This window comes from Streptomyces poriferorum (genome assembly GCF_019399235.1).
In the GTDB taxonomy this organism is placed as follows: Bacteria; Actinomycetota; Actinomycetes; order Streptomycetales; family Streptomycetaceae; genus Streptomyces; species Streptomyces poriferorum.
Genome location: NZ_JAELVH010000071.1, coordinates 1 through 49376 on the forward strand (window position 1 = coordinate 1; position 49376 = coordinate 49376).

Below are 49376 nucleotides of genomic sequence, written 5' to 3' on the forward strand. Positions count from 1 at the left end.
CTTTCGGGGGTGTGCCGGAAAACTGGTGCGATCAGGTCCGGTTCCCGGCCACGGCCGTAAGATCCACTCCCAACAGGGCTTTCACCTGCGGGAATTCAGGAATCGATCCATCCGCTTCCCCTGGATGCGCGCTTTGGCAAGCCTTCGGCCGGACACGGTCTCGTGACTTGCAGGACACGCTCGCGCAACGGAAGCGTCTTCAACTCTTGACACCCACCCCTCCCAGGCAGCAACCTTCCGACATCGGCGCATGGGAGCGCTCCCACATCGCATGAGGAAATCTCGTGCGAACGGCACTGCCCGTGTCCTCCCCCCTGAACCAACTGGCACCCGCACTCACCAGCGCGTATGCCACGCAGTGAGCCAGTCCCACCCTGGAACAAGGAGTAGTGGAATGCGTATCACCCGCACCGTTGCCGGTCGCAGCCGCAGAGTCGCGGTTCTGGCCACCACGGGCCTGACCGCTTCGGCCTTGCTGCTGACCGGCTGCGGCAGTGACTCCGACTCGTCGGACGACACGTCCTCCGACGCGAACGGGAAGATCACGCTGACCGTCGCCGACTTCGGGCAGTTCGGCTACAAGGAAGCCGGCCTCTTCGAGAAGTACCACGAGCTGCACCCGAACATCACGGTGAAGGAAGACACCACCGCCGATGAGAAGGTCTACTACCCCAAGCTGCTCCAGCAGCTGAACTCGGGCAGCGGTCTGGCCGACGTCCAGGGCCTCGAGGTCGGGCGCATCAAGGAGCTCGTCGACACGAAGGCGGACCAGTTCGCCGACCTGAGCAAGGTCATCGACGTCAACGAGTGGGTGTCCTGGAAGGAGAAGCAGGCCACCACCAAGGACGGCAAGGTGATCGGTGCGGGTACCGACATCGGCCCGATGTCGCTCTGCTACAACACCGAGCTCTTCAAGAAGGCCGGTCTGCCGACCGACCGCAAGGAAGTCGCCGCCAAGATCGCCGGGGGCTGGGAGGACTACCTCAAGCTCGGTGAGGAGTACAAGAAGAACGCGCCCGAGGGCACCTACTTCATGGACTCCGCCAGCGCCATGTACAACGCCGTCGTCAGCTCGAACGCGAAGCAGTACTACGACGAGAGCGGCGAGGCGATCTACAAGGACAGCCCCAGCGTCAAGCAGGGCTGGAACCTGGCGGCCGAGGCCGCGGACAAGAAGCTGACCCAGGGCCTCGCCCAGTTCAGCGACCCGTGGAAGGCCGCCCTGCGCAAGAGCACCATGGCCACCGTCGCCTGTCCTGCCTGGATGGCCGGTCAGATCTCGGTGAACGCCGGTGACGCCAACAAGGGCAAGTGGGACATCACCACCGCTCCGGGTGCGACCGCCGCCAACTGGGGTGGCTCCTTCCTCGGAGTCCCGAAGGCCGGCAAGCACGTCAAGGAGGCCGGTGAGCTCGTCAAGTGGCTGACCGCCCCCGAGCAGCAGGCCGCCGTCTTCGAGGCGATCGGCAGCTTCCCGTCCAACAAGGGCGCGTACGACCTGCCCGACGTGAAGTCCGCCAAGCTCGAGTACTTCAACAACGCGCCGATCGGTGAGCTGTACGCCGACGAGGCCAAGTCCATCCCCGAGACCGTTCTCGGCCCGAAGGACGGCATCATCAAGGACACCATCTCCACCCAGATCAACAACATGGAGCAGCGCGGCACCAAGCCCGACGACGCGTGGAAGGCAGCGACCAACGCGATCGACAAGGCGATCGGCTGACGGTCGTAGCAGCGGGCGGCCCCCGGGCCGCCCGCACCTGCGTGTCCCCACTCCATGGGGCACCGGGGCCGAGGAGCGGTAAGCCTCGCGGAGGGCTTGCACGGGGCGACCGGGTAACTCCCGGCCGCCCCGTGGAAGCCCACCGCACGCGCATGTCGCCGACGGCCCCGGCCCATTCCGCCCGGCCCAGTGCCCGGGTGACCAAGCAATCCAGGGAAGGACTCCCGCCCGTGGCCACCTCGACTCCCACCCGGGACGCATACGCCCCGCCACCCCCGAAGAAGCCGGTGAGCGCCCGCCGGCAGACGTGGCGCAGCCGCCTCTGGCGGTTCGACGACAAGGCGTCGCCGTACGCCTACATAGCCCCGTTCTTCCTCGTCTTCGGTGCCTTCGGCCTCTACCCGCTGATCTACACCGGCTGGATCGCCCTGCACCGGGTGGAGATGACCGGCCTGGACCAGATGGAGTGGGTCGGCTGGGAGAACTTCGACAGGATCCTGCACGACTCGGAGTTCTGGACGGCCGTCAGCAACACCTTCCTGATCGGTGTCATGTCGACGGTCCCGCAGCTGCTCGTGGCCCTGGGCCTGGCGCACCTGCTGAACTACAAGCTCCGTGCCAGCACCTTCTGGCGGACGGTCATCCTCACCCCGTACGCCACCTCGGTGGCCTCCGCGGCCCTCGTCTTCGCCCTGGTCTTCCGGGCCGACGGCGGTCTGCTGAACTGGGCGCTGGAGTTCGTCGGCCTGGGCGACACCAACTGGGCCAACGGCCACTGGACGTCCAAGATCGCCATCTCCGTCATCGTGATCTGGCGCTGGACCGGCTACAACACCCTGATCTACCTCGCCGCGATGCAGGCCGTCCCGTCCGATCTGTACGAGGCCGCCTCGCTCGACGGAGCCTCGCGCTGGCAGCAGTTCCTCAAGGTGACGATCCCCTCGCTGCGGCCCACGATCCTGTTCACGATCGTCATCTCGACGATCGGTTCCATGCAGCTGTTCGGCGAGCCCCTGCTGCTGGAGGGCGGCACCCTCGGTGCGATCGGCGGCAACGAGAACCAGTACGAGACCCTCAGCATCTACCTCTACAACTACGGCTGGAACCTGGGGCATCTCGGTCCGGCCGCCGCAGTGGCCTGGGCGATGCTCGCCCTCCTGCTGATCATCGCCGCGGTCAACTGGCTCATCGGCCGCTTCGTACGCAAATCCGCGGTCTGACCGGGAGCGATATCCATGACCATCACCAGCCCCACCAAAGTCCCGGCCCCCGTCCTCCCGGCGCGCACCGCGCACCGTGCGCCGAAGCGCGCGAGCCGTTTCAAGCCCGGTGCCGGGCAGCAGCTGAAGGGCGGTCCCTTCGCGTACATCGCGCTGACCGTCGTCGGCATCGGCTCGCTGCTGCCGCTGTACTGGACCCTGGTGGCCGCGTCCCACACCCAGGACGAAGTACTGGCCTCCACGCCGCCGTTCCTGCCCGGCGACCGGTTGTTCCACAACCTCGACGCCGCCTGGAACCAGGCCCACCTGGGCAAGGCGATCCTCAACAGCTTCATCGTCTCCAGCTGCATCACGCTGGCGACGCTCTTCTTCTGCACCCTGGCCGGCTACGCCTTCGCCAAGATGCGCTTCCGCGGCCGCGGCGCCCTGATGACCGGCGTCATCGCGACGCTGACCATCCCGCCGCAGCTCAGCGTCGTCCCGCTGTTCATGATGATGTCCGACCTCGGCTGGAGCGGAAGCCTGGAGTCGGTGATCTTCCCGACCCTGGTCAGCGCGTTCGGCGTGTTCTTCATGCGGCAGTACCTGACCGAGGCCCTGCCGTACGAGCTGATCGAGGCCGCCAAGATCGACGGTGCGAGCAACTTCCGCATCGTGCGCAGCGTCGTGCTTCCGGTGGCCCGCCCCGCCATGATGGTGCTGGGCATGCTCACCTTCGTCCAGGCGTGGAACGACTTCTTCTGGCCCTACCTCGCGCTGAACCAGCAGAACCCCACCCTTCAGGTCGCCCTCGGCCAGCTGAAGGCCTCCTACACCCCCGACGAGAGCATCGTGATGGCCGGCGGGCTGATCAGCACGCTGCCGCTGCTCGTGGTGTTCGTCGTCTTCGGCAAGCAGATCGTCGGCGGCATCATGTCCGGTGCCGTCAAGGGCTGACCTCGCGTCGGCCCGCCTCTTTCCCCGGTAGCCCCGCACGGCCCGCGCCCGCCCCGCGGACCGTACGGGCTCCGGAGTTCCACTTCCCGCCCCTGTCCGTCCACCCCTGGGAGCGCTCCCGCATGACTGCCGTACGACCCGACATCGCCCCGAAGCAGGCGCCCGAGGCAACGCGATTCCCGACGGGCTTCGTCTGGGGAGCGGCCACCGCCGCCTACCAGGTCGAGGGCGCCGCTGCCGAGGACGGCCGCACCCCTTCCATCTGGGACACCTTCAGCCACACCCCCGGCAAGGTCCACAACGGTGACACCGGTGACATCGCCGCCGATCACTACCACCGCTTCCGCGACGACGTGGCGCTGATGAAGCAGCTGGGGCTGAAGGCGTACCGCTTCTCCATCTCCTGGTCCCGGGTGCAGCCCACCGGCCGCGGTCCCGCCGTCGAGCGCGGTCTGGACTTCTACCGCAAGCTCGTCGACGAACTGCTCGAAGCGGGCATCGCCCCCGTCGCGACCCTCTACCACTGGGACCTGCCCCAGGAGCTGGAGGACGCCGGCGGCTGGCCCCAGCGGGTCACCACCGACCGGTTCACCGACTACGCCGCCATCATGGCGGGCGCGCTCGGTGACCGGGTCGCGACCTGGACCACCTTCAACGAGCCGTGGTGCTCGGCCTTCCTCGGATACGGCTCCGGCGTGCACGCCCCCGGCCGCACCGAGCCCGCCTCCGCCCTGCGGGCGGCCCATCACCTCAACCTCGCCCATGGCCGGGCGATCGAGGTTCTGCGCGATCAACTCCCCGCTGGCGCGCAGACCTCGGTCACCCTCAACCTCCACCAGGTCCGCCCGCTGACCGCGAGCGCGGCCGACGCGGACGCCGCCCGCCGGATCGACGCGGTCGGCAACCGGATCTTCACCGGCCCGATGCTGCGCGGCGAGTACCCCGAGGACCTGCTCGCCGACACCGCGCACCTGGTGGACTGGTCGAAGCTGGTCCAGGACGGCGACCTGGCCGCCATCTCGCGCCCCGTCGACGTCCTGGGCGTCAACTACTACACGCCGACGCTGGTCTCCATGCCGGAGAAGGGCGAAAGCGGCAGTGGCAACGATGTCCACGGCGCCAGCGACTTCGCCCCGTGGCCCGGCTCCGAGCACGTCGCCTTCCACCTCGCCGAGGGGAAGGCGCGCACCGCGATGAACTGGTCGATCGACCCCGACGGCCTCTACAACCTGCTGATGGACGTCACCCGCGACCACCCCGGCCTGCCGCTGATGGTCACGGAGAACGGCGCCGCCTTCGACGACTACGTCTCGCCCGAGGGCCGGGTGGAGGACCCCGAGCGGATCGCCTACCTGCACGGCCACCTCGACGCCGTGCAGCGTGCGGTGGCCGACGGTGCGGACGTCCGCGGCTACTTCCTGTGGTCGCTGATGGACAACTTCGAGTGGGCCTACGGCTATTCGAAGCGCTTCGGCACCGTGTACGTCGACTACGCCTCCCAGCGCCGCATCCCCAAGGCGAGTGCCCACTGGTACTCCGATGTGATCCGCCGTCACGCACTCCCGCCGGCGGGTCTTTCCTGACCCTCGCCCGACCCCCGCGCCACCTCTGAGACCCGGCCCCGTGCCGGGTCTCAGTCGTGTCCGCGGCCGGTTTTCCCCGTCCACCCCCGCCACCTGCGCGACCCCGTCGACCACGCGCGTAGAGTGGGAGCGCTCCCACGATCCGGTCCGTGGAACGGCGGGCCGGTCCCGTTGAGTGTCAAGGCAACCGACACCAGGACTTGGTTTGGTTATCCGACTGTGAGAAATTGACCGCGAACGGGAGGCAGCCATGACGGCAGCGCGAGTACGGAGCGGGGGCCGGCCCACGCTCGAAGAGGTCGCGGCGCGGGCAGGGGTGGGGCGCGGCACCGCCTCGCGGGTCATCAACGGTTCACCACGGGTCAGCGCGCACACGCGCGAGGCGGTGGAGGCGGCCGTCGCCGAGCTCGGGTACGTACCCAACCGGGCGGCCCGAGCCCTCGCCGGGAACCGGACGGACGCCATCGCGCTCGTCGTTCCCGAGTCGGAGAGCCGCTTCTTCGCGGAGCCCTACTTCTCCGACATCGTCCGCGGCGTGGGCGCGGCACTCGCCGACACCGAGATGCAGCTGCTGCTCACTCTCGTCGGCAGCGACCGGGAACGCCGAAGACTCGCCCAGTACCTGACCGCGCACCGCGTGGACGGCGTCCTGCTGGTCTCCGTGCACGCCGACGACCCGCTGCCCGATCTGCTGGAGCAGCTCGGCATGCCCGCCGTCATGAACGGCCGCAGGTCCGCGACGGAGCCGCTGCCCTCGGTCGACTCGGACAACTTCGAGGGCGCCCGCGGCGCCGTCGAGCACCTCGTCTCCCGGGGTCGCCGCTCCATCGCGACCATCACCGGCCGGCTGGACGTCTACGCCTCCCAGCGGCGCCTAGACGGCTACCGCAAGGCCCTCGCCGACGCGGGCCACGAACCCGACGAGCGGCTGATCGCCCCGGCCGACTTCTCCGAGGAGGGCGGCGTCCGGGCCATGCGCGAACTGCTCGCCCGCCGCCCGGACGTGGACGCGGTCTTCGCCGCGTCCGACCTGATGGCCGCGGGTGCCCGCCAGGTGCTGCGCGAGGCCGGCCGGCGCATCCCGGACGACGTGGCCCTCATCGGCTTCGACGACTCGGCCGTGGCCCGTCACATGGACCCGGCGCTGACGAGCGTGCGCCAGCCGATCGAGGAGATGGGCCGGGCGATGACCCGGGTCCTGCTGGAACAGATCGCGGGCGAGAGCGCCGAGCGTCAGCAGATCGTGCTGCCGACGGAACTGGTGGTCCGGGACTCGTCGTGAGGGCGGGCGCGGGATTCGTCGGGAGCGGGCGCGGGGTGGTGCGGTGCCGCACCACCCCGCGCCCGTGCCGTATCCCGCGCTATCCCGTAGCGCCCGGCGTCTGCCGCTGCGTGACCAGGTCGAACAGGTCCGTCAGCGGCACGCCGACATCCCGGCCGAACTCGGTCAGCCCGTAGGTGACCTGCGGCGGAGTCGTCGGTTCGACCTCTCTCCAGACCAGGCCGTCCTGGACCAGTGCGCGCAGCGTCTGGGCGAGCATCTTCTCGCTGATGCCCCGGATGCTCTCGCGCAGCTCGTAGAACCGGAGGTCGTTGCCGCGCAACGAGATCAGCACCCAGACACCCCACCTGCTGGTCACGTGGTCGATCACGTTCCGCGCGGGGCAGTCGGTGTGAAACACGTCATACGGCTTCTCCGCCTCGGCCTGCCTGTCCTGCACGCTTCCCGTCATGGCATGAGCTTACCCAAAGGTATGTCCTTACCAAAAGTTAGTCCTTGCTCCTAGCGTGCAGGCAACACAGGGCAACCGGCAAAGGAGCAGATCATGATCGTCGTAACCGGGGCTACGGGAAACATCGGCCGGCCGTTGACGCAGGCACTGGCCGATGCGGGCCGGCAGGTGACGGCCGTGTCACGGCACTCGGCGGAGGTGCCGGACGGCGTCCGTCACGTGGTGGCCGACCTGGCCGAACCGGCCGGTCTCAAGCCCGCACTGGACGGGGCGGAGGCACTGTTCCTGCTGCTCTCCGGTGACCTGCACGCCGCTGGAGCCAGTCCCGCCGACATCATCGGCGAAGCCGCGGCCGCCGGGGTCCGGCGGGTCGTCCTGCTCTCCACGCTCGGCGTGGTGACCAGGCCCTTCGGCCGGACGCGGATCGCGATGCGCGAGCTGGAGGACGTGCTGCGGGGGTCCGGACTGGAGTGGTCCATCCTGCGGCCGGGCGGCTTCGCGTCCAACGCCCTGTGGTGGGCCGAGTCCGTCCGCACCCAGCAGCTTGTCGCCGCTCCGTTCGGTGATGTCGGGGTGCCGGTCATCGACCCGGCTGACATCGCCGCGGTCGCGGCGGCCTGCCTGCTGGAGGACCGGCACATCGGCGGCGCCTACGAGCTGACCGGTCCGGAGGTGATCACCCCCCGCCGGCAGACGGAGGCCCTGGCCGCCGCACTGGGCACGCCGGTGACGTTCCGCGAACTCACCCGCGCCGAGGCCCATGCCGCCATGAGCCGGAGCATGCCGGGGGAGCTCGCCGACGACACCCTGGACATCATCGGTTCCCCGAGCCCGGCCGAGCTGGCCATCAGCCCGGACGTCGAGCGGATCCTCGGCCGCCCCGCGCACACCTTCGCCGACTGGGCCGCCCGCCACGTCGCCGCCTTCCGCTGAGACCGGTCGGCGCCGCCGGAACGGCCCCTCACGCTCGCCGTTCCGGCGGCCGGCCGGCGGGGGGCCGACCGCAGGGGGCGCCGAGACCGGTGTCCGGCGGTTCTCGACCCGGGCACCGGGACCGTGGCAGCCGGCAACCCCGGCCGAGCCGACGGCCCGTCCACAGGGGCGGGCCGAGGCCGGACGGGGCGCACCCGCGCCCCGTACACCGTCCCGGTTCCGGTCCCGTCCCTCCCCGGGCGGCCTCGTCAGCCCGAGGCGGTGACCGTTCGCCCGTCCCGCAGTCCGATCACCCGGTCACAGGCCTCGGCCACCTGCCCCTCATGCATGGCGATCAGGACCGTGGTCCCGTGGCCGCGCCCGAGCCGCACGATCAGGTCCATGACCGCGGCCCCGGTGGCTGAGTCCAGGGCCCCGGCCTGCGCGGCTCAAGGCCGCTCCGGAGCGAGGTGCTTGGCGTCGAGCTCTCGACGGAACCTCCGCCTGCGCTCGGTGCGGGGCAGGCAGTCCGGAGCCTGCGGCGGGTGGGCATGGAAGTCCTGCCGGGCTGCTGACATCGAGTCGCCGACGGCAACCACGACGTACGCTCCCGTGATCACCCGATCGCAGTCGACGCAGATCACGGCCGCACCTCCTGCCGACGGTCGTGCCTCCACTGCCGCCCCAGACGCAGACCCTCCGGGCACAGTCCAAGGCCGCAAAGTTCACACACGTACGTGTGGCCCACCCACACCTTGTATGTGTCCTCACTCCGGTGCCGGGGCTGCTTCGCCCTGCTGAGGGTGTGAGTCACCGGGTGCCTCCTTCGGGCAGGGCCGACAGCGTCGGGGAAAGATGAATACGGACGCGCCCTCGTACTCCGGTCGGGCCCCGAGATTGACAGCAGCCGTGGCCGTCAACTCGGCGGAGCACCAGACGCAGTTGGTGCCGCGCAGCTGCTCGGCAGACAGTGACTCGACGGGCGGCAGAGGTTCCGTCGGAGGCCGGATCAACAGAACGCCCCCGCCCGCAGCCGACCGCCCGGCCGGAATGCGGCACCGAGCGCGGCGGGGTCGGTGAGCCGACCGGAGCCGTCCGGCTTCTCCAGCCATCCCAGGCCGTCCACGTATTGTCCGGCCGAGGGGCATCGGAGCGGCCGGCCGGACGCGTGAACGCTCAGGAAGCCAACGCTTGCCAGCTCCTCCACGGACCCGCACGGGACGAGCCACCATGCGAGGTCCGCCGACGGATGGACGAGCACCGGACCGAGTCGGCCCGGGCCGATGCGCTGCATTGCGTCGACCGATCGACGCACGTCTGCTTCGACGGCCGACCACAGTCGGCCTGAGTGCAGTCGGGCGAGTTCTCCGGCCGCCCATGCCCGGTGTGTTCTCACCGGGTCGGGGGAGGAGAGCGCCAGCCATTCCGATCCCGGATCATGTGTCCCTGAGGCCATGACCTGCACATTAAGGAGGGACATTGCCCTCGCGCTTGCCGATTGCTCTCGATTGCTGACGGGCTCTCGCCGATTGAGGACCGTTGCTACGAGGGATCCAGTGCCGCCCTCGCCCGGCCGATCAGACGCCGTGCCTGCTGCCCGTAGACCGCCGCTTCGGCTGTCCATGTCCAGGCCCGTTCGTACAGGGCGAGATTGTCCTCGTCGTCCAGCCACAACTCCACATTGATGGTCTCCACGACGACCAGCCGCCGGTCGTAGATCCAGAACCCGTGTGTGGGAGGACGGCGCAACTGTGCACCGAACGGGACGATTCCCAACTCGACGGTATCCAGGCCGATCAGGCCCACCAGTCGCTCCAACTGCGCGATCATCACCTCGCGCGGGCAGGTGAGAACGTAGAGCGCGGCCTCCCACACCAGGAACCGGAACTTCCGGCCCGGCTTGTACAGGTCTTCCTGACGCCGTATCCGAGCTCTGACGGCGTCCTCGATGTCGCGGGGAATCTGCCGGAACGCCGCGTTCGCCTCGAAGACATTGCGGGCGTAGTCGGGGGTCTGGAACACCCCGGGAATCCGGGAGACCTCCAGGCCGCGGATTGTCTTGGTGGCCGCGCTCTCCGTCACCCCCAGCTCCTGTCGGGCCCGGTGGCCACCGGCGAGCTGTCGGCGCCACGAGCGGTACTGGGTCTCCAGCCCGACGAGACGGGTGTTCAGCTCCCCCGTCAGATCCTCGCGGCCGGACGCCTGCGCCCAAGCCTTGATGTCTGCCGGGGATGGTGTCTGCTTGCCGTTCTCCAGACGCGACACCTTGGAGCGCTGCCATCCCAGCACGGCAGCGATTCCTTTGCCGTCAAAGCCGGCCTCGGTGCGCAACTCACGAAGTCGCGCACCGAGGCTGATCCGGGCGGATTGAAAGTCCGTGCTCACGCTGTGGAACGTACCGCCCCGGAGAAGTCGGCGGTTCGGATCGCGTGATGCCATGCCTTGTCGCGTGCCTGGCAGGCGGCGAGAACCTCTGTCGGATCTTCGGAGATCACAACTCCCACGGTGGTGTCGTCCTCGTCGAAGACGAACCGCACCAGGACACGAGAGTCGAACAGCCAGAAGTCCCAGTCCGGGAGGCCCAGCCGAACCGCATCGGCCCGCTGTAGGTTCCGGATGTCTTCCCCGGCCGCGACGTTGCTCGGAGCGGTGGCCAGCAAGAAGCGCTGCCCCTCGGTCGGAGGGTCATCGACCAGCCGGACTCGCTCGAATCGTCGCCCCTCTTCCGTTGCCGCTTGGACATTGCGCCGCCATTCGTCGAACGGCTCGGCCGCGACGTCCTGACCGGCCAACCAGCGTTGCCACTTCGCACTGTTGCGGTCGGATCCGTAACCCCGTCTCGTCTCCAGCCGCCAAGCCGTGTGCTTGAACTCCCGGAACAGGTGGGATGCCTCGTTGAACGGGATGACCTTCGGTGTGGACGCCTCAGTGGGGGCGAACCGAGCGAGAAGGTCACGCGGCACGATGACAAACGTCTCCGACTCCTTGACGTCGCGCAGCATCGCGAGGTGCACCGGGTCCGTGACCCTGTCCCCTTGGACCAGGACGTCACCGGTCCCCTCGACCTCGTACAGGGTCGGGCAGTCGCCGCCGTCGCTGGTCGTGCCAAGGAACCGCAGTGTCATCTCTACCTCCGGGCCGCCGTAGTGTGCCGTCGTTCCAGGATGGGCCGGATGGTGTTCAGCCGTGTGGAAATTGCGCCGGATTGCCATGGAACCGGAATTGTTGTGGGTTGCTCGCAATCGACAATGAATCCCTAGCCCCAGGCTGCTGGGTCAGGTCGAGGGGGCATGCTCCGCGGGCGCCCGTCCGTGGGTGAAAGCTCGCAGGGCCTCTCGACCACGGCGTTCCGGTCAGTGCGCCTCGGCGTCCTGCGGTGAAAGTCCCTCGCCGTTCTCTGCGGCAGGACGGTCGGCGCGGGGCGAAGGGGGTGCGAGGTGGACAGCGTCGGCCTTGACGAGCCGCAGAGTGAGCATGGTCTCCGGGGTGGAAAGATGGCGCAAGGTCAGTCTCCCGTCGGGAGCGAGTATCTGGCTGCCCTGGCCGCATGGAGCTGTGAACTCCGGCCCGGGCCGTTCTGTTGTCACCATGAGACCTGGAGTGGCCTCGCGAGAAGTCACGTTAGACCCTGGGTCTATGCAAAAACAAGACCCAGGGTCTAACGTGGTGTGCGGGTCGCTCTCATAGGAGGGAGCGCCTAGTGGAGGACCAGCCGGAGGAAGTGCTTAGGTTCATGGATGCCGTGAAGGCGCTGAGGGCCATTGAGGACGACGCCGCGTGCGCGAGGGCCATCAGTAACGCCCTGAAGTACTGGGGCGACAACAGTGGGACTCTCCGCGAGATCCGCCAAGAGCGGGTCCAAAGGCTTCGCGACCAGGGAATGACGTGGCAGGAGATCGGCGACGTCATGGGCGTGCACTTCACCCGGGCTCAGCAGATCGCCAAGGGTTTTCGTGGATCGAAGAGGCCGAAGAAGGAAGCCGAGGAGAAGTCGGCCGAGTAGCAGAACGGCCGAGCGGTGTTGAGACCGCCCGGCCGCAGTAACCAGCGGGTCATTACCCCGCTGATCAGTGAACCGACTCACATCAAAGAGAAGGATTCGTCTCGGATCGTACGGCCATCACCCACGCGGTGACCACTCCCGCGCTATCGAATGAGGCCCCTCCCGCCCGGCCGGGCTCCCCTGGGCCCCGCCGGTGCTGCGGTCAGGTCGGCCCTCGTAGTGCAAGTCTGCTGATCCTTCCCCGCTGACTCTGCGGCGTCTCCTGCCGCCTCTCGCAACGGACTCTGATGCGCCATCCCACCGGCGCGGCTTCGTGCTGCGCTTCTCCGTCATGCCCGGACTCGGCATGGACCCTCGTACCCCGCGCTCTCCAGGAACTCGAGGCCACGGCGTCCCGGCGTGCGCAGCCGCGCGCGTGGCTGCGGGCGGTGGAGTGGCTCGTCGAGGCGGGGCCGCACCGGCGGGCCGGGGCGACGACGCTGGCTGTCGCGCGGGATCTGGCCGGGCGGATGGACTACCGGCTCGGCTTCGTGCTGTACGACCTGGAGGGCACCGCTGCCCGGTGCGGGGTGTCGGCGGCGACGGTGAAGCGCCATGTCCGGGTGCTGCGGGAGCTGGGCGCGCTGGTGTGGCGGCGGCACGGGTCGAAGCGGAACTTGCGGCTAGCCGGCCGGCCGTACGCGGGTACGGCGACGATCTACGCGGCGACGGTCCCGCCCGTGTACGACGAGGCGATGGGATACCGGCTGGAGGGGGTCGGGTACGGGGCGCGGGTGTGCGGGGTGACGGACTCGGGTCGGGCCCTCGCCGTGGAGGCCGGTCGTACGGCAGTCCGCCCTGTGGATAACTCGGTTGTGGACAAACCCGGTTCAGGCGGGCGTGCACCCCATTCTTCCGGGCCCCATCACGACGTATCCAAGGTTGATCTGGGCGGGGGGTTGAACTACACCTCGCGCGGGCGCGCGACGTCTGTAACCGCGTTGACTCCACAGGGCCTGAGGGGCAGCGGCGACGGTACCGGCGAGTTGAGAGGGCGCAGCCGGGGCGAACGGTCCGGCCGGAGCGACCGGAGCGCCAGGCGCTCGACAGGCGGCAGTTGCTCGCCGAAGCGGCACCCCCTCCAGGTCGCCCGCGACATCGCAGTCGCCCGGCAGGTGCGCCCGCTTGTCGGCTGGACGCAGGGGGAGGGGCTGCGTCGTTTGGCGTTCGCGTTGCGCCCGCTGATCAACCGCGGCCTCGACGTTCACGACATAGCGGCGGAGCTTCACTCGTGGTGGCTGGACTGGCGGCCGGCCCGCCCGGCCGCGTACATCAAGGCCGAGCTGGAGCGCCGAGGCGAACGGGAGACGGCCGTGGCGCACGCGGGTGTGCGTCCGCCCGAAGCGTTCTGCCGGGCTGTGACAGACCTCCGGATCGCGGTTGACGGCCACAGCGGGAGCGAGGCTCCGGCCGTCGCTGACGGGCCCGTGTGCGTCATCGACGGGCTGTCCTCCGCCGAGGTCGTCGAGCTGCGCTCCGCTGCCGCGGTGGACCACGGTCTTGTTCTCGCCGCGCTCGAGAACCTGGGCGAGCGAGTCACCCGGCGCCTGTACACGAACCGGCTCGTCGACACCGTGCTGTTGCGGGAGTTCGGCGGCGTGCACATGGTGGTCGGGTGTTGAGCGGCGGCGTGGTGCGCGCGCTCACCCTTCCGGGGCCGGGGCCGGGGGTGCGGGCGGCTGCGAGGGCGCGGACACCCCGCCCCGGCCGACTGCCCCGCCCGACCTCCTCGGATCAGACACCGCACGTCGGCAACTCGTCACACGTCAGTACCGGCCTCATGGACAGGGGCAGGTTCGGCGGTGAGGAGCGCGGTGATCTCCTGGGCGAGCTCCGGGCCGAGCTCGCCCCAGCCGTCCTTGTAGCCGTAGACGCTCGCCAGGGTGCGGGCGTCGTAGTCGCCGTTCATGATCTCGATGTCGGCGGTCGTGATGAGTGCCGGGTGGGCGACGCCGACAGCGCCCGAGATCTTCAGCAGCTCCTTGCGCAGGGTGCGGAGGTAAACGGCGGCGCGCGTGGCCTTCGAGGGCGCGTCGACGCCGCGCACCAGCCACGGGTCCTGGGTGGCGATGCCGGTGGGGCACTTGTCGGTGTGGCATTTCTGCGCCTGGATGCAGCCGATGGACAGCATCGCCTCGCGAGCGACGTTGATCATGTCGACACCCAGGGCGAACGCGACGACGGCGTTCTCGGGCAGACCGAGCTTGCCCGAACCGATGAAAGTGATGTCGTCCGTCAGACCACGCTCGGCGAAAGCGCCGTAGACGCGGGAGAAGCCCATCCGGAACGGCAGCGACACCGAGTCGGAGAAGATGAGAGGGGCCGCCCCGGTGCCGCCCTCGCCTCCGTCGATGGTCACGAAGTCGACCCCGCGATCACCCCGCGCCATCAGAGTGGCCAGCTCCTCCCAGAAGCTCATCTCCCCGACGGCGCTCTTGATCCCGACCGGCAGACCGGTCGCGGTGGCGAGCAGCTCGACGAAGTCGAGCATCGAGTCGACGTCGTGGAACGCGGTGTGCCGAGAGGGCGAGGCGCAGTCCTCGCCGACCGGGATGCCGCGGATCCCGGCGATCTCGGGGGTCACCTTCGCGCCCGGCAGCAGCCCGCCGAGCCCCGGCTTCGCGCCCTGCGAGAGCTTGATCTCTATCGCCTTGACCGGGGCGCCCGCGACTATGTCCTTGAGCTTGTCGAGGCTGAAGGTGCCGTCCTCGTTGCGGCAGCCGAAGTACGACGTCCCGATCTGGAGGATGAGGTCCCCGCCGTTGCGGTGGTACGGCGAGAGGCCGCCCTCACCCGTGTTCTGCATCGCGCCGGCCAGCGCCGCGCCCTTGTTGAGCGCGGTGACGGCCGGGCCGGACAGCGATCCGAAGCTCATCGCCGAGATGTTCACGACGCTCGCGGGCCGGAACGCCTTGGCGCGCCCGCGCGGGCCGCCCAGCACCTTGGCCGAGGGCAGAGGGCTCTGCGGGTCGTGCAGATCGGGCAGCGCACCGGCGAACGTCCGCTGTTTCACGTACGCGTGCCCTTGCACGTGCTCGACGTCCACGTCGGTTCCGAACCCGAAGTAGTTGTTCTCCTCCTTCGCCGACGCGTAGATCCAGGTGCGCTGGTCACGGCTGAACGGGCGCTCCTCCTCGTTGGACGTCACGACGTACTGCCGCAGCTCCGGCCCGATCGTTTCCAGCAGGTACCGGGCGTGTCCGATCACGGGGAAGTTTCTGAGCAGTGCGTGCTTCTTCTGGACGAGGTCGCGGGCAGCCACCAGGGCCAGTGCCGCGGCGGCGGCCGCACCGATGCTCCGAGCGCGCATGAAACGTTCCTCTCGTCGACTGCTCGATACGTGCGTCCACCGCTGCGTGGCGGGCGCGGCCGGGCAGGAACCGCCGTCCGGCGGCGAAACGGCACATGATGCCAGAAGCCCCGCGGACGGGCGGAAGGCGTGGACACGGGGGATGCGCGGACGCGGAGGGATACGCCCCGTACATGATGAAGGGCCGATCCGCTTTCGCGGATCGGCCCTTCATCATTCAGGGTGAGTAACGGGACTCGAACCCGCGACATCCTGGACCACAACCAGGTGCTCTACCGTCTGAGCTATACCCACCATGTCCGGGCGTTTCCGACCGGCCGAGAAAAAGTGTACAGGGTCCGAGAGGGTGCTCGCGCCCCCGTTTCCCCGCCGCCGGTCCCGGCCCCCGAAAGGGCCGTGACCAGCGGCTTTCGGAAGGACCTAGGCCGGGGGCTGCGACAGGCGCGCAGCGATCGACTTCGCGCGCTCCGAGTCGGGGCCCGGCTGCGGGACGAAGACCGCCTCGCGGTAGTACCGCATCTCCGTGATGGAGTCGCGGATGTCGGCGAGCGCCCGATGGTTGCCGTTCTTGGGCGGACTGTTGAAGTACGCCCTCGGGTACCAGCGCCGGGCCAGCTCCTTGACCGAGGAGACATCGACGATCCGGTAGTGGAGGTAGCCCTCGAGCGACGGCATGTCCCGCGACAGGAAGCCGCGGTCCGTACCGACCGTGTTCCCGCAGAGCGGGGCCTTGCCGGGCTCCTTCACATGCTCGCGGATGTAGGCCAGGACCCGTTCCTCGGCGTCGGCCAGGGTGGTGCCCGCGGCCAGCTCGTCGAGGAGGCCCGAGGCGGTGTGCATCTGCCGCACCACCTCGGGCATGGTCTCCAGCGCCGCGTCCGGCGGGCGGATCACGATGTCCACCCCTTCGCCGAGCACGTTCAACTCCGAGTCGGTGACCAGTGCGGCCACCTCGATGAGTGCGTCTTCCGTCAACGAGAGCCCGGTCATCTCGCAGTCGATCCACACCATGCGGTCGTTCATGCGCCCCACCCTACGGGGCGCTCCGCTGTCCCGGCAGGGCCGGGCGGCCCGCGGCGTACGCCTCGGAGCCCGGCTTCCCGTGTTCCCCGCGGCCCGTGTCCGCAACGGCCGTGGACGGACCCGACGGGGATGGACCCGCCTGGGCCGGCAGCGGGGCGCGACGGCTCACGGGGATGCTCTGGGAGGGCACCACCGGTTCGCCCGCCGTGACGACCTGCTCCGGACCGCCGCCCTGCGGACGGCGGGCCCGGTACGCGGCCCGGTACGCGGCGGGGGACGACCCCAGCTGGCGCCGGAAGTGCCCGCGCAGTGCGACCGGCGAGCGGAAGCCGCAGCGGCCCGCCACCTCGTCGACCGAGTAGTCGGACGTCTCCAGAAGCCGCTGCGCCTGCAGCACCCGCTGGGTGATCAGCCACTGGAGCGGTGCGCTGCCCGTGAGCGAGCGGAACCTCCGGTCGAAGGTCCGCCTGCTCATATAGGCGCGCGCGGCCAGCGTCTCCACGTCGAACTGCTCGTGCAGATGCTCCAGCGCCCAGGCCACGACCTCCGCGAGCGGGTCGGAGCCGATTTCCTCCGGTAAAGATCTGTCGAGGTAGCGCTCCTGACCGCCACTGCGCCGCGGCGGCACGACGAGCCGGCGGGCCAGTGCCCCGGCGGCCTCCGTGCCGTGGTCCGAGCGGACTATGTGGAGGCAGAGGTCGATCCCGGCCGCCGTGCCGGCGGAGGTGAGCACGTCGCCGTCGTCGACGAAGAGCTCGCGCGGATCGACGTGCACCGACGGGTAGCGCTTGGCCAGCGTCGGTGCGTACATCCAGTGCGTGGTGGCCGGGCGGCCGTCCAGCAGCCCGGCGGCGGCGAGCACGAAGGCTCCCGTGCACAGCCCCACGATGCGTGCGCCCTCTTCGTGGGCGCGACGCAGTGCGTCGAGCGCCTCCACGGGCGGCGGTGAGGTGATCGAGCGCCAGGCCGGCACCACGACGGTGCCTGCCCTGCTGATCGCCTCCAGCCCGTAGGGCGCGGTCAGTTCGAGTCCCCCTGTGGTGCGCAGCGGTCCCTCTTCGCCGCTGCACACGAGCAACCGATAACGCGGAACTCCCGCGTCCTGGCGGTCGATCCCGAACACCGAGAGCGGAATGGAGCTCTCGAAGATGGGGCCACCGCTGAACAGCAGCACGGCGACGACCTCACGGCGTCGACGCCCGCTCAGCTTCCGTACAGCCTCCGTTGCGGTGGCGGAGTCCTGGCTCATGACGCTAAGCCCCCCTCGGTGTTCGCGTCTTCCTGGTCCTTACGGGCCTGTCGCACCTGCACATGTCCCCTCGGTCGTGCACGAGTCCCCAGCCTTCGACACCCAAGATCGAATCTACTGCGTCCCGTGGTGCCGTCGTGACAAGTTCACCAACCGGCTTTATGTCGACAAGGCAACCTGGCGGGAAGCATTCGATCACGAAGCGTTTCACTCGTGAGTCGTGCAGGGAAGTGCGCCGGGCGTTCATGGCCCGTCCCCATGGGGTGGAAGCGTACCGCTTGGTCTCTTCCTGCCTGCTGGCAAGGGGGTTGATCGGCCATTTCGACAAGGATTCGACTGAGTCCTGAAGTTGGCTGAAAATATACGGTCGCGTGTGCGGAAATCAGTCGTTCTACCGGCGCACGACCCGTGCAGTGCGCTCACTCCTGTGCGCCCCCTGGGTGGGGCGGTGGGCCGGACCGGAGCCCTCGCGGGCTGCCGTCCGGGCGGACCGGCGGAGCAGGACCCGGCAGGCCACGGTGATCGCGGCCAGGCCGAGGGCGACGGCCGCGGCGCCGCCGGCGGAGTCGCCGTGGGCCAGGAGGACGGCCGGTACCAGCAGGCAGCCGAAGACCGCCCAGCGGACCACATCGGTCGCCGACTGCGCGGCGGGTTCCGGATGCGTGGGCGGGACGGGTGCGGGCACGTGATGCTCCCCGGGGGTTCGGTCGGCGTTCCGGTCGGTACGGAACGGCCGGCGGACCCCCGCGGCGGGCCTGCGGGGGCATGGACACGTGGCTAACGGACCGTGCCCCACGCGGTCACCGACCCGTCACCGATTGCGGCCGTCCGGGTCCGCGACGTCGGTGTACCGCGCAACCGGCATTGCCATACAGGGCAGGTCTCGGGCATGCTCCGTAGAACGTCGCACGCGCTTTGCGCGGATCCGGGCAGTGGAGGAGTGCCGCCGTACCCTTGGGGGTAAGGGGTTGGGAAGATGATTCCCGGACACCGCTACACCGCCCGCTGACGCAGCTTCCCCACGTCGCTCTCCTCACGAGGACTCTCTTCGCCGAGACACCGATGGCCGGTCACGAAATCCCCGAACCCGCGGACCGCAAGCAGGTAGCCGACCCCCGGTCGGACCAGCAGGCGGCCGAAGACGCGCGCCACTCCTGCGATCCCGCCTTCCGGCACGGTGTCGTCGTCGGTTTCGACGGCTCGACCTCCAGTGAGCGGGCCCTCGCCTATGCCATCGGCATGGCCCGGAGAACGGGCTCCGGCCTGATCATCGTCCATGTCGCCAACCGGCTGCCGACCACGGTATGGGCGGGCTGCGAGCCGCCCGTCTTCGTGGACGTCCCCGATCACCGCACCGAGGTCCTCGGCCTGGAGCTCGCCTGCGCGGAGTACCTCTCCGAGGTCCCGTGGGTGCTCGTCGAGCGCGGCGGGGACATCTGCCACGAGCTGGAGGAGGTCGGCCGGGAGTACTCGGCCGACGCGATCGTCGTCGGTTCCACGCACGGGATCGTCGGCCGGATCTTCGGCTCGGTGGCGGGCCGGCTGGCGCGCCGCGCGCAGCGCCCGGTCGTCGTCATCCCGTAGGGGCGTCGCGTAAGCCCGTCGGGTGACGCCGTCCCACGAGGTTGTCCCGTGGACCGTTCCCCAGGGCAGGTTCCGGCTGCCCGCCGTCGCCCTGCCTTCAGAGCCTGTTCCGCCCGCTCCCGCGTCCGCCGGGAGCGGGCGGTCTGTTTTGGGTCTGTTCTGCGTCCGTTGTGATCCGACCTCGGCCAACGGCCGGTCTCTTTCCGTCCGGAGAGGACCGACATGGCGTCAACTCGACTACGGAAACAGCGGAAAAAACGAAGCTACCGGTCCGTAGATGCGGATTGCGTGTGTGTGAAGGATGCATAAGCGTCACGGGGAACAGCACGATCGCATGCATGTGGGGTCGGTGACGACCCTCTGTCCCGCGCGGATCCGGAGAGGGTCCGCCGTGGTCCACGGCGTCGCTGCGGCAAAGACCGGCGGCCGTACCCCGGCCATCACGCCCCGGCGTTCGCACTGTTGGCATTCGGGATCGCCCGCCCGCACGCGAGAGCGGCCCGGCACCCACAGGGCGTGGGTGCCGGGCCGCTCTCGGGTGCGGATGCGGGGGCGTGTCTCTTCACCGCGACTACTCGCCGTGACCGCTTCGCCCTGACTGCTACTCCACCGTGACGGACTTCGCCAGGTTGCGCGGCTTGTCGATGTCCCGGCCCATGGCCAGCGCCGTGTGGTAGGCGAGGAGTTGCAGCGGGATGCCCATCAGGATCGGGTCCAGCTCGTTCTCGTTCTTCGGGACGATGATCGTGTGGTCGGCCTTCTCCTGCTCACGGTGGGCCACGGCGAGGATGCGGCCGCTGCGGGCCTTGATCTCCTCCAGGGCCGCACGGTTCTTCTCCAGCAGGTCGTCGTCCGGGACGATCGCGACCGTGGGGAGCGCCGGCTCGATGAGCGCGAGCGGGCCGTGCTTCAGCTCCGATGCGGGGTACGCCTCGGCGTGGATGTACGAGATCTCCTTGAGCTTCAGGGAGGCCTCCAGCGCGACGGGGTAGCCCCGGACACGGCCGATGAACATCATCGACTGCGCGCCCGCGTACTCCTCGGCGAGCTTCTTGATCTCGTCCTCCGACTCGAGGATCTGACCGATCTGCTCGGGCAGCTTGCGCAGCCCCTCGATGATCCGCTTCCCGTCGGCGACCGACAGGTCGCGGATGCGGCCCAGGTGCAGGGCGAGCAGCGCGAAGGCGACCACGGTGTTGGTGAAGCACTTGGTGGACACGACGCAGACCTCGGGGCCGGCGTGGACGTACATGCCGCCGTCGGCCTCGCGGGCGATCGCCGAGCCGACGACGTTCACGACGCCGAGGACCCGTGCGCCCTTGCGCTTGAGCTCCTGGACCGCGGCCAGCACGTCGTACGTCTCACCGGACTGGGAGACCGCGACGTACAGGGTGTCGGGGTCCACGACGGGGTTGCGGTAGCGGAACTCGGACGCGGGCTCGGCGTCCGCGGGGATGCGGGCCAGCTCCTCGATGAGGCCGGCGCCGATCATGCCCGCGTGGTACGAGGTGCCGCAGCCAAGGATCTTGATCCGGCGGACCCCGCGCGCCTCGCGGGCGTCCAGGTTCAGGCCGCCCAGGTGCACGGTGGAGAAGCGGTCGTCGATGCGGCCGCGCAGCACGCGGTCCACGGCGTCGGCCTGCTCGGAGATCTCCTTGTGCATGTACGTGTCGTGGCCGCCCATGTCGTACGACTCGGCCTCCCACTCCACCGTGGTGGGCGTGGCCGTCGTGGTCGAGCCCTCGGTCGTGTACGTACGGAAGTCGTCGGCCTTGAGCGTGGCCATCTCGCCGTCGTCCAGGGTGACGATCTGGCGGGTGTGCGCGACCAGGGCCGCGACGTCGGAGGCGACGAACATCTCCTTCTCGCCGATGCCGAGCACGACCGGGGAACCGTTGCGGGCGACGACGATGCGGTCGTTGAAGTCGGCGTGCATGACGGCGATGCCGTACGTGCCCTCGACGGACTTCAGCGCCTCGCGGACCTTCTCCTCCAGGGTGACGGCCCGGGAGCGGGCGACCAGGTGGACCAGCACCTCGGTGTCGGTCTCGGAGAGGAACACGATGCCGTCGGCGACGAGCTTCGCGCGGAGCTCGGAGGCGTTGTCGATGATGCCGTTGTGGACGACGGCGACCTTGTTGTCGGCGTCCATGTGGGGGTGGGCGTTCTCGTCGCTCGGGGCGCCGTGCGTGGCCCAGCGGGTGTGGGCGATGCCGGTGGTGCCGGTGAAGCGCTTGGGCACCCGCGACTCGAGCTCGCGGACGCGGCCCTTGGCCTTGACCATCTTCAGCGCGGCGGGCTTGCCGGCCGCGGGCTTGCCGGTGATGACGATGCCCGCGGAGTCGTACCCCCGGTACTCCAGCCGCTGCAGACCCTCCAGCAGCAGCGGGGCCACATCACGCTTTCCGATATAACCGACGATTCCGCACATAGAGCCTCTGCCCTCCATCGACGTACAGGTACAAGCAAGTAAGTGGGTGCCCGGCCGCGGGGCACGCCCGGCCCGATCGGGACAGCCGGTCCCGGCCGCCGGTCTCAGCCGTAGACGATGCGGCGCAGCTGGCGGAGCGAGAGCTCCGGCGGCGCCACCGCCCGGTGCGGCAGCTCGGCCGAGATCCGTTCGAAGATCTCCGTGTTGACCAGGCCGCCGGACTGCAGCTCGCGATGGCGGCGGCGGACGAAGACGTCGGTCGTCTCGTCGAAGTAGGCCAGTACGTCGAGGATCACCCGGGCTGCCTCACCGCGTGGGAGCGCGGTGCTGCGTACCAGGTGGTCAATGAGGTCGTCATGCGACGAGCGGCGTTCGAGCACCCGTCGATATTGCTTCCGAAGGAGCTCCAGCGCAACAATCCTGCCCGATATCGGGCAGATATGCGGTCGAGTGGCGCTCGTTTTTCCGTTCTGGGCGATTCCGGAGCGTTCGGGAGCGGCGTACGCGCCTCGGAATCGGGTGGGCGCGGAGCGGCTGTGAGGGCCGACGGGATGAAATAGGCCGCGCGCCCGGGCGGTCGGCCACGTTCATGTGTGGGCGAAAAGGGGAAGTGGTCTACACCTTGACCATCCGTGAGGCAAGCGGTACGCATGGTGACGGTGCGAATGGTCAGGAGATCCAGGTGTGATCCAGCAGAAAGGGACCCGGCTGTGAGACTGCACACGACGCAGCGCAGTGCTCTTCCCCGTGCTCTACCCCGTCTTCTCGGCTCGCTGCTTCTCGTCACGGCGGCCGGAATCTCCGCCGCCTGCGCGACCCCCGCGGCATCCGCGGCGGGCGGCGGCCCCGCGGCGTCGGCGCCCCGTCCGCTGGGCCAGGTCGTGCCCGCCCCCGCCGAGGTGAGGCCGGGGGGATCCCCGTACGCCATCACTCCCGCCACGAGGATCCGCGTCGACGGCTCGTCCGGCGAGGCCCGCGAGATCGGTGAGTACCTGGCGGGCGTGCTGCGCCCCTCCACCGGATACGCCCTGCCGGTCACCGGACGGGCGGGCTCCGACGGCATCCGGCTCCGGCTCGGCTCCCGCGACAGCGAACTGGGCGCCGAGGGCTACACACTGACGGCCGGGCACGGCTCCGTCACCATCACCGCCCGGAAGCCCGCAGGGCTCTTCCACGGCGTCCAGACGCTGCGTCAGCTCCTGCCGGCCCAGGTCGAGAGCGACAGCCGCCAGAAGGGGCCCTGGAAGGTCGCGGGCGGCAGCATCACCGACACGCCGCGCTACGCCTACCGGGGCGCGATGCTCGACGTCTCGCGGCACTTCTTCTCCGTCGACGAGGTCAAGCGCTACATCGACCAGATCGCGCTGTACAAGATGAACACCTTCCACCTGCACCTCTCCGACGACCAGGGCTGGCGCATCGCCATCGACTCCTGGCCGAACCTGGCCACCTACGGCGGCTCCACGGAGGTCGGTGGCGGGCCCGGCGGCTACTACACCAAGAGCCAGTACAAGGAGATCGTGCGGTACGCGGCCTCCCGCTACATGGAGCTGGTGCCGGAGATCGACATGCCGGGCCACACCAACGCCGCCCTCGCCTCGTACGCGGAGCTGAACTGCGACGGCGTCGCGCCGCCGCTCTACACCGGGATCAAGGTTGGCTTCAGCTCGCTGTGCGCGGCCAAGGACGTCACGTACAAGTTCATCGACGACGTCATCGGCGAAGTGGCCGCGCTGACCCCCGGCAGGTACATCCACATCGGCGGTGACGAGGCGCACTCCACCAGCCACGAGGACTACGCCAAGATCATGGAGAGGGCGCAGGCCGCTGTCGGCAAGCACGGCAAGACCGTGATGGGCTGGCACCAGCTCACCGGCGCCACGCCGGTGAAGGGCGCGGTCGCCCAGTACTGGGGCTACGACAGGACGAGCGCCGCGGACCGGCAGCAGGTGGCGGACGCGGCGAAGAACGGCACCAAGCTCGTGCTCTCGCCCGCGGACCGGGTGTACCTCGACATGAAGTACAACGAGCAGACCGAACTGGGCCTGAAGTGGGCCGGTCTGGTCGAGGTGCAGCGCAGTTATGACTGGGACCCGGCGACCTACCTCGCCGACACCCCGGCGGACGCGGTGCTCGGGGTCGAGGCGCCGATCTGGGCCGAGACGCTGACCGACAGCGACGACATCGACGTGATGGCGTTCCCGCGGCTGCCCGGGGCGGCGGAGCTGGGCTGGTCCCCGGCCGAGACGCACGACTGGGACACGTACAAGGAGCGCCTCGCGGCGCTCGGGCCGCGGTTCACCGCGCTGGGGATCGACTACTACCGGTCGCCCCAGGTGCCGTGGCCGGCGGAGCCGGCTGCGGCGGGCTGAGCGGGGCCGTCCGGCGGCCGGGGGCGTGAGGCCCCCGGCCGCCGGACGGGCCGTCGGAAGGTGCCCTCAAGCGCCGGACGGCTGTCAAAGATGTCCTCAATCGCCGGACGGGCTTGAGGTGCCGGACGGGCTCGAGGTGGCTTCCTCGCGGAGCTGCTCCTCGCTCAGGCCGCGGCGCCAGTAGCCGACGAACGTCACCCGCTTGCGGTCGATGCCGCGCTCACGCACCACGTGGCGTCGCAGCGTCCGTACCGAGGACGCCTCGCCCGCGATCCAGACGTACGGGATTCCCCCGGGCAGTTCGGCCGCGCGCACGGCCTCCACGGCGTCCGGGGCGTTCTCGTCCCGCACCAGCCAGCTGATCCGGGCGTCGGCGCGGGTGTCGATCGGCCGGCGGTCCCCGGTGTGCGTGACCTCCAGCCAGACCCGCGCCCGCAGATGGGCCGGCAGCCACTCCAGGGCGGCCGTCGCGGCGGGCAGCGCCGTCTCGTCGGCCCAGATCAGCACCCAGTCGGTGTCCTCGGGCGGGCGGAAACGGACGGCCGTGTTGTCCTCGACGGCCGGTCCGAGCGCCTTCAGTACGTCACCGGGGGAGGCCGCGGCGGCCCAGCGGCAGGCCGGACCGCCGTCCTCGTGGAGCGCGAAATCGATGTCGATCTCGGTGGCCGAACCGCCGTCGGTACGACGTTGCGCCCGGACCGTGTACGAGCGCAGCACCGCCCGCTCCTCGGCCGGAAGAGCGCGCCAGAGGGCGAACCAGTTGCCCTCGTTATCGACCGGAACGACTGGTTCCGGCTGTCCGGGGTGCGGCAGGAACAGCGACAGGCTCTGATCGCGGCCCCCGGAGGCGAACCCGTCGAGCCCCGGGCCGCCGAACGTGACCCGGAGCATGGACGGGCTCAGCCGCTCCGTGCGCAGGACGGCCAGACCGAAGAGCCGGAAGGGATCGACGGGCGGCGTGGCGGGCGCGGCGGCGGTCGTCATGGTCAGGCGGTCTTCTTCGCGTTCTCGATGGCCTTCGCGAGGTCCTCGAGGATCGGCGCGCACTTGTCGTAGCTGTAGATCGGCTCGGTGGTGCGCGGGATGACCTGACCGGCCTTGACCGCGGGCAGCTGCGCCCAGGTCGGCTTGGAGGTCAGGGCGTCGGGCTGCAGGGCCGAGGACCGGTTGTCCATCATGATGATGTCGGCCCCGTACTTGTCGACGTTCTCCCAGCTCAGGCTCTCGAAGAAGCCCGCCTCGTCCACCTTCGGCTCGACGAACTTCACGCCCAGCTCCTGGAAGTACAGGGTGTCGGCGGACATCTTGGCGAGCGAGACGTAGAAGAGGTCCTGGCTGGCCGAGCCGATCATGACCTTGAGGTTCGGCTTGGACTTCGCGGCGGCGCGCAGCCGGGCCGCGGCCTTCTCGAAGCGGGCCTTGGCGTCGGTGACCGTCTTGGCCTTGACGTCGGCGCCGAGCGAGGCGGCGAGGTCCTCGTGGCGCTGGATCGCCTTGGGGATCGTGGTCTGGGCGGCCCACAGGGCGACGCTCGGGGCGAGCTTGAGGATCTTGTCCTTGGACGCGTCCGGCACGTACCAGAGGGCGTCCTTCTCCCACATCGCGGTGACCAGCAGGTCCGGGCCGAGCGCGGCGTACTTCTCGACGTTGAACTCGCCCCAGACGTTGCCGAGGATCTCGACCTTGCTGATGTCCAGGTCGCCGGCCTGCACGTCGGCCTTGCCGTTCGCGGCCTTCGTGGGGCCGAAGACCGCCTTGACCTCGATGCCGTAGTCGTGGAGCGCGGCGGCGACACCCGTGAAGGCGACGATGTTCTTCGGGACGGACTTGGCCTCGGCGGTCTGCCCGCGGTCGTCCTTGAAGCTCCACGGCCCGGCGTCGGCGCTCTTGGAGCCGGTGGAACCGGAGTCCTTGGAGTCGCTGTCACCACAGGCCGCCAGCACGGCGCCCAGGCCGACGGCGCCGCCCATGGCCAGCAGGCCGCGACGGGTGGGACGGGACACTCGGGCAGTGCGCATGACGGAATCCGCTTTCGTACGAGCCGGAGACCGGCCGGCGACAAGTTCGAACGAAGGTTAGCCTAACCTCACGAGTGGTCCCCTGGCCGGTGCCCCCTCGCTCACCAGACGATGACGCCGCCGTCCACGTCCTGGGCCCGCTCGGCGGCGGCCGTGATGTTGGCCAGCCGCGCCGCCACGTAGTCGTCGGCATAGCCGCTGTGGGCGGCGAGCTCCGCGATGTGGTCGCGCAGCAGCCCGCACTCGGCGAGGAAGGCCGGGATGTCCTCCGGATCCACACAGAGGTTGGCGGTGGCCAGCTCCGGGAAGAACCGGGCCCCGAGCTCACGCACCGGCGGCGCCCCCACAGCTTGGTCCGGCTGCTCTCGAACCCGGCGAGGGTGAGGCCGTGCTCGGGGTCCTCCAGGAAGTGGTCCTCGCCGCTCCGGCCGCGGACGTAGGTGTGTACGAGGAGGGTCATGCGCCGAAGGCTCCGTCGTCGGGGCCCCTCGACGCCGGCCATCCTCCGGCCGTCGTTGAGCCCCCTCGCGGATGTGCGGTACGTGGGCCGCATCGCGCCGCGCTGTCCACGGAACCTGTGCCCACTCCGGTGCGGGCGGTCGTCCTGTTGAGCAGCGTCAGGGCGAGAGCGACGGCCGTGGCGAGCGCGGCCAGGAGAACACAGGTGAGGAATCCGTCGCGCAGCTCGCCGGTGGAACCCAGTAGCGGGCCGAAGACGGCAACGCCCAGCGCTGCGCCCACTTGCCGGGAAGCGTTGAAGGCGGCTGAAGCCGCACCGTGCAGGGTTGGCGGAACGGCCGCAATCGACTGGGACGTCATGGCCGGCACGAGGACTCCCGCGCTGAAACCGGCCGGCAGCAGCGCAAGGACCAGTGGCCACAGTGGCGACAGCGTGCTGGTGAGTGCGACCGCGACCAAGGCGGCGGCCAGTACGAATTGCCCACCGCCGAGGACCGAGCGGCGGCCGGAGCGCCTGGTGAGGGCGGCCGAGCAGACGCTTCCCAGAGAGATCAGGCCGGTCAGGGGAAGGAACAGCAGGCCGCTCGCGACGGCGCTGAGACCTCGGCCCTGTTGAAGCATCAGGCTCAACGCGAACAGCAACCCGTAGAACGTGAAGTTGAACAAGGCGCCTTGCAGCGCAGAGGTGGCAAAGGACCGGTCGGAGTAGACCGCGGTCGGCAGAAGGGGAGCCTTTGCGGTGTGTCCTGCTCGTACGAACGCGAGAAGGCCCACTGCCGCGAGGGTGAATGCTGCGAGCACGCCGGGTGTTCCCCACCCCTTGGCCGGGGCCTCGATCAGACCGAAGACGAGGCCGCCGATCAGCAAGGTCGCGGCCGCCATGCCCGCGTAGTCCACGCTTCGGTCCCGTCGCGTCACGGAGGGCATCGAGCGGATGCTCCACGCGATCGCCGGGATACCGATCACGACGTTGACCCCGAATACGGCGCGCCAGTTCGCCAGGGAGACCAGCACCCCGCCGAGAAGAGGCCCCGCGGCCATGCCCACCCCACCGGCGGCGGCCCACCACCCGACAAGTCTGTGACGCGCGTGCTCGTCGGTGGCGGCGGATGTGGCCAGCACGAGCGCGCTCGGAAGCAGCAGTGCGGCGCCGACACCCTGGGCGAGCCGTGCGAGATTCAGAACCGGCATGGTGCCCGCTGCCGCGCAGACCGCGGAGGATGCCGTGAAGATGAGCAGCCCCGTGATGAACGTGCGTTTGGCGCCCAGGATGTCAGTGATGGCCCCCGAGCCGAGCAGCACCGCTGCGAAGCTGAGCGTGTAGGCGTTGACGGCCCATTCCAGCGCCGACCGTGAGGCGTGTAAGTGAGAACTCAGTTGCGCCAGAGTCAAGTTCACGATGGTGCCATCGACGTACACCATGAACGACGCGATCAGTGCGAGAGCGACAACGGTCCTCTTTAGTTCCATGGTCATGGAACTAGCGTAGCTGTAGTTCGACGTCCATGGAACAACGGTATAGGCTCCGGGTATGCCCACCACGAGCCAGAGTCGGCCGCGCGACGACGTGAGCAAGCCGGTGAAACTTGACGCCATAGCCGTGCTGCGGGCTCTCGCTGATCCCGTGCGGCTCGATCTCGTACGCCAGTTGAGGGAGTCCGTGGCGCCGATCGCCTGTGGTGCGTTCGACGTTGCGGTCGCCAAGAACACCCTGTCCCACCACTTCAAGACGCTCAGGGAGGCTGGAGTGATCGTCACTCACCGCGAGGGCACCGCCGCCCTCAACGTGCTCCAGGAGGACGAGCTCGACGAGGCCTTCCCCGGCCTCCTCGACGCAATCCTGCCCAGGCGCGGCTGAGCAGCCGGCACCGGTTGACAAGCCGCCTGCGAGCGGCAGCACAGGGCCCGGCCCGGTGGCCGGTTCGGTGGAACGCGGACGGGGCGGGCCCGGAACCCGGGCCCGCCCCGCCTCGCGCTGTCCCCGTTCTCAGGCCGACATGCCGAGCTCCCGGGCGATCAGCATCCGCTGCACCTCGCTCGTGCCCTCGCCGATCTCCAGGATCTTGGAGTCGCGCCACATCCGCGCCACCGGGTACTCGTTCATGAAGCCGTAGCCGCCGTGGATCTGGGTCGCCTCGCGGGCGTTGTCCACCGCCACGGTCGAGGAGTACAGCTTGGCGATCGCGGCCTCCTTCTTGAACGGCTCGCCCGCCAGCAGGCGTGACGCCGCGTCGCGCCAGCCGATCCGGGCCATGTGGGCCCGCATCTCCATGTCCGCGATCTTGAACTGGATCGCCTGGTTGGAGCCGATCGGCTTCCCGAACGCGTGCCGCTCGGCGGCGTACTTCACGGACTCGTCCACACAGCCCTGCGCCAGGCCCGTCGACAGCGCCGAGATGGCGATCCGGCCCTCGTCCAGGATCCGCAGGAACTGCGCGTAGCCGCGGCCCTCCTCGCCCAGCAGGTTCTCCAGCGGGACGCGGACGTCCGAGAAGGAGAGCTCGCGGGTGTCCGAGGCGTTCCAGCCGACCTTGGAGTAGGGGGCGGCGACCGTGAAGCCGGGGGTGCCGGACGGGACGATGATCGACGAGATGAGCGGGGCGCCGTTCTCCTTGCGGCCGGTCACCGCCGTGACCGTCACCAACTCGGTGATGTCCGTGCCCGAGTTGGTGATGAAGCACTTGGAGCCGTTGATCACCCACTCGCCCGTCGCCTCGTCGCGCACCGCGGTCGTCCGGGTGCCGCCCGCGTCCGAGCCGCCGTCCGGCTCCGTCAGGCCGAACGCGCCGAGCGCCTCGCCCGCGCAGAGCTTCGGCAGCCACTGCCGCTTCTGCTCCTCCGTACCGAAGCGGAACACCGGCATCGCGCCGAGCGAGACCCCGGCCTCCAGGGTGATCGCCACCGACGAGTCGACCCGGGCCAGCTCCTCCAGGGCGATGCCGAGGGCGAGGTAGTCGCCGCCCATCCCGCCGTACTCCTCCGGGAACGGCAGACCGAACAGGCCCATCCGTCCCATCTCGCGCACGATCTCGTACGGGAACTCATGGCGCTCGTAGAAGTCGCCGATCTTCGGCGCGACCACGTCGTGTGCGAACTCCTCGACGGTGCGGCGGAGTTCCTCGTGCTCGGCGGTCAGCCGGTGGTCCAGGGACATCGGGGGATCACTGCTCCTTGTGGGACTGTGTTTGTTGCACCGAGAGCGCGCGGACGGTACGGGACGGGCTCGGTCGGCCCAGCTGTCCGGCGAGCCACACGCTGGTGGCGGTGAGCTCGTCGAGGTCGACCCCGGTTTCGATGCCGAGGCCTTCGAGCATCCAGACCAGGTCCTCCGTGGCGAGGTTTCCGGTCGCGCTCTTCGCGTACGGGCAGCCGCCGAGGCCGCCCGCGGAGGCGTCCACGGTGGACACGCCGTGCTGGAGCGCGGCCAGCGTGTTGGACAGGGCCTGTCCGTAGGTGTCGTGGAAGTGCACCCCGATCGCGTCGGTGTGCACCCCCGACTCGTTCAGCGACGACAACAGGGTCTGTACGTGGCCGGGCGTCGCGACCCCGATCGTGTCTCCGAGCGACAGCTCGTCGCAGCCGAGGTCCATCAGCGCCCTGGCGACCCGGACGACCTGGTGGACCGGGACCGGTCCCTCCCACGGGTCGCCGAAGCACATCGACAGGTAGCCGCGCACATGCACCTTGTCCGCCTTGGCGCGGGCCACCACGGGCTCGAACATGGCGAGCGACTCGTCGATCGTGCGGTTGAGGTTGCGCGCGGCGAAGGTCTCCGTCGCGGAGCCGAAGACGGCGATCCGGCGGGCGCCGAGCGCCAGGGCCCGGTCCAGTCCCCGCTCGTTCGGCACGAGGACCGGCAGCGCCACGTCACCCACGTCCCCTATGTCGCCGAGCATCGGGAACAGCTGCTCCGCGTCCGCCAGTTGGGGCACCCACTTGGGGTGGACGAAGCTCGTCGCCTCGATCGTGCCGAGGCCGGCGACCGCGAGCCGGCGGATGAACTCCGCCTTCACCTCGGTCGGCACGACCGCCTTCTCGTTCTGCAGCCCGTCACGGGCGCCGACCTCGTGGATACGGACCCGGGCGGGCAGGTCCGGCGCGGCCACGGTCATCGGCAGGGTGCGGTCGGTGGTGGTCATGCGTCCTCCCCGGTGCCGGTCGCGGGGACCACGACCGCCAGTACCTGGTCCATGGCCACCGTGGTCCCGGCGGTCACGTCGAGTTCGGTCACGGTGCCGGCGTGCGGGGCGGAGATGACGTGCTCCATCTTCATCGCCTCCACGACGAGGAGGCTCTGCCCGGCCGCGACCTCGTCCCCGACGGCCACCTTCACCACGGTGACCGTCCCGGGCATGGGCGCGGCGAGCGTGTCCGCGCCTGAGCGGGCGGCGCCGGACAGTGACGCCTCCACCGGGTCGTGGTCCCGGACGTGCCAGGTGTCGCCGTCCCGGCCGAGCCAGTGGCCCTCCGGGGAGGTGGCGTACGCGAACGAGTGCGTGACACCGGCGAGTTCGAGCGTGATCCGGCCCCCGTCGACGGACAGCGTCCTGGCCGTCTCCGCGCTGCCGGGCAGCGGGCCGAGCGGGCCGCAGGTGCCGGAGGCGGGGAGCGGTGGCCGGGCGCCCTCCCCGACGTGGCCGAAGGTCAGTTCCGCGCCCGCGCCGCACGGGCGCAGGCCCACCTGGACCGGGTCGTGGCCGGGGATCCGGAAGTGCCGCACCGTACGCGCCGGGGTGCCGCCGAGGCGCCAGCCGTCACCGGCCGAGAACGGGTCGGCCCAGGCCCCGGCCGTCCGGGCGGCGGGGGAGTGCTGCCGCAGCAGCGCCGCCGCCGCGTACACCTCCTCCGGCACCCCGTCCGGGACCAGCGCGTCCACCTCACGCTCCACCAGGCCGGTGTCCAGCTCGCCCGCCACCACGGCCGGGTGGCCGAGCAGCCGGCGCAGGAAGCCCGCGTTGGTCGGGACGCCGAGGACCACCGTGTCCGCGAGCGCCGCCCGCAGCCTTCGCAGAGCCGTCGCCCGGTCGGGGCCGTAGGCGATCACCTTCGACAGCATCGGGTCGTACAGGCTGCCGACCTCGCCGCCCCCGGCGAGCCCCGAGTCCGTCCGCACCCCGCCGCCCTGCGGCTCGTGCAGCGCCAGCACGGTGCCGCCCGAGGGCAGGAAGCCGCGGGCCGGATCCTCGGCGCAGATCCGGGCCTCGACCGCGTGACCGGTGAGAGTGATGTCCTGCTGGCCGTAAGGGAGTTGTTCGCCGGACGCGACGCGGAGCTGCCACTCGACCAGGTCGAGGCCGGTGATCAGTTCCGTCACCGGGTGCTCGACCTGGAGGCGGGTGTTCATCTCCATGAAGTAGTACGAGGCCGGGTCGTTGCCCGGAACGATGAACTCCACCGTCCCCGCGCCGACATAGCCGCAGGAGCGGGCGGCCTGGACGGCCGCCTCGCCCATGGCCGCGCGCGTCTTCTCGTCGAGCAGGACCGAGGGCGCCTCCTCGATGATCTTCTGGTGGCGGCGCTGGAGCGAGCACTCGCGCTCGCCGAGGTGCACCACGTTGCCGTGGCCGTCCGCCAGCACCTGGATCTCGATGTGGCGCGGCCGGTCGATCCACCGCTCCACGAGGAGGGTGTCGTCGCCGAAGGAGGCGCGCGCCTCGCGCCGGGCGGCTGCGATCTCGTCCGCGAGCAGCGCCGCGTCGCGCACCAGCCGCATGCCCTTGCCGCCGCCGCCCGCGGAGGGCTTGAGCAGGACCGGCATGCCGATCTCGTGCGCCGCTTCCGCTAGTTGACCATCGGTCAGCTCGCTTCCGGAGGATCCGGGCACCACCGGGACACCCGCAGCCGCGACCGTCTCCTTGGCCCGGATCTTGTCGCCCATCAGGGCGATGGCGGCGGCGGGCGGCCCGATGAAGACCAGGCCCGCGTCCGCGCACGCCCGCGCGAAGCCCGCGTTCTCGGCGAGGAAGCCGTAGCCGGGGTGGACGGCCTGCGCGCCCGTGCGGCGGGCGGCCTCCAGGAGCCGGTCCACGGAGAGGTAGCTCTCGGCCGCCGGTGCGGGGCCGATCCGTACCGCCGTATCGGCCTCCCGTACGTGCCGGGCATCCGCGTCCGCGTCGCTGAAGACGGCGACGGAACGCACGCCCAGCTCCCGCAGGGTCCGGATGACCCGGACCGCGATCTCGCCGCGGTTGGCGACGAGAACCGTGTCGAACATCGTCATCAGTTCCTCACATCCGGAAGACGCCGAAGCCGGCGTCGCCCAACGGGGCGTTGGCGCACGCGGTCAGGGCGAGCCCGAGCACCTGGCGGGTCTCCATCGGGTCGATCACGCCGTCGTCCCAGAGCCGGGCGGTGGCGTAGTACGCGTTGCCCTGCGTCTCGTACTGCTCGCGGATCGGGGCCTTGAACGACTCCTCGTCCTCGGCGCTCCAGTCGTCGCCCAGCTGGTCGCGCTTGACCGTGGCGAGGACGGAGGCGGCCTGCTCGCCGCCCATGACGGAGATCTTCGCGTTGGGCCACATCCACAGGAAGCGGGGACTGTAGGCCCGGCCGCACATGGAGTAGTTGCCCGCGCCGTAGGACCCGCCGACCACCACGGTCAGCTTCGGAACGCGCGTGCAGGCGACGGCGGTGACCATCTTGGCGCCGTGCTTGGCGATGCCGCCCGCCTCGTAGTCGCGGCCGACCATGAAGCCCGAGATGTTCTGCAGGAAGACCAGCGGGATGCCGCGCTGGTCGCACAGCTCGATGAAGTGCGCGCCCTTCTGGGCGGACTCGGAGAACAGGATGCCGTTGTTCGCGACGATGCCGACCGGGTGGCCGTGGATGTGCCCGAATCCGGTGATCAGCGTCGTGCCGTACTCCGCCTTGAACTCGGCGAAGCGCGAGCCGTCGACGACCCGGGCGATCACCTCCCGTACGTCGTAGGGCGTGCGCGAGTCGACCGGGACGGCGCCGTACAGACCGGCGGGGTCCACCTTCGGCTCGTCCGCCGGCTGTACGGACCACGGCAGCGCGCCCCGGTCGGGCAGCGTGGCCACGATGTTCCGCACGATGCGCAGCGCGTGTGCGTCGTCCTCCGCGAGATGGTCGGTGACTCCCGACGTACGGGAGTGGACCTCGCCGCCGCCCAGCTCCTCGGCGGTCACGACCTCACCGGTCGCCGCCTTCACCAGCGGCGGACCGCCCAGGAAGATCGTCCCCTGGTTCCGGACGATCACGGCCTCGTCGCTCATCGCCGGGACGTACGCCCCACCGGCGGTACAGGAGCCCAGCACCGCCGCGATCTGCGGGATCCCGGCCCCGGACATCCGGGCCTGGTTGTAGAAGATCCGCCCGAAGTGCTCCCGGTCGGGGAAGACCTCGTCCTGCATCGGCAGGAAGGCACCGCCCGAGTCCACCAGGTACAGACACGGCAGCCGGTTCTCCAGCGCCACCTCCTGGGCCCGCAGGTGCTTCTTCACGGTCATCGGGTAGTACGTGCCGCCCTTGACGGTCGCGTCATTGGCGACGATCACGCACTCCCGGCCGCTGACCCGGCCGATCCCGGCGATCACCCCGGCGGCCGGCGCGGCGCCGCCGTACAGCCCCTCGGCCGCCAGCGGGGCCAGCTCCAGGAAGGGCGAGCCCGCGTCGAGCAGGGTGTCCACCCGCTCCCGGGGCAGCAGCTTGCCGCGCGCCACATGCCGGGCGCGGGCCTTCTCACCCCCGCCGAGCCTGGCCGTGGCGAGCCGCTTGCGCAGCTCGTCGGTGAGCGCGTGATGCGCCGCCTCGTTGGCCTGCCAGGCCTCCGAGGCGGGATCGGCCGCGCTCGCCAGCACCGGTGCCTGCTGCATCCTGTCGAGCCCCCTTGCCCGTACCGCAGTGTGACGACCTCGCCCCCGTCCGTAGCGGGAGAGGTTGTTAGTGAGCGTTAACGTATCCCATAGGTTAACGACCGCTAACGCACCTGTCTAGAATGACTGTTCATGAGCACCCATGCCGCCGCCCGCGTCGCGGCTCCCACCCGCCGCGAGCAGATCCTCAAGGAGGCCGCCCGCCTCTTTGCCGAGCGCGGCTTCCACGGGGTCGGCGTCGACGAGATAGGTGCCGCCGTCGGCATCAGCGGCCCCGGCCTCTACCGGCACTTCCCGGGCAAGGACGCGATGCTCGCCGAACTGCTCGTCGGCATCAGCGAGCGGCTGCTGGCCGGCGGGCAGCTGAGGGTCTCCGAGGACGCCTCCGGCGACAGGTCCCCCGAGGCGCTCCTGGACGCGCTCATCGAGGGCCACATCGACTTCGCCCTGGACGACCGCCCACTGATCACCCTGCACGACCGCGAGCTGGACCGCCTGCGGGACACCGACCGCAAGAGGGTGCGCCGGCTCCAGCGCGAGTACGTCGAAGTCTGGGTCGCCGTCGTCCGCGATCTCTACCCCGCACTCCCCGAGCACGAGGCCCGCGCCACCGTCCACGCCGTGTTCGGCCTGCTCAACTCCACCCCGCACCTCGGCAGGCCCGGCGCGCTCCCGGGCCGTACGGACACGGCGGCGCTGCTGCACCGGCTGGCGCGTGGGGCCTTCGGCGCGGCGGGGGAACCGAAGGCCGTCTGAGCGACGGCCGGACCCGCCGCCCACGGCCCGGCGACCTCGGACGGGCGGACCGCCCACCCCTCAATACGCCCGGCACGCTGCGCACATCCCACGGCACAATGGGTTCATGCCGATACCCAGCCGCGCCGCCCTCGTCGACCACCTCGTCCGTACGCGCATAGCGGGAGACGTCGCGACCCCGCGCGACAACAACCTCTCCCACTACCGCAAGCTCGCCAACGGCGACCGCCACTTCTGGCTGGGCCTCGAGCTCGGCGACCGGTGGCGCGACGAGCAGGACGTCCTGGCGGTCATGGCCGAGAGATGCGGCGTGAGCGACGACCCGGAGCACCGGTTCGGCCAGGACACCATCGACCCCGAGCTCACCGTCGCGGCCCTGGACCGGGCCGCGGCCCGGCTGCGGAAGGCGGCCGACGGGACGGAGCGGGTGCTCTTCGCCACCGGCCACCCGGGCGGGCTCCTGGACGTCCACCGGCAGACCGCCGCCGCACTGCGGGCGGCCGGTTGCGAGATCATGGTCATCCCGTCCGGGCTCACGGCCGACGAGGGCATGGTCTTCCAGTTCGCGGACGTCGCCGTGCAGGAGCGCGGCGCGACCCTCTGGCACACCCACTCCCCGGCCCCGATGGCCGCGATCCTGGACGCCCTGGAGCGGGAGGGACGCCCCATGCCCGAGCTGGTCGTCGCCGACCACGGCTGGGCCGGGTGCGCGGCGCAGCGCGGACTGGACGCCATCGGCTACGCGGACTGCAACGACCCGGCCCTGTTCCTCGGCGAGGCCGAGGGCACCCTCCAGGTGGCCGTACCGCTGGACGACCACGTGCTGGACCCGCGGTTCTACGACCCGATGACGGAGTACCTGCTGGACGCCGCCGGACTGCTCTGAGCCGAGGAGCCGAGGAGCCGAGGGGCAGAGGGGCAGAGGGGCAGAGGGGCAGAGGGGTAAAGGGGTAGAGGCACCGAGGAGCCGAGCGGCCGAGGCGTCAGGACCAGGGCCTGTCCGGCGGTGCGGGGGTGGCGCGGGCGTACCGCGCGGCGAGATCGCGCAGGTGCGCGACCAGCTCGGCGGGCTCCGTCACGGTGAAGTCGTGGCCGAGCATCCCGAGATGGACGGCGAGGCCGTCCAGCGAGTCCGCCCCCGTGGCCAGCACGCAGGTGTGCTCGTCGACGGCCTCCACCACGCCCACCGCCGGGTTGATCCGCTCCAGCACGGCTGCCGCGGGCGCGTGCACCGTGACCCGCGCCCGGTGGCGCCAGGCCGCCGCCGACGCCCTGCCCGCCACATAGACGGCGGCGTCCCCCTCCGGGTCCTCGCGCGGCGCGAAGCGCGGGCCCGACGGCGTGCGCGGCGTGATCCGGTCCACCCGGAACATCCGCCAGTCGTCGCGGTCCACGTCCCACGCGACGAGATACCAGCGGCGCCCCCAGTTGACGACGCGCTGGGGTTCCACCAGCCGGCGGCTCGGCGTCCCCGCGTGGTCCCGGTAGTCCAGCCGGAGGCGTTCGCGGTCCCTGCAGGCCGATGCCAGCGTCATCAGGAGCTCGGTGTCGATGCCCGGGTCCTCCCGGTCGGCGGGCACGGGCACGGTGTACTGCTGCAGCGCCCGCACCCGCCGGCGCAGCCGCGACGGCAGTACCTGCTCCAGTTTGGCCAGCGCCTGGAGCGAGGTCTCCTCCATGCCCGGCATCGCGCTCCGCGCGACCGTGCGCACGGCGATCGTCACCGCGACCGCCTCGTCGTCCTCCAGCAGCAGCGGCGGCATCGCCGCCCCGGCGGCCAGCCGGTAGCCGCCGGCCGATCCCCGGGTGGCGTCCACCGGGTAGCCGAGCGTGCGCAGCCGCTCGATGTCGTTGCGCACGGTGCGGCCGCTCACCCCCAGCCGTTCGGCGAGTTCGGTGCCCGGCCATTCGCGCGGCGACTGGAGCAGGGACAGCAGTCTGAGCAGGCGTGCGGAGGTTTCCAGCATGGTCCGAACTCTGCTCCTTCATTAGGAACGAACCTTTCCTGATGCCATCCTAGAGTTCTGTCCATGGAGAACAGCAGCGCCACCGAAGCCCGCACCGCCCAGGACGCAGCCGCCACGGCGATCCGCCCCTTCCGGATCGAGATCCCGCAGGCCGACGTCGACGACCTGCGCCACCGCCTCGCCCGCACCCGCTGGAACACCGGTCTGCCGGGGGTCGAGGGCTGGACGCGGGGCGTTCCCGCCGACTACCTGAAGGGCCTGGCGGCGTACTGGGCCGACGGGTTCGACTGGCGCGCGGCCGAGGCTCGGCTGAACGAGTTCCCGCAGTTCCTCACGGAGATCGACGGCCAGGACGTCCACTTCGTCCACGTCCGCTCGGCGAAGGCCGACGCCCCCGCGCTGCTGCTGATTCACGACTGGCCCGGTTCGTTCGTCCAGTTCATCGACGTCATCGAACCGCTCTCACACGACTTCGACGTCGTCGTCACCTCCACGCCGGGTGTCGGCTTCTCCGGCCCGCTCACCTCGGCCGGCTGGAACACGGGCCGGATCGCCGCGGCCTTCACCACCCTCATGGACCGGCTCGGCTACGGGCACTACGGCGTGCAGGGCAACGGTGGCGGCGCCTGGATCGCCGCGGAGATGGGCCGCCTGGCCCCCGACGCCGTCACGGGCATCCATGTGAACGGCCTGGTCACCTTCCCCTCGGAGGACCCGGCGGACTTCGCCGGGCTCACGGAGTCCGAGCAGACCCGGCTGGAGCGACTGCAGAACTTCCGCGACGACAAGATGGGCTTCAACGCCATCCAGTCGACCCGCCCCGAGACCCTGGCCTTCGGCCTGCACGACTCCCCGGTGGGGCAGCTGGCCTGGATCACCGAGAAGTTCAAGGAGTGGACCGACCCGGCGAGCGAGCTCCCCGAGGACGCCATCGGCCGCGACCACCTGCTGACCAACATCAGCGTGTACTGGTTCACCGGTACGGCGGGCTCATCCGCGCACCTCTACTACGAGATGGCCCACGACCCGTCCGCGTGGGCGCCGAAGGACCGCGGCACCGTCCCGACCGCCGTGGCCGTCGCGCTGCCGGCCGACGTCGCGATCCGCCGGTTCGCCGAGCGCGACCACCATGTGGTGCGCTGGACCGAGCTCGACCGCGGCGGCAACTTCCTCTCGCTGGAACAGCCGGAACTGCTGGTCAAGGACGTCACCGAGTTCTTCCGCACCCTTGGCTAAGGGTTGTCCAGGCGGTCGGTGAACAGCCCTCCGCCGTCCCCGTTGCCCTCCCCGTCGCCGGGTCCGACCACCGGATTCCCTCCGGCCCGGGCCCGGCGGCGCTGGGCGACCCCCGGCGTCGGGTCCAGATACACCCGCTTGATCGACGGATACCGCTCCCGCAGCTGTTGTTCCGCCTCCTCGCAGGCCCACTCGACCTGTTCGGCACTGGCCACGTCCCGGAAGTCGACCTTCGCGGCGATCAGGATCTCGGACGGCCCCTGGATGAGTGTGGTCAGCTCCAGTACGTCGATGATGTGCGGCACCGTGAGCAGTTCCTCCCGCACCCCCGTCCGCATCGACGGGGGCACCGGACGGCCGATCAGCAGCTGGGCGTTGGAACGGCCGAGCACCCAGGCCACGTACACGAGCAGCACGCCGATCAGGATCGACGCGATACCGTCCCAGACACCCGAGCCCGTCAGCTGGCCGCCGAGCAGCCCGCCCGCGGCCAGCAGTAGTCCGACCAGAGCCGCCGAGTCCTCCATCACCACGGCCTTGACCGCGGTGTCGGGCGTGCGGCGCAGGTACCGGGTGGGGGCGGCGCCCAGCCGGGCGGCCTCGCCGCGCACCTGCCGCAGCCCGGTGCGCAGGGAGTAGCCCTCCAGGAGGAAGGCGACCCCCAGCACGATGTACGAGATGAGCGGATCGCCGAGATCCTCGCCCTGCGTCAGGGTGTGGATGCCGTCGTACAGCGAGAAGACCGCGCCGCCGACGAATGTGGCGACGGAGGCGAGCATCGCCCAGATGTACCGCTCGGGGCCGTAGCCCAGTGGATGCTCCTCGTCGGCGGGCTTCTCACTGCGCTTGAGGGCGGTGAGCAGCAGCACCTCGGTGACCGTGTCGGCGACGGAGTGGGCCGCCTCGGAGAGCATCGCGCTCGACCCGCTGATCAGCCCGGCGACGGCCTTCGCCACGGCGATGCCGAGGTTGGCGACCGCCGCGACGATGACGGTGAACGTGGACTCCCCACCAGCAGATTTCTCGTCACTCATGGTGGGGAGTATGTCCGCAGCAGGGCCGGGCATGTCCGACGCGTGGCCGTGCGGTTCGTTCAGCCCTCCCGCGGGACCCGGACGACGCCCTCCTGGATGACGGTGATCGCCAGCCGGCCGTCCTGGGTGTAGATGCGGGCCTGGCCGAGTCCGCGCCCGCCGGAGGCGGACGGCGACTCCTGGTCGTACAGCAGCCATTCGTCGGCCCGGAACGGCCGGTGGAACCACATCGCGTGGTCCAGGCTCGCCCCCACCACGTCGCCGACCGCCCAGCCGCCGCGCCCGTGGGCGAGGAGCACCGAGTCGAGCAGCGTCATGTCGGAGACGTACGTGGCCATGCAGACGTGCAGCAGCGGGTCGTCCGCCAGCTTGCCGTTGGTACGGAACCACACCTGCGAGCGCGGCTCGCGCGGCTCCCCGACCGTGCCGAACGGCGGGGCGTCCACGTACCGGAGGTCGACCGCGGCGCGGGCCTCGATCAGCCGGTCCACGACGCTGGGGTCGCTGAACCGGTCCGCGTACCGCGGCAGCATCTCGGCGGCCGTGGGCAGCGTCTCCGGGTCGGGTGCGGCCGGCATGTCCGCCTGGTGCTCCAGCCCCTCCTCGTCCGTCTGGAAGGACGCGGAGAGGTGGAAGATCGGCTGCCCGTGCTGGACGGCGACGACCCGCCGGGTGGTGAAGGAGCGGCCGTCCCGGATGCGGTCGACGCTGTAGACGATCGGCGCGCCCGGGTCCCCCGCCCGCAGGAAGTACGAGTGGAGGGAGTGGGCGGGCCGGTCGGCGGGAACGGTCCGGCCCGCGGCGACGAGCGCCTGGGCCGCGACCTGTCCGCCGAAGACGCGGGGCACGATCGCCGATCGGCTGGTGCCCCGGAAGATGTCCTGCTCGATCTGCTCCAGGTCGAGCAGATCGAGCAGATCGAGCAGGGCGTCCGGTGCTGAGCTCATGGAGAGAACGTAGCCGCTCTACAGGCCCATGGACTTGGCGATGATCGACTTCATGACCTCGCTGGTGCCGCCGTAGATGCGGTTGACCCGGTTGTCCGCGTACAGGCGGGCGATCGGGTACTCGTTCATGAAGCCGTAGCCGCCGTGCAGCTGGAGGCAGCGGTCGATCACGCGGTGCGCGACCTCGGTGCAGAACAGCTTCGCGGAGGCGGCCTCGGCGGCGGTCAGCTCACCGGCGTCCAGCGCCTCCAGCGCGCGGTCGGCGACGGCCTGGGCCGCGTCCACCTCGGCCTGGCAGGCGGCCAGCTCGAACTTGGTGTTCTGGAACGAGGCGACGGTCTTGCCGAAGACGGTGCGGTCCTGCACGTACTCCTTGGCGAACCGGACGGCCGCGGCGGCCTGGGCGTACGCGCCGAAGGCGATGCCCCAGCGCTCGGAGGCCAGGTTGGTGCCGAGGTAGCCGAAGCCCTTGTTCTCCTCGCCGAGGAGGTCCTCGACCGGGACCTTGACGTCGACGAACGCCAGCTCGGCGGTGTCGGAGACGCGCAGACCGAGCTTGTCGAGCTTGCGGCCGATCGAGTAGCCCGCGGACTTGGTGTCGACGGCGAACAGGGAGATGCCGAAGCGGCGGTCGTCCTCGCGCGGGGCGCTGGTGCGGGCGCAGACGATCACACGGTCGGCGTGCACGCCGCCGGTGATGAAGGTCTTGGAGCCGTTGAGGACGTAGTGCGTGCCGTCCTCGGAGAGCTTGGCGGTGGTCTTCATGCCCGCGACGTCGGAGCCGGTGCCCGGCTCGGTCATCGCGAGGGCCCACATCTCCTCGCCGGAGGTGAACTTCGGCAGCCAGCGCTTCTTCTGCTCGTCGGTGGCGAGCATCTTGATGTAGGGCAGGCCGAGCAGCGTGTGCACGCCGGAGCCGCCGAAGGAGACGCCCGCGCGGGCGGTCTCCTCGTAGATGAGGGCTTCGTACTTGTGCGAGTCGATGCCCGCGCCGTCGTACTCCTCGTCCACCGTGATGCCGAAGACGCCCAGCTCGCCGAGCTTCAGGTAGAAGTCGCGCGGGGCCTGGCCGGCCGCGAACCACTCGTCGTACACGGGCACGACCTCGGCCGCGATGAAGGCCCGGATGGTCTCCCGGAACGCCTCGTGGTCCTCGTTGAATACCGTACGGCGCACGGGGTGCCTCCCTGGTCGGCTTCGCTCGGCTTGGCTAAGCGCTTGCTCAGCCTTGGTTAAAAGTTACCCGGCGGTCACCGGAGCTGTCCAGGGTGATGCTGAGCACGCCGGAGCGGGGCACCGGCCGCTGTGCCGGGGCCGGGGCCCTCGGGGGTTTCGTCCTCGGGGGTTTCTCAGATGCCGAAGCGGGCGGCGATCCCGTCCAGTACGCAGTCCAGGCCCGTCTCGAACGCCCAGGTCGCGTCGTCCTTGCGGGTCGCGCGCTGTCCGTAGCGGCGGTACGTGGGATAGCGGCCGGTCTCCATCAGGTACATCATCTGCGGGGCCAGGCCCAGCCGGGTCTCGTCGCCGGACGACCAGCCCGCGGACTCCGTCCACTCCTTCAGGGCCACTTCCGACTGTGCCGCGCCATGGGCGAAGGCGCTGACGGTGCGGAACGCGACCATCATCGCGTCCTCGTCGAGTCCGAGTCCGTCGAGCGCCGCCAGCTGCCGTTCGGCGACGGCCAGGCGCCCGGGTGTCAGGACGAAGAGATGAGTGGGCAGCTGCCCCACCCAGGGATGCCGCAGCATCATGTCCCGGGTCAGCAGGCCGAAGGCGCGCAGTACCTCGCGCCATCCGGTCACCTCTTCGGGGATCCGCATCTCCGTGGTCACCCGCTCGGCCATCAGCGCCCACAGGTCGTCCTTGCCGGAGACGTGGCGGTAGGCGGCCATGGGGGCGACGCCCAGCTCCGTGGCGAGCCTGCGCATGGTGACGGCTGCGAAGCCCTCCGCGTCGGCGATCTGTACGGCGACGGCCCCGATCCGCTCCAGGGTCAGCGAGGCGCGGGGTGCGGTCGCCGGCTGTTCCAGGCGCTGCCAGAGGGACATGTCGGGCCCCTGGCTGTCGCTCCTGCCGCTGTCCTTCTTCTGGCCGGCCACGGGCGGGCTCCTCTCGGTAAGCGGTCAGCGTACAACGTATCCGGCAGTAGACAACGTACACATCGACGGATACGTTGTACGCATAGAAATACGTTGTACACATCCACTGCTCCGCTCCCAGGGGGACCCATGCCCAGCACCCGCCCGCAGCTTCGCGTCGCCGTCCTCGTCGGCAGCACCCGCGAGGGCCGGTTCGCACCCGTCGTCACCCAGTGGCTCAGGGGCCACCTCTCCCAGCGCGACGACATGACCGTGGATGTCGTCGACCTCGCCGAGACCCCGCTGCCCACCGTCCTCCCCGCGTTCGGCCGGCCGCCGGCGCCGGGCACGGAAGAGGCGCTCGCCCTCGTGTCACCGCGCCTCGCGGCAGCCGACGCGTTCGTGTTCGTCACGCCGGAGTACAACCACAGCTTTCCCGCGTCCCTGAAGAACGCCATCGACTGGCACAACGAGCAGTGGCACGCCAAGCCGGTCGCCTTCGTCTCCTACGGCGGCCTCTCCGGCGGTCTGCGCGCCGTGGAGCAGCTCCGCGTCGTGATGGCGGAGCTGAACGCCACGACGATCCGCAACACGGTCAGCTTCCACAACGCGTACGGCCTGTTCGGCGAGGACGGCGCGGTGGACGACCCCCAGGTCGACACGGCGGCCAAGGCGCTGCTGGACCAGCTCGCCTGGTGGGCGCACGCGCTGCGGGACGCCAGGGCCCTTTCCCCGTACGCGGCCTGATGACCCATCGCTTCGATCGGGGGAACCCATGAGCCCGTACACGAAGGACACCCACGACCGGCCGGAGCCCGAGGCGGCGCGGCCACCCGCAGACGAAGGCGCGGGCCCGTCGAAACTCGTCCTGTTCGGCCTCCTCCTCGGCCTGGTCCTCGGCCTGCTCGACGGCACGATCGTCGGCACGGCCCTGCCCACGATCGTCGGCGACCTGGGCGGCCTCGACCACCTGTCCTGGGTGGTGACCTCCTACCTGCTCACCGCATCCCTCTCCACCCCGATCTGGGGCAAGCTCGGAGACCTGTACGGACGCAAGGGCAGCTACGTCTGGTCGGTCACGGTGTTCCTCGCCGGCTCCGTACTCTCCGGACTCGCCCAGGACATGGGCCAGCTCATCGCCTTCCGCGCACTCCAGGGGCTCGGCGCGGGCGGCCTCATGGTCGGCGCGATCTCCATCATCGGTGTCATGCTGCCGCCCTCCCAGGCAGGCCGCTCCCAGGCGATGATCGGGGCCATGATGCCCGTCGCCCTGGTCGGCGGCCCGCTGCTCGGCGGCTTCCTGACCGACCAGCTGAACTGGCGCTGGGTCTTCTACGTCAACATCCCGATCGGCGCGCTCGCCCTCCTCATCATCGGGCTGCGCCTGCACCTGCGCACCGAGCGGGTCAAGGCGCGGATCGACTGCGCGGGCGCCGGCCTGCTCAGCGCCGCGATCCTGGCCCTCACCCTGGTGGGCAGCTGGGGCGGTACGCGGTACGCCTGGTCGTCGCCGCAGATCATCGGCCTCGGAGTGACGGGCGCCCTCGCCCTGGTGTGGTTCGCCCGGGTCGAGCGACGGGCCGCCGAACCGATCATCCCGCCCCGCCTGTTCGCCGACCGCAACTTCACGCTCGCCCAGGTCCTCACGTTCCTGGTGGGCGCCGCCATGCTCGGTGCGTCCGCCTACCTGCCGCTCTACATGCAGTTCGTACGCGGCGCGTCCTCGACGGCCAGCGGCATGCTGCTGCTTCCGCTGATGGCGGGGATGTTCGGCGCCCAACTCCTTCTCGGCAAGCTCCTCGCGGCCGGCGGCCGCTACCGCCCGTACCCCATCATCGGCGGCGCGCTGACGGCCCTGGGCGCGCTCGTCCTGCTGACGGTGGACACCGGCACACCCACGGCGGTGACCTCCGCGCTGACGCTCGTACTGGGCGTGGGCATGGGCCTGTTGATGCAGAGCACGCTGCTCGTCACCATCAACAGCGCGGCACCGCGCGACATGGGCGCCGCGACGGGAACCACCACCCTGGTCCGCACGATCGGCAGCTCCCTGGGCATCGCGGTGCTGGGCGCCGTCTACACGAGCCGCCTCCACGCCGCCGGAATGCCGGAGGGCGGCACGGCCTGGACCCCCGAGGCGGTACGCGGGATGCCGGAGGAGGTCCGGGAGGCGGTACGGACAGCGGTCACCGAAGGCCTGCACGGGGTGCTGGCCGGGGCGGCGCTGCTGGGGGCCGTGATCTTCCTGGCGGCCTGGCTGATGCGGGAGGTGCCGTTGCGGAAGGAGTGACGGGGCGTCGCCGCCGGAATCCGGGCGATGCCGGTCCTGTGGCTGTCCGGCGGGGTCAGGACCGGCCGTCCCGGCGCCGCTCGTAGAGCCACAGCGCATCGAGGTGGGACTCGGCGGAATGAGAGCCGGGACGCTGCCGCGGCGGGCCAAGACGGCGGGCCGCTTCCACGCACCGCTCGTCGTTGTGGAAGGCGAGCCCTTCCACAGCGGTGACCCGTACCTGGCGGTCCACGTCCTCCAGCAAGGTGAACATCGCGTCGGCCAGGGCAGGAGCACGGTCTTTGCCGTTGCCGACCGTGGAGCAGGCGTCCCGCCGTACCGCCGTGTCCGCGTCCGTCATCAGCACCAGCAGCGCCTCACGAACGTCGTCCGAGAAGGCAGGTGGCTCGAACCATGTGCCCAGGCCGGATGCCACCGCGCGTCGTACACCGACGTCGGGATGGCCGGCACAGGACAGAAGGGCGGCGTTGGCGCGCGAATCGGCGTGCTCTCCCAGCGCTTTGAGTACCTCGGTGAGGACGAGGCGGTCCGATTCCCGCGTCGACCACTCGGTGAAGATGTCCAGGGCGGGACCGGCGAACGCATCCGCTTCGCTGTCGTCGAAGAGATGGGTCAGTCTCAGCACCTCGGCACCGAACACCCGGTGCGAGGGATCGGGATGTGTACGCAGGGCCTCGGCAGCCGCCCAGGTCTCCTGATCGCGGCGGTGCGCCAGGAGGAGGGTGGCGCTGCCCCACGCGGAGTGGTCCTGGTCGAAGGGCAGTGCGCGTTCCATCAGTTCCTCGAACGAGGCGTGGATACCGAGCGGTTCCTCCAGGGCTGTGATGATCGCAGCATGCCCGTCCCGCACGGACATCCCTGCGAGGGTGAGTTCGCCGATGCTGTAGTACTCCTCGTCCTGGACCCGGGTCCGGACAACGGCCTCCTCGGCGCCCGTACGACGCCGGAGCTCGGCTTCGGCCCCCGCCTCGCACCAGTGGAATGCGAGATCACGGGCCTCCAGAAGCTCGGCCTCCTGGTACCGGCTCCGAATGCGCGGGTCCAGAAGCGCCTCGACCAGCGAGGGCGACCCCGACTCGACGGCCTCGCGCAGCGACAACAACTCGTCCGGCCGGCTCAGGCCGGGGTCGGCGCAGTGCTGGAGCAGCAGTTGGGCGATGGCTCCGCACCGCATGCGTACCGCGAGAGAGAAGGCGACGTGCTGCGCATCGGGATCGCAGCCCTCCCAGAGAATGCTCTCCACCAGGCCGGTGTTCCCGGCGCGAACCGCGGAGGCGAGAGCGGACTCGCCACCCGTTGCGGTGCTCGTCGCCATACCTGTGCCCGTATCCACGGCCCTGCCCCCTGTCGCGTACTCGCAGATCACTGTAGTTCGGTTCTGCCGAAGTGATTCGATCGCTCAAGGCCGGACGGGCGGCATCAGGTCGCTCTCGCTGACGGTGTACGTCAACGGGGGATAGACGAATTCCGATTCCTTGTTCTCGCGCCGCCGCATCCGGTAGAACTCGCGCCTCTGGTCCTCGTCGGCCGACATGAGACGCGCACCCTGCGGGAGGTACGGCAGTCCGTCGCGAAACCGGATGGAGGTCTTCGACGTCCGGAAGGTCAGACCCAACCACTGGTTGTCCGTCGCGCGGTCCGGCGCGGCCGGCACGATCTTGTGCCTGAGCCGCCGATTCGATTCGACGGAGAACGCGACGACACTGTGGTGGGCGAGGGGCACCTCGTACTTCTCGCCACCGGACCCCTTCGATTCGAAGATCAGCTTCCTGGACGGGCTCGCTTCACCATGCCGGTAGCAGGAGAAGACGGCGATGAACGAATCGTCTGCCAGGTCGAGCGCCTGGTCGGAATGGCTTCCCATGGTGGTGCAAGCGCGCGTGTAGCTTTCGATGAGGGCGTTGTTGAAGGCGGCCGGAAGCGCCGTACGTTCCTGAATCCGTCGCGCCAGCCGTTCGTGCACCGCACGGAATCGCTGCGGCGGGTTGCTGTATCGCGTGGTCGTGCGGACGAGAGGCACCCCGCCCGCCTCGTCGATTCTGGTCAGTGTGGCGCCTCGGCGGCCTTTTCCCGTGTCCTCCCAACGGGCCGACGCGGCCAGCTCCGCAAAGAGATTCTCCTCGCTCGGCAGAGCGAACGAGAGAATCTCATCCGAGATCCCGGAATTCGGGGGCAAGGTAATCTCCCGTGTTCATGCTGAAGTCGAACTGGTCGCCGTAGTCGATGAAGGACGAGGTCCTGTTCTCCTCGGAGTACAGCCGGCGCAGTTCGTCCATGCCTGCCGCTGTGGGCGGCCCCAGTTCCACCAGGTCTCCGGCCGCCGCCTTGAGGAACGTGCGGCCGTCCCTGTGAACGGCCTCGGCGCTCGAACAGCGCACCACGTATCCCAGGCGGGTCGGGAGCAGTCCGGCGTCCAGGCCCGAGGGGCGGATCTCGTGCGTGTACAGACGGTTGGTGGACAGCGGCATGAAGAAGACGGATCCGGGGTGGAGCGTCACGGTGAACTGGGAGGGGAGCGCCGCCCTGTCGAGGTCCTCGCGGTCGTCGCGGGTTTCGTGGCCTTCGGCCGGCTCCTTGAGGCGGAAGTGGAGCCGGGTCAGTCCGCTGGCACCCTTCACGCCGTAGTCGAAGGTGTCCTCGGCCAGGGGGCGCAGCTTGTCGAGTCCGTCGTAGAAGGTGCAGAAGGCCATGATGCCGTGGGCGGGCATGTCCTTGGTCTTGTCGGCATGGGCCGAGATCCTGGCCTTCGACTGCTTGCGCACGGCCGTGGCAGCGGTGTTGTGGTAGATCTGCGCGAGGACATGATTCAGCGGCGCCTGATTCCGGAAGACGGCGGCGGCCTCGTCGTTCAGAGCCTCGACGATGCGTGTGTCGGTCGGGCCGAAACTCTCCGTCGGGCCCGAGAGGTTCGTGGAGCACCGCAGCAGACGGAAATGCAGTGCGTCACCGTGGCGCGTGACGGGCGTCAGATAGATTCCGCTGCGATGGGCCGTTCCCGGCTTGGTGGACTCCGTCAGGGACTGGAACGCGTGCTCCGCACGGATGCGCCCGAAGTGATCGTCATCGAGTCCGAAGAAGCGGCGGTAGTACACACCGGCGCCGTGTACGCGCAGGGGGACCCGGCCGAGGCCGACGGGCGTCCACGGTTCGCCGGCGCTCCCGTCGTAGCCGTGTGACAGTTCGCGGATGACGAAGACCCGGTCGGCCGAACGCAGTCGGCCGCGGCTGATCCCGGACATGTCGCCGCACAGGTAGACGGTCCCCTGCGCGAGGCCGGGCGCGCCGGAAGCCAGGTCCTCCGGCGTGAGGATGTCCCCGAAGAAGTCCCTGATCCCGTCATGGTCATGCAGCTCCGAAGGCGCGACCAAGGTGTTGCCCGCAGCGTGAAGGCGGGCTTCCGTCGGTGCTGTCGTGTCCATCAACCCGTACCTGTCGTTCGCCTTGCTGTCCTTGCTGTCCTTGCTGTCTTTGCCGGCGGAGCACTCGAACCTTCGCGGACATGGCAATGGTCCGCACTCTTCCCTCGCGTGGCGAAGCGCAGAAGGAAAGGAGTCGGACCGCCGGGAATCCCGATGCTCTCACGGGGCCCGAAGGCGGGCAACGGGTATCTGCGGTACCCGCGGGGCGCGGGATCACTCCTGCCGCAGGGCGAGCCACAACTCCGTACGTACGTCCATGTCGTCCAGGTCCGCGCCCAGCAACACCCCGCACCGCGCGATGCGTTGGCGCACGGTATTGCGGTGCACGGACAGGGCCACCGCCGTCCGGTCCCAGTTGCCGTGCAGGGAGAGCCAGCAACGCAGGGTCTCGGCGAGCGGCGCGGTGAGCGGGGCGAGGAGTTCGCGGGCACGGTCTCCCGCCGGGCCGGGCGGGAGCAGCGCGGCGAGGCCGGACACCGGAGCGTCCACCACCATCGGGGCGCGGGTTGCCTCCGCCCGGCCGAGTGCGCGCGCGGCCCGGGTGTCGGCGGCCTCCAGCGCGTCGGCCGCGGCGGGGGCCGACGCGCCGAGCGTCCAGCCCGGCTGCGGGGTGATCCGGCCGTCGCCCGGGACCAGGACCCGTGCCGTGTCGCCCTCCGGGTCCGCGTCCACGAGGGCCGAGCCCAGGGCCGCGCCGAGCGCGCCCGCGGTGAGCGGGTCCGCCGCACCGCCGTCGCCGCGGCGCGCGTGCACCACCGTCCACCGCCCGTCGCCGTCCAGCAGCGGCGCGACGTCCGCCGGGTCCGCGCCGAGCAGCAGCCGGACGAGCGCCGCCGAGCGTGCCGCCGCGTCGGCGCCCTGGTGCGGGGCGGCCAGCAGGGAGAGCAGGACGACCGCGATCCCGGCGACGGTGTGGTCGCCCGGCTCGCGGTGGTCCGTGGCCAGGGTCAGGGCGAGCCCCTGCCCGCCGCCCAGCGCGTACGCCGACAGATGGGCGGCGCCTACGGTGTCGGTGGCCGAGGCGGGTGCCGGGCGGGTGTCCGGGGCGAGGACCCGGGCCAGCCGGGCCAGGGCCGCCCGCACCTCCGGGGCCGGTGGCCGGCCCGCCGCGTGCAGCTCCTCGCCGCCGGCCGTCAGCAGGGCCGCCCGCCCGGGCAGCCGGACCGCCAGCTGGTGCAGGACCGCGGGGATCGGGTCCGGCCTGGCCGCCGCGGCGGCC

The 49376-nt window shown here is 70.3% G+C and carries 45 protein-coding genes and 1 tRNA gene; 16 read left to right on the forward strand and 30 right to left on the reverse strand.

Annotation, left to right across the window (positions count from 1 at the left end; all coding sequences use genetic code 11):
• The first annotated feature begins 394 nt into the window (after positions 1 to 394).
• The 5 genes from JGS39_RS14955 to JGS39_RS14975 all read left to right on the forward strand — a co-directional run bounded on the left by JGS39_RS14955 (position 395) and on the right by JGS39_RS14975 (position 6744).
• A complete protein-coding gene (locus JGS39_RS14955) occupies positions 395 to 1723 on the forward strand; it encodes an ABC transporter substrate-binding protein (RefSeq protein ID WP_219569508.1) in 1329 nt (442 codons plus the stop codon).
• Positions 1724 to 1953: 230 nt separating this feature from the next.
• Complete coding sequence (locus JGS39_RS14960; RefSeq protein ID WP_219569509.1) at positions 1954 to 2943, forward strand: carbohydrate ABC transporter permease; 990 nt, start codon at positions 1954 to 1956, stop codon at positions 2941 to 2943.
• 15 nt (positions 2944 to 2958) lie between these two features.
• Positions 2959 to 3879: a carbohydrate ABC transporter permease gene (locus tag JGS39_RS14965; RefSeq protein ID WP_219569510.1), complete on the forward strand. Its 921-nt coding sequence runs from the start codon at positions 2959 to 2961 to the stop codon at positions 3877 to 3879.
• Between the two features lie 122 nt (positions 3880 to 4001).
• Positions 4002 to 5462 carry a GH1 family beta-glucosidase gene (locus tag JGS39_RS14970; protein WP_219569511.1) on the forward strand — a complete coding sequence of 487 codons (1461 nt, stop codon included), beginning with the start codon at positions 4002 to 4004 and terminating at the stop codon, positions 5460 to 5462.
• Positions 5463 to 5712: 250 nt separating this feature from the next.
• The gene (locus JGS39_RS14975) at positions 5713 to 6744 is read left to right on the forward strand and encodes a LacI family DNA-binding transcriptional regulator (protein ID WP_219569512.1); all 1032 of its coding nucleotides are present in this window, start codon (positions 5713 to 5715) and stop codon (positions 6742 to 6744) included.
• A 79-nt stretch (positions 6745 to 6823) separates the two neighbouring features.
• On the opposite strand, the gene JGS39_RS14980 is transcribed toward JGS39_RS14975, so the two are convergent.
• Complete coding sequence (locus JGS39_RS14980; RefSeq protein ID WP_219569513.1) at positions 6824 to 7195, reverse strand: winged helix-turn-helix transcriptional regulator; 372 nt, start codon at positions 7193 to 7195, stop codon at positions 6824 to 6826.
• Between the two features lie 93 nt (positions 7196 to 7288).
• On the opposite strand from JGS39_RS14980, the gene JGS39_RS14985 reads away from it, so the two are divergent.
• Complete coding sequence (locus JGS39_RS14985; protein WP_219569514.1) at positions 7289 to 8128, forward strand: SDR family oxidoreductase; 840 nt, start codon at positions 7289 to 7291, stop codon at positions 8126 to 8128.
• Positions 8129 to 8376: 248 nt separating this feature from the next.
• Here the strand turns inward: JGS39_RS14985 and JGS39_RS41435 are convergent, their stop codons facing one another.
• From JGS39_RS41435 to JGS39_RS15005, 5 genes are all read right to left on the reverse strand, one after another.
• The gene (locus tag JGS39_RS41435) at positions 8377 to 8511 is read right to left on the reverse strand and encodes a hypothetical protein (protein ID WP_264302827.1); all 135 of its coding nucleotides are present in this window, start codon (positions 8509 to 8511) and stop codon (positions 8377 to 8379) included.
• Positions 8512 to 8556: 45 nt separating this feature from the next.
• Entirely contained in the window at positions 8557 to 8751 is a 195-nt protein-coding gene (locus JGS39_RS14990; protein ID WP_219569515.1) for a hypothetical protein, read from the reverse strand.
• Between the two features lie 898 nt (positions 8752 to 9649).
• Positions 9650 to 10492 carry a helix-turn-helix domain-containing protein gene (locus JGS39_RS14995; RefSeq protein ID WP_219569516.1) on the reverse strand — a complete coding sequence of 281 codons (843 nt, stop codon included), beginning with the start codon at positions 10490 to 10492 and terminating at the stop codon, positions 9650 to 9652.
• The gene (locus JGS39_RS15000; protein WP_219569550.1) at positions 10489 to 11232 is read right to left on the reverse strand and encodes a DUF6879 family protein; all 744 of its coding nucleotides are present in this window, start codon (positions 11230 to 11232) and stop codon (positions 10489 to 10491) included. Before JGS39_RS15000 ends, JGS39_RS14995 begins: the two co-directional genes overlap by 4 nt.
• Before the next feature lie 228 nt (positions 11233 to 11460).
• Positions 11461 to 11610, reverse strand: coding sequence for a hypothetical protein (locus tag JGS39_RS15005; protein ID WP_219569517.1), 150 nt, complete (start codon positions 11608 to 11610; stop codon positions 11461 to 11463).
• A gap of 197 nt (positions 11611 to 11807) precedes the next feature.
• Here JGS39_RS15005 and JGS39_RS15010 point away from each other — a divergent pair, with 197 nt between their 5' ends.
• The gene (locus JGS39_RS15010) at positions 11808 to 12110 is read left to right on the forward strand and encodes a hypothetical protein (RefSeq protein WP_308120421.1); all 303 of its coding nucleotides are present in this window, start codon (positions 11808 to 11810) and stop codon (positions 12108 to 12110) included.
• 428 nt (positions 12111 to 12538) lie between these two features.
• The gene (locus JGS39_RS15015) at positions 12539 to 13771 is read left to right on the forward strand and encodes a cell wall protein (protein ID WP_219569518.1); all 1233 of its coding nucleotides are present in this window, start codon (positions 12539 to 12541) and stop codon (positions 13769 to 13771) included.
• Between the two features lie 137 nt (positions 13772 to 13908).
• On the opposite strand, the gene JGS39_RS15020 is transcribed toward JGS39_RS15015, so the two are convergent.
• The 5 genes from JGS39_RS15020 to JGS39_RS40865 all read right to left on the reverse strand — a co-directional run bounded on the left by JGS39_RS15020 (position 13909) and on the right by JGS39_RS40865 (position 18416).
• A complete protein-coding gene (locus tag JGS39_RS15020) occupies positions 13909 to 15459 on the reverse strand; it encodes an FMN-binding glutamate synthase family protein (protein WP_219569519.1) in 1551 nt (516 codons plus the stop codon).
• A gap of 221 nt (positions 15460 to 15680) precedes the next feature.
• Positions 15681 to 15753: transfer RNA gene (locus JGS39_RS15025), tRNA-His, on the reverse strand.
• 126 nt (positions 15754 to 15879) lie between these two features.
• Positions 15880 to 16482: an oligoribonuclease gene (orn, locus tag JGS39_RS15030; RefSeq protein WP_219569520.1), complete on the reverse strand. Its 603-nt coding sequence runs from the start codon at positions 16480 to 16482 to the stop codon at positions 15880 to 15882.
• Positions 16483 to 16492: 10 nt separating this feature from the next.
• Complete coding sequence (locus tag JGS39_RS15035) at positions 16493 to 17731, reverse strand: GlxA family transcriptional regulator (protein ID WP_219569521.1); 1239 nt, start codon at positions 17729 to 17731, stop codon at positions 16493 to 16495.
• A gap of 391 nt (positions 17732 to 18122) precedes the next feature.
• Complete coding sequence (locus tag JGS39_RS40865) at positions 18123 to 18416, reverse strand: hypothetical protein (protein WP_308120422.1); 294 nt, start codon at positions 18414 to 18416, stop codon at positions 18123 to 18125.
• Positions 18417 to 18793: 377 nt separating this feature from the next.
• On the opposite strand from JGS39_RS40865, the gene JGS39_RS15045 reads away from it, so the two are divergent.
• Positions 18794 to 19315 (forward strand): universal stress protein, encoded by a 522-nt coding sequence (locus JGS39_RS15045; protein WP_219569522.1) that lies wholly within the window; start codon positions 18794 to 18796, stop codon positions 19313 to 19315.
• Positions 19316 to 19916: 601 nt separating this feature from the next.
• Here JGS39_RS15045 and glmS read toward each other — a convergent pair.
• Both glmS and JGS39_RS15055 read right to left on the reverse strand, forming a co-directional pair.
• Entirely contained in the window at positions 19917 to 21746 is a 1830-nt protein-coding gene (gene glmS / locus JGS39_RS15050; RefSeq protein ID WP_219569523.1) for a glutamine--fructose-6-phosphate transaminase (isomerizing), read from the reverse strand.
• A 104-nt stretch (positions 21747 to 21850) separates the two neighbouring features.
• On the reverse strand, positions 21851 to 22126 hold the full coding sequence (locus JGS39_RS15055) for a hypothetical protein (RefSeq protein ID WP_148018800.1): 276 nt from the start codon (positions 22124 to 22126) through the stop codon (positions 21851 to 21853).
• Between the two features lie 330 nt (positions 22127 to 22456).
• Between JGS39_RS15055 and JGS39_RS15060 the strand changes: the two genes are divergently transcribed.
• A complete protein-coding gene (locus tag JGS39_RS15060; protein WP_308120424.1) occupies positions 22457 to 24118 on the forward strand; it encodes a beta-N-acetylhexosaminidase in 1662 nt (553 codons plus the stop codon).
• A 96-nt stretch (positions 24119 to 24214) separates the two neighbouring features.
• Here the strand turns inward: JGS39_RS15060 and JGS39_RS15065 are convergent, their stop codons facing one another.
• The 4 genes from JGS39_RS15065 to JGS39_RS15080 form a co-directional block, all read right to left on the reverse strand.
• Positions 24215 to 25102 carry a siderophore-interacting protein gene (locus JGS39_RS15065; protein ID WP_219569525.1) on the reverse strand — a complete coding sequence of 296 codons (888 nt, stop codon included), beginning with the start codon at positions 25100 to 25102 and terminating at the stop codon, positions 24215 to 24217.
• Between the two features lie 2 nt (positions 25103 to 25104).
• The gene (locus JGS39_RS15070; RefSeq protein WP_219569526.1) at positions 25105 to 26136 is read right to left on the reverse strand and encodes an ABC transporter substrate-binding protein; all 1032 of its coding nucleotides are present in this window, start codon (positions 26134 to 26136) and stop codon (positions 25105 to 25107) included.
• Between the two features lie 101 nt (positions 26137 to 26237).
• A complete protein-coding gene (locus tag JGS39_RS15075) occupies positions 26238 to 26468 on the reverse strand; it encodes a hypothetical protein (protein ID WP_219569527.1) in 231 nt (76 codons plus the stop codon).
• 124 nt (positions 26469 to 26592) lie between these two features.
• A complete protein-coding gene (locus JGS39_RS15080) occupies positions 26593 to 28137 on the reverse strand; it encodes an MFS transporter (protein ID WP_219569528.1) in 1545 nt (514 codons plus the stop codon).
• Here JGS39_RS15080 and JGS39_RS15085 point away from each other — a divergent pair.
• Entirely contained in the window at positions 28127 to 28453 is a 327-nt protein-coding gene (locus JGS39_RS15085; protein WP_219569529.1) for an ArsR/SmtB family transcription factor, read from the forward strand. The genes JGS39_RS15080 and JGS39_RS15085 overlap by 11 nt on opposite strands.
• Before the next feature lie 129 nt (positions 28454 to 28582).
• Here the strand turns inward: JGS39_RS15085 and JGS39_RS15090 are convergent, their stop codons facing one another.
• The 4 genes from JGS39_RS15090 to JGS39_RS15105 are packed head-to-tail and all read right to left on the reverse strand — an operon-like array spanning position 28583 to position 34430.
• On the reverse strand, positions 28583 to 29749 hold the full coding sequence (locus tag JGS39_RS15090) for an acyl-CoA dehydrogenase family protein (RefSeq protein ID WP_219569530.1): 1167 nt from the start codon (positions 29747 to 29749) through the stop codon (positions 28583 to 28585).
• Between the two features lie 7 nt (positions 29750 to 29756).
• Complete coding sequence (locus JGS39_RS15095) at positions 29757 to 30734, reverse strand: hydroxymethylglutaryl-CoA lyase (protein WP_236063648.1); 978 nt, start codon at positions 30732 to 30734, stop codon at positions 29757 to 29759.
• The gene (locus JGS39_RS15100; protein ID WP_219569555.1) at positions 30731 to 32809 is read right to left on the reverse strand and encodes an acetyl-CoA carboxylase biotin carboxylase subunit; all 2079 of its coding nucleotides are present in this window, start codon (positions 32807 to 32809) and stop codon (positions 30731 to 30733) included. The genes JGS39_RS15095 and JGS39_RS15100 overlap by 4 nt, the downstream gene beginning before the upstream one ends.
• A gap of 13 nt (positions 32810 to 32822) precedes the next feature.
• Positions 32823 to 34430: a carboxyl transferase domain-containing protein gene (locus JGS39_RS15105; RefSeq protein ID WP_219569531.1), complete on the reverse strand. Its 1608-nt coding sequence runs from the start codon at positions 34428 to 34430 to the stop codon at positions 32823 to 32825.
• A gap of 132 nt (positions 34431 to 34562) precedes the next feature.
• On the opposite strand from JGS39_RS15105, the gene JGS39_RS15110 reads away from it, so the two are divergent.
• The gene (locus tag JGS39_RS15110) at positions 34563 to 35186 is read left to right on the forward strand and encodes an SACE_7040 family transcriptional regulator (RefSeq protein WP_219569532.1); all 624 of its coding nucleotides are present in this window, start codon (positions 34563 to 34565) and stop codon (positions 35184 to 35186) included.
• A gap of 106 nt (positions 35187 to 35292) precedes the next feature.
• Positions 35293 to 36072 (forward strand): phosphatase, encoded by a 780-nt coding sequence (locus JGS39_RS15115; RefSeq protein WP_219569533.1) that lies wholly within the window; start codon positions 35293 to 35295, stop codon positions 36070 to 36072.
• Positions 36073 to 36169: 97 nt separating this feature from the next.
• Here JGS39_RS15115 and JGS39_RS15120 read toward each other — a convergent pair whose 3' ends face one another.
• On the reverse strand, positions 36170 to 37153 hold the full coding sequence (locus JGS39_RS15120) for a helix-turn-helix transcriptional regulator (protein ID WP_219569534.1): 984 nt from the start codon (positions 37151 to 37153) through the stop codon (positions 36170 to 36172).
• Between the two features lie 63 nt (positions 37154 to 37216).
• Here JGS39_RS15120 and JGS39_RS15125 point away from each other — a divergent pair, with 63 nt between their 5' ends.
• Entirely contained in the window at positions 37217 to 38389 is a 1173-nt protein-coding gene (locus JGS39_RS15125) for an epoxide hydrolase family protein (RefSeq protein ID WP_219569535.1), read from the forward strand.
• On the opposite strand, the gene JGS39_RS15130 is transcribed toward JGS39_RS15125, so the two are convergent.
• The 4 genes from JGS39_RS15130 to JGS39_RS15145 all read right to left on the reverse strand — a co-directional run bounded on the left by JGS39_RS15130 (position 38386) and on the right by JGS39_RS15145 (position 42469).
• Positions 38386 to 39456, reverse strand: a complete 1071-nt coding sequence (locus JGS39_RS15130) for a cation diffusion facilitator family transporter (RefSeq protein WP_371930384.1) — start codon at positions 39454 to 39456, stop codon at positions 38386 to 38388. The genes JGS39_RS15125 and JGS39_RS15130 overlap by 4 nt on opposite strands.
• A gap of 26 nt (positions 39457 to 39482) precedes the next feature.
• Positions 39483 to 40370 carry an acyl-CoA thioesterase II gene (gene tesB, locus JGS39_RS15135; protein ID WP_219569537.1) on the reverse strand — a complete coding sequence of 296 codons (888 nt, stop codon included), beginning with the start codon at positions 40368 to 40370 and terminating at the stop codon, positions 39483 to 39485.
• A gap of 18 nt (positions 40371 to 40388) precedes the next feature.
• Positions 40389 to 41546, reverse strand: coding sequence for an acyl-CoA dehydrogenase family protein (locus JGS39_RS15140; RefSeq protein WP_219569538.1), 1158 nt, complete (start codon positions 41544 to 41546; stop codon positions 40389 to 40391).
• Positions 41547 to 41719: 173 nt separating this feature from the next.
• The gene (locus JGS39_RS15145) at positions 41720 to 42469 is read right to left on the reverse strand and encodes a TetR/AcrR family transcriptional regulator (RefSeq protein ID WP_306070144.1); all 750 of its coding nucleotides are present in this window, start codon (positions 42467 to 42469) and stop codon (positions 41720 to 41722) included.
• 129 nt (positions 42470 to 42598) lie between these two features.
• Between JGS39_RS15145 and JGS39_RS15150 the strand changes: the two genes are divergently transcribed.
• Positions 42599 to 43195 (forward strand): NADPH-dependent FMN reductase, encoded by a 597-nt coding sequence (locus JGS39_RS15150; protein ID WP_219569539.1) that lies wholly within the window; start codon positions 42599 to 42601, stop codon positions 43193 to 43195.
• A 28-nt stretch (positions 43196 to 43223) separates the two neighbouring features.
• Positions 43224 to 44738, forward strand: a complete 1515-nt coding sequence (locus JGS39_RS15155; RefSeq protein ID WP_219569541.1) for an MDR family MFS transporter — start codon at positions 43224 to 43226, stop codon at positions 44736 to 44738.
• Positions 44739 to 44793: 55 nt separating this feature from the next.
• Here the strand turns inward: JGS39_RS15155 and JGS39_RS15160 are convergent, their stop codons facing one another.
• The 4 genes from JGS39_RS15160 to JGS39_RS15175 all read right to left on the reverse strand — a co-directional run.
• Positions 44794 to 46053 (reverse strand): HEAT repeat domain-containing protein, encoded by a 1260-nt coding sequence (locus JGS39_RS15160; RefSeq protein ID WP_219569543.1) that lies wholly within the window; start codon positions 46051 to 46053, stop codon positions 44794 to 44796.
• Positions 46054 to 46137: 84 nt separating this feature from the next.
• Entirely contained in the window at positions 46138 to 46914 is a 777-nt protein-coding gene (locus JGS39_RS15165) for an alpha-ketoglutarate-dependent dioxygenase AlkB (RefSeq protein ID WP_219569545.1), read from the reverse strand.
• The gene (locus tag JGS39_RS15170) at positions 46886 to 48157 is read right to left on the reverse strand and encodes a hypothetical protein (RefSeq protein WP_219569546.1); all 1272 of its coding nucleotides are present in this window, start codon (positions 48155 to 48157) and stop codon (positions 46886 to 46888) included. Before JGS39_RS15170 ends, JGS39_RS15165 begins: the two co-directional genes overlap by 29 nt.
• A gap of 213 nt (positions 48158 to 48370) precedes the next feature.
• Positions 48371 to 49376, reverse strand: a 1006-nt coding sequence (locus JGS39_RS15175) for a helix-turn-helix domain-containing protein (protein WP_219569548.1), incomplete at its 5' end; no start/stop codon positions are given.

Coding starts and splice junctions, on each gene's coding strand:
- JGS39_RS41435 (WP_264302827.1), bottom strand. CDS start 8,511: ATGGACCTGATCGTGCGGCTCGGGCGCGGCCACGGGACCACGGTCCTG.
- JGS39_RS15130 (WP_371930384.1), bottom strand. CDS start 39,456: ATGCCCGGCCCTGCTGCGGACATACTCCCCACCATGAGTGACGAGAAA.
- JGS39_RS15000 (WP_219569550.1), bottom strand. CDS start 11,232: ATGACACTGCGGTTCCTTGGCACGACCAGCGACGGCGGCGACTGCCCG.
- JGS39_RS15120 (WP_219569534.1), bottom strand. CDS start 37,153: ATGCTGGAAACCTCCGCACGCCTGCTCAGACTGCTGTCCCTGCTCCAG.
- JGS39_RS15105 (WP_219569531.1), bottom strand. CDS start 34,430: ATGCAGCAGGCACCGGTGCTGGCGAGCGCGGCCGATCCCGCCTCGGAG.
- JGS39_RS14970 (WP_219569511.1), top strand. CDS start 4,002: ATGACTGCCGTACGACCCGACATCGCCCCGAAGCAGGCGCCCGAGGCA.
- orn (WP_219569520.1), bottom strand. CDS start 16,482: ATGAACGACCGCATGGTGTGGATCGACTGCGAGATGACCGGGCTCTCG.
- JGS39_RS15170 (WP_219569546.1), bottom strand. CDS start 48,157: ATGGACACGACAGCACCGACGGAAGCCCGCCTTCACGCTGCGGGCAAC.
- JGS39_RS15115 (WP_219569533.1), top strand. CDS start 35,293: ATGCCGATACCCAGCCGCGCCGCCCTCGTCGACCACCTCGTCCGTACG.
- JGS39_RS15090 (WP_219569530.1), bottom strand. CDS start 29,749: ATGTCCCTGGACCACCGGCTGACCGCCGAGCACGAGGAACTCCGCCGC.
- glmS (WP_219569523.1), bottom strand. CDS start 21,746: ATGTGCGGAATCGTCGGTTATATCGGAAAGCGTGATGTGGCCCCGCTG.
- JGS39_RS15070 (WP_219569526.1), bottom strand. CDS start 26,136: ATGCGCACTGCCCGAGTGTCCCGTCCCACCCGTCGCGGCCTGCTGGCC.
- JGS39_RS15085 (WP_219569529.1), top strand. CDS start 28,127: ATGCCCACCACGAGCCAGAGTCGGCCGCGCGACGACGTGAGCAAGCCG.
- JGS39_RS15100 (WP_219569555.1), bottom strand. CDS start 32,809: ATGTTCGACACGGTTCTCGTCGCCAACCGCGGCGAGATCGCGGTCCGG.
- JGS39_RS15160 (WP_219569543.1), bottom strand. CDS start 46,053: ATGGCGACGAGCACCGCAACGGGTGGCGAGTCCGCTCTCGCCTCCGCG.
- tesB (WP_219569537.1), bottom strand. CDS start 40,370: ATGAGCTCAGCACCGGACGCCCTGCTCGATCTGCTCGATCTGCTCGAC.
- JGS39_RS14980 (WP_219569513.1), bottom strand. CDS start 7,195: ATGACGGGAAGCGTGCAGGACAGGCAGGCCGAGGCGGAGAAGCCGTAT.
- JGS39_RS15155 (WP_219569541.1), top strand. CDS start 43,224: ATGAGCCCGTACACGAAGGACACCCACGACCGGCCGGAGCCCGAGGCG.
- JGS39_RS15125 (WP_219569535.1), top strand. CDS start 37,217: ATGGAGAACAGCAGCGCCACCGAAGCCCGCACCGCCCAGGACGCAGCC.
- JGS39_RS15020 (WP_219569519.1), bottom strand. CDS start 15,459: ATGCGCGCTCGGAGCATCGGTGCGGCCGCCGCCGCGGCACTGGCCCTG.
- JGS39_RS15035 (WP_219569521.1), bottom strand. CDS start 17,731: ATGAGCCAGGACTCCGCCACCGCAACGGAGGCTGTACGGAAGCTGAGC.
- JGS39_RS14965 (WP_219569510.1), top strand. CDS start 2,959: ATGACCATCACCAGCCCCACCAAAGTCCCGGCCCCCGTCCTCCCGGCG.
- JGS39_RS14955 (WP_219569508.1), top strand. CDS start 395: ATGCGTATCACCCGCACCGTTGCCGGTCGCAGCCGCAGAGTCGCGGTT.
- JGS39_RS15150 (WP_219569539.1), top strand. CDS start 42,599: ATGCCCAGCACCCGCCCGCAGCTTCGCGTCGCCGTCCTCGTCGGCAGC.
- JGS39_RS15065 (WP_219569525.1), bottom strand. CDS start 25,102: ATGACGACCGCCGCCGCGCCCGCCACGCCGCCCGTCGATCCCTTCCGG.
- JGS39_RS15095 (WP_236063648.1), bottom strand. CDS start 30,734: ATGACCACCACCGACCGCACCCTGCCGATGACCGTGGCCGCGCCGGAC.
- JGS39_RS14975 (WP_219569512.1), top strand. CDS start 5,713: ATGACGGCAGCGCGAGTACGGAGCGGGGGCCGGCCCACGCTCGAAGAG.
- JGS39_RS14985 (WP_219569514.1), top strand. CDS start 7,289: ATGATCGTCGTAACCGGGGCTACGGGAAACATCGGCCGGCCGTTGACG.
- JGS39_RS15045 (WP_219569522.1), top strand. CDS start 18,794: ATGGCCGGTCACGAAATCCCCGAACCCGCGGACCGCAAGCAGGTAGCC.
- JGS39_RS15110 (WP_219569532.1), top strand. CDS start 34,563: ATGAGCACCCATGCCGCCGCCCGCGTCGCGGCTCCCACCCGCCGCGAG.